Source organism: Paenibacillus sp. FSL R5-192 (genome assembly GCF_000517845.1).
GTDB classification, from domain to species: domain Bacteria; phylum Bacillota; class Bacilli; order Paenibacillales; family Paenibacillaceae; genus Paenibacillus; species Paenibacillus amylolyticus.
Genome location: NZ_ASPR01000012.1, coordinates 115,343 through 173,013 on the forward strand (window position 1 = coordinate 115,343; position 57,671 = coordinate 173,013).

Genomic DNA, 57,671 nt, shown 5'->3' on the forward strand with positions numbered 1-57,671 from the left:
ATTGCCCAGGAAATTGTGCCTTATCTGACAGCAACCCTTGAATTAACGATGGCAAGTATGTTGTTTGCTGTCATTATTGGGGTGAATGCCGGTATTGTCAGTGCATGGAAGCACAACTCCTGGTTTGATTATTGCTGTATGGTCATTGCTCTAGTGGGTGTATCGATGCCGATTTTCTGGCTCGGTCTGATGGAACAATGGTTGTTCGCGAACAAGTTGCAGTGGCTGCCATCCATTGGACGCATGAATGCGCGTGATCCGGTGGAAGCCATTACGGGCTTGTATGTGCTGGATACGATGATTGCTGGACAATGGAATCAGTTGTGGACCGTAACGAAACATTTGATCCTGCCAAGTGTTGCGCTTGGTACGATCCCGATGGCCGTTATTGCCCGGATGACCCGTTCCAGCATGCTGGAAGTGATGAGTTCCGATTACATTCGTACAGCAAAGGCGAAGGGATTGGGTCCGTTTTTTGTCGTATATGGACATGCGCTCAAAAATGCGTTTATTCCCGTCCTCACGGTTATCGGCATCCAGACCGGATCGTTGCTCGGGGGTGCGGTGTTGACCGAAACGATCTTTGCTTGGCCGGGCGTGGGACGTTATATATATGAAGCGATTAGTTCGCGGGACTATCCGGTGATCCAGAGTGGCATTCTGATCGTGGCGTTCTTTTTCGTGGTGATTAACCTGATTGTGGACTTGCTCTACGCCGTGTTTGATCCTCGTATTAGTTATAAATAGGAACTCCATCAAGAACCAATCTGCAGAATCGAAGCTAAAAGCTTTCTAAAAGAAAGCTACATCGGAAGCATAGGCTGCGCATTTTATCCGGATTTTCACCTTTGAAAAGGTGATCAATATAATCTGGGGATAACAGCAATCAGAAGATGATACTACAATCGTAGTGCTTGAGTGTAATAGAACGCGTTGATCTTTTGTTATATTTATATTCAAGAAAGGAGACACCGCATGGCCAAATTATCGACCAATACCGGACCATCCATTGACGCTGCGTCGGCGAGCATATCCGGTCCATGGCGGGAAGCGTGGAGAACGTTTCGGAGAAATCGGCTTGCGCTTGCAGGTCTGATTATTATCGTATTTTTTATCCTGTTGGCCTTCCTCGCGCCATACATCGCACCTTACGATTACAAGGAACAGGTGCTGGTGGATCGGCTTCAGTCCCCTTCGGCAGAGCATTGGTTTGGTACCGATGATCTGGGGCGTGACGTGTTTTCCAGAGTGCTGCATGGGGCGCGTATTTCCTTGTGGGTGGGCTTTTTCTCCGTCATTGGTTCCATTATCGCGGGTACGTTGCTTGGTCTCATTGCCGGGTTTTATGGAAAATGGGCGGACATGCTCATCTCGCGTCTATTTGATATCTTGCTTGCCTTTCCGGGGATTTTGCTGGCCATCGCCATTGTGGCGATATTGGGCCCCTCGTTGCAAAATGCACTGCTCGCCATCGCCATCGTGAATATCCCGACCTACGGAAGGTTGGTGCGTTCACGGGTACTCAGCTTGAAACAGGAGGAATTCATTACGTCGGCACGGACACTTGGAGCGAGCAATGGGCGAATCTTGTTTCGCCACATTTTGCCCAATAGCCTTACTCCGCTGATCGTGCAAGGTACATTGGGAATTGGAACGGCGATCATCGAAGCTGCTGCACTCGGATTTCTAGGCATGGGTGCACAGCCACCCGACCCGGAATGGGGTAAAATGCTGTCGGACTCCCGTCAGTTTATACAAAAAGCACCGTGGACACTGATCTTCCCCGGCGTTTCCATTATGTTGACCGTTCTCGGCTTCAACCTAATGGGCGACGGCCTGCGCGACACCCTTGATCCGAAAATGGTGAAAAAGTAAAATTTTCAAATTCAAACTCTAACCCTAACCCTAACCATAACCGTAACCGTAACCGTAACCGTAACCGTAACCGTAACCGTAACCGTAACCGTAACCGTAACCGTAACCATAACTTGTAACCCACGCTCAAACTGCGACTTTGATTGAAACCCTAACTTTTTCTGTAACGCTGCATGCGTGCCAAAGCTAACATTAACACAAACCGTAAGCGCTAATTTTTATCGCAATCCTATTTGTAGCTGTAACCCCAACGTCTGCTTCAACTCTAACGAACCTGGGGAACCTTATTTTACGATTTTCAGCCAATTTCCCAGTCTAACGAACCTCAAACACGCAATTTTGCGAAAAACCTGTGGAAAGGCTCGTATAGTTGGCTAAAGGCAAGAAATAGTGTGTCTACGATTCGTTAGCTTACGAAAACCTCCCCAAAGGCCAATTAACGCCTCTGAGATTCGTTAGCGCGTGACTGTCATACTGCTCAAGACATTCAAGCAACCACAATACCAACATACCTACCAAAATACCCATACAATATACGTCAGTCTCAACACAGTAAGGCCGAGGATACTCCAAGGTACATTAGATGGATATGTTTTAACGCTATCTACTACAGCAACAGACACATCACAATCTTTGACCATGCCGGTTCGAACTTTGGTTCGAGGCGGCTTTTGTTTTACCTGCGAAATTACGTTAAAATGATTGGTGATGTGCAAATGTTAAAGAGTTATTCGATCTTTTAGTTAAAATAACCGCCTACGTATTGACACCCAATTTTCCCATATGTTATATAAAAGGAAGGGTTTAGCACTCCGATCATCAGAGTGCTAACAGATGATGTTTTTACTATAAGCTTACATATGGAATGATTCTGTTTTTGAAAATAGATATTGAACCTGAGTAGAACATGCGAAGCCAAGGTATGCAACAGACTTGAAGCTGCATTCCACGTCTAAGAAATATCACTTCATTGATATTCTCTATCCTAAAAAATCAGTCGCTGATCAAATGCAAAAGTAGTTCAGGGGACGAAATCGATTTGGAGGAAGCAGAGTGTTCGCCTTTATCACCGGATTTCTCCCTTTTAAAAAGGAAATCAAAGAAATACGGGGATAACAGCGATCCGAAAAACGATTCGTAACCGGAACGGCTACATTGCAGAACGTCGTGCACTTATTTTTACAGTGAGCCAGTTAGAAGTGAAGCACAATATCTGTGGACTAGAGCGATCAAAGGTTTTTGAGTCTACTAATGGCCGCAGGATTATCTCAGTTACTTTCTATTTTCAATCAAATCATTCGATATCCCAATTTGAAAGGAGTCCAACCACTCATGGCTAAAAAAGAATTCCAGGCAGAATCCAAACGTTTGCTGGATATGATGATCAACTCCATTTACACCCAAAGAGAAATCTTTTTGAGAGAATTGATCTCCAACTCCAGTGACGCCATTGATAAAATTTATTACAGAGCACTTACGGACGATTCGCTCGTTTTCAACAAAGAGGACTACTTCATCAAGCTCACGATTGACAAAGAAAACCGCACGCTCACACTGACAGATACCGGAATCGGGATGACGCAGGAAGAGCTGGAGAACAACCTGGGGGTTATCGCGAAGAGTGGTTCCCTGGCGTTCAAGAAGGAAAATGAAGCAAAAGACGGCCACAACATCATCGGACAATTCGGGGTTGGTTTCTACTCGGCATTTATGGTGGCGGACAAGCTGACCGTAACGAGTAAAACGCTGGGCAGCGACGAGGCTTGGAAATGGGAGTCCGAAGGCGCGGATGGTTACACGATCACACCAGCTGAGAAAGATTCCGTAGGTACAGAGATCGTCCTGACGATCAAAGAAAATACTGAAGAAGATTCATATGACGAATTTTTGGAAGAGTACCGCCTGAGATCCATCATCAAGAAATACTCCGACTTCATTCGCTACCCGATCAAGATGGATGTAACGGGTCAACGTCCGAAAGAGGGCACGGAGAACGAGTTCGAGGAATACCAAGAAGAACAAACCGTGAACAGCATGGTGCCGATCTGGCGTAAAAATAAAAGCGAACTGACCGAAGAAGACTACAATAACTTCTATATGGAAAAACGCTACGGTTTTGACAAACCGCTCAAACACCTGCATATCAGCGCAGATGGCGCTGTGGTATATAATGCAATCCTGTTTATCCCGGAGAACACGCCGTTTGACTACTATACCAAAGAGTATGAAAAAGGCCTTGAACTATACTCCAACGGTGTATTGATCATGGATAAATGCGGGGATCTGTTGCCAGATTACTTTGGATTTGTTAAAGGTATGGTGGATTCCGAAGATCTGTCCCTGAACATCTCTCGTGAGATGTTGCAACATGACCGTCAGCTTAGCCTGATTGCGAAGAACATTAAGAACAAAATCAAGAGCCAACTGCAAAGCCTGCTGAAGGACGAGCGTGAGAACTATGAGAAGTTCTATCAATCGTTTGGCCGTCAATTGAAATATGGCGTTTACAGCGACTATGGTGTGAACAAGGATACTTTGCAGGATCTGCTGTTGTTCACGTCTTCCAAAGAGAGCAAACTCGTGAGCCTGGACGAATACGTCTCCAGAATGCCGGAAGATCAGAAGTACATCTACTATGCATCTGGTGAGTCCATTAGCCGTATTGAGAAGCTGCCGCAGATCGAGGGTGTTCTTGAAAAAGGGTACGAAGTATTGTACTTTACCGATGACATCGACGAGTTTGCAATCAAGATGATCACGAACTACAAGGAGAAAGAATTCAAATCCATCTCCAGTGGTGACCTGGGTATCGAAGATAGCGCGGACAAAGAAGAAACGGACGCTCAGGACAACGACAACAAAGAGTTGTTTGAAGCAATGCAAGCTCAATTGGCGGGTAAAGTCAAAGCGGTTAAAGCTTCCAAACGCCTCAGAAGCCACCCGGTATGTTTGTCCACTGAAGGTGAGCTGACGATTGAGATGGAGAAAATCCTGAAAGCTATGCCGAATAGCGAAAACGTACAAGCCGACAAAGTGCTGGAAATCAACGTGAATCACGATGTATTCAAATCGTTGAAAGACGCTTTCGCACAGGATCAGGAAAAGCTGAACCTCTACACTAGCCTCCTGTACCACCAAGCATTGTTAATCGAAGGATTGCCAATTCAAGATCCAGTAGAATTCACCAACGATATCTGTAAGGTTATGGTGTGAAAATCCTTCGTACAAGGGTGCGATAATATCCTTGATGCAAAAGTTCATGTAGCTCCAAGAGTAGACTGCGTGAACATTAAGTTTAGTAGCTAAATCGAAACACTGCATCCACCATATTCATCCGACAGGGCATTTCCGTCCTGTCGGTTTTTGTTTTTTACCCATAACGGGGAGGGTGCAGGGGAGGCATACTATCATTGAAACAAAAGATGATATTTTCTAAATTGAACTTGATTTTCACTCGATTTTAGCGAGATAACTGGTGAATACGATTTTTGTATTTAAAGGACAGCAAAAGTAGTGAAGGGGACGGAATCGATTCTGAAGAAGCGAAGCGTTCGCCTTTATCTCCGGGTTTTTCCCTTAATAAAGGGAATTCAGAAAACCTGGAGACAACAGCGATCAGAAGAACGATCCGTAACCGGAACGGCCACCTGGTGGCACAGTAAATACTTATGGTTGTTATGCTATGGAGCGAGCATATGTGAATAATGAGTTCAATATGAATCATTATCATTTAGATGCACGGATGATAGTCTGGCAGGGTATAATAAGAGAAGATGACTGTTCATTACAAGTTGATGTAAGAAGAGATGACAATCACAGACAGGTTTTACTTTTCGAAACCACAGATGTTGTGTATAATCACTCAAAATAGAGACAGTCGGCTAGGAGTGATCCCCATGCAATGGAACGATCTGAGAGAACATAGACAATATCCTGAATTAACCAAATTGGATGGATCTCGTGCAGCGTATGAACGGGACTATTCGAGACTCATTCATTCACCGACCTTCCGTCGGTTACAGGGCAAATCGCAGGTGTTTGGCGCAGGAACGGGTGATTATTATCGTACTCGCTTGACCCATTCCCTAGAGGTGGCACAGATTGCACGAGAGGCTGCCCGAAGTCTGATTCGCCGTTTTCCCGAGGTAGACTGGGACCGCGCGGACAACCCCGGCCTTATTATTGATTCAGAAGTGGTGGAGTGCGCTGCAATTGCACATGACTTCGGTCACCCGCCGTTTGGACATAAAGGTGAAGAAGTATTGGATGGTATTCTGGATGACCTCATCAACACCGAGGCTAAGAAAATCATGAAAAAAAGCCGCAACGCCAAAGTTCCCAAGGTCGAGTCTGAAGTACGTGCTGAGTTAAAACGGAAATACGAGCATTTTGAAGGCAATGCGCACAACTTCCGTCTCATTATGCACTTGGAGAAACGTGAAGATATCGACGGACTGAATCTGTCTGATGCGGTATTACTAGGAATCAACAAGTATCCGTACCCTGGGACAGAGAGCAAAAAAGGCATGTATCATCATGAGTGGCAATATATTCGGGAGATCCGTGATCGCTGGAACGTGCCGGCAGGCAAGAAGACGCTGGAAGCACAGTTGATGGACCTTTGCGACGATATTGCGTACTCCTCACATGACCTGGAGGATGGCATCAAAGCAGGCAAAATTGAAGTACATGAGCATTTCCTGCAAGATCCGCATGTGAATCGACTGATTGTGGATAAAATTACAACGCTGGAGGATCTGTTCTGGAACGGATGGACCCGAGAAGCGATTGGGCAAAAGGTAGAAGAGGTCCTCGCTTCGTTCCTGCGCATCTGGAATGAAAAGATGCCGTTCTGCGAACATGATTACTCGCGTACCCGTCGTGAGGTGAAAGCCTATTGGGTGAGCTTTTTTGTAGGCAGCCTGGGCGTTATTGATGACGGTGACTGGAAGAAGGTAACTTTTGTCCGTGAAGGGGCTGAAGACCTCGATATGCTGCGTACGGTGAGTGTGCTCAAGAGTTTTGCCTGGGTAACCATGATTCGTGATCTACGTGTACAGCGTCTACAGAAGCGCAGTGAGTGGATGATTAAGCGATTATGGGATGCATTCCTCGATCCGGAAACGTCCAAATCCATTATTCCATCCGACTGGCTGCAGCGGTATGAGAAGGATCAAGCCAAAGCCCAGCCGATCTGGACTTGGGAACACATGGTGATCGATTATATCGCAGGAATGACGGATGCATTTGCCGAGAAAATATATAATGAACTCTACGGTCTGAAGGTGGGTTCGATCTACGATTTGGATTAAAATAAACCGATATAAAGGGAGATGAGACGCGTGGCTAAGCGAATGAGTGAGACGTTCAGTCTGGGCGTACTTGACCTTGTTCCAAGGTTAAACGATGCCACAGCGGAACAGGCGCTTCAACAATCGGTGACACTTGCGCAACATGCCGAGGCTTGGGGATACGCCCGATACTGGACGTCAGAGCATCATGATATGGCTGAACTGGCATCGGCCTCTCCCGAAGTACTGTTATCGCACATCGGAGCAAGGACAACAACAATCCAACTTGGCTCTGGTGCGGTCTTGTTGCCGCATTATAGCCCGCTCAAGGTTGCGGAGTCGTTCCGCCTGCTGGCTGCGCTCTATCCGGGGCGCATTGAGCTTGGGCTCGGACGTGCTCCGGGCGGTGGACCTCATGCCACGATGGCACTCAGTGGCAATTACTTGCAGCATGTGTCCAAGCTGCCTGAATCACTCGCAGCACTCACAGAACTGCTCGAAGACCGCTATATGTACGAGGATCATTCCGTGACAGCTCGTCCGATTCCCGAGCTCCCGTTATCACTCTGGATGTTGGGAACTAACGTGAAGAGTGCAGAGTTTGCGGCACGGTTTGGCATGGGATATGTCTTTGGTCAATTCATGAGTGATGCCGATGGTACAGAGGCTGTAAGGCGATACCGAGAAGGATTTATGCCTAGTGCAACGATGAAGGAACCTGAGGTTATGGTGGCAGTCAGCGTATTGTGTGCCGAGTCAGAGACGGATGCTATGGCCTGGAGTCGTGACATGGCGGAGAGGCGCAAGCTAGATGGAAAAGAACGTTCAACCGAGTCGAATTCAAGTGGTATCGCGGTCTCTAACACGAATGATGAAGCCGTTAGTGATCAAAATGAATCGGTGCGGCACTATGCAGGTACAGCTGAGCAGGTATGGGCGCGATTGCAACAGGTGAGTCGCAGGCTGGATACGGAGAGGTTGCTTCTGGTTACGGCAGGACCAGATTATAAGCGCAGGTTGGATTCATATCGATTGCTGGCTGAGCATAAGACGGCAATACTGAACTAGGCTGATCATTTTATGATGTTAGCCGTTGAAATCCGAACAAACCGAAGAGCTGCAGATCGGGACTTTACCGTATGCTGCAGCTCTTCGGTTTGGACTTTGTCAAGATTCAACAATTTTTTACAAAACCAAGCATCTAAATGACAAAATAATGTTATAATACGTTACGTCTATTTTCCTATCGATATAATATAGAGAAGTTCTTTTGACAAGAGGTCAAAAGAAGGGGAAAACAATGACATAAGCACCTGAATTCGGGATGACCGAAGAGGTCAAGGGGGAAATCATATGTTCAGCAGATTCAAGATCAAGAGTATCGGTCTGCGTATCAGCATCGCGTTCTACTTGTTAATCCTCTGTTTAATTATTTTGAGTGTCACGATTGTCACCCGGATGAATTCAATTGAAACCAACACTAATGAAATTACGAACAATTGGATGCCATCAATCCAGCAAATTAACCGGTTAAATTATACCACAGAACATGTTCTGTCACTAAGTTATCGTCACTTTGACGCGGATGAAACAGACAAGGCATTTTTGTCAGAAGAGCGTACCAAGTATATTCGTGAAACGACGCAGGCGATTAAAATCTATGATCAGCAGGAGAAGTCTGCGGAAGAGCTCGAACACTGGAATGCGTTCAAGAACAAATGGGAAGCGTATCTCAAGATTAATACGCAATCGATCAAGCTGAGTGATGAGGGTCAGACACAGCTGGCGAAGGAAGTAGCTGATAAAGGTGCTGATTCCTTTGACACCATGCAAGTCGATCTTGATTATCTCGTGGAATACAATCAGGAACAGTCGAATCTTGCGGCGGCCCAAACGATCAGATCGGTACAGGATGGTAGATTAATCATCATTATCGGTGTTCTTGTCATGATTGCCATTACAGCGATCAGCATTCCGATTATTCGTTCACAGGTCGTGAAACCACTGCTACGTGTCATTAGTGCGGTGAAACTGATTGCAGAAGGCCAATTGAATGTTCAGGACATACATACCAAACATGAGGATGAAGTTGGTGTTCTGGCCAAAGCGGTGAATGACATGAAAGGTAACCTGACTTCCATGGTTCTGAGCGTCAGACGAATTGCGGAAGCTGTTAATCTACAAAGTGGGGAACTGGCAATATCCTCAGAAGAGGTTAAGATTGGTAGTCGACAGATTGCTGTGACAATGGAAGAGTCAGCCAAGGCCGCAGAGAGCCAGGCAGAGACAGCCGTGGAATCAGCCCGTACGGTTGAAGTGTTGAATGATCACATTCAGAGTCATACGGAACAAGGCAGCCAGCTGCGCGTCATGTCGGATCGTGTACTGGAACAAGGGTTGAATGGTCGCAAGGTGATGGAACAGTCGGTGCAGCAGATGCAACAGATTTCCGGCTCGGTCTCGGCTTCCATGGACAAAATGGAACGGTTGAATCGTAAAAATGAAGATATTTCCAAGCTGGTTCAAGTCATTCATGACATTGCACGCCAAACCAATCTGCTGGCATTAAATGCCTCCATTGAGGCAGCGCGTGCGGGAGAGAGTGGACGCGGATTCGCCGTAGTGGCATCAGAAGTGAGGAAGTTATCTGAGGCTGTGCAGACTTCGGTTGAAGAGATCACGGCGATTACCGAGGATATTCAGCAGGAGTCACAAGGGGTGGTTGCGGAATTACGTACGAACGTTCAGGAGACCGAACTGGGTCAGGAACATGTGCTTACTTCAGGTCAACTCTTCCGTACAATTAATGAATCGGTGGAAGGCATGGTTGGTGTCATCGGCACTATGACAGATGGTCTCGCAGGCATGCAGGAAGCAAGCGGACGAATGAATGATTTCAGTCAGCAGATTTCCGCTGTTTCGGAACAATCGGCAGCGAGTGTGGAAGAAGTTTCTGCATCGGCGGAAGAGCAAGTAAGTTCCATGGAAACGATTAGCGGCAACATTCAAAGTCTGAAAGAATTATCGGAAGATTTGCTTACATCCATTGAAAAATTAAAAATATAACCTTGTTCTTATAATAGAAGAAGCTGGAATCACGCTGGCGGCTAATGGTGAGAAATCAGTATGATATATGAGCTGTTGGCCTATAACGTTTACTGGCAAGAATGATTGGATTTCCAAAGTTATAATCTCAAAATAAAGTAAGGCGTTCCTCAACATGGGAACACCTTACTTTTTTTTTCTGTCCAAATAGATACGTGCAAGGGAATGGATAGTTGTCTAGGAGCCTAACATTGTATACAATGACTACCTGAAGCAAACGTAAGAGTCGTATTTGATATGTCTTCAATGAGCTTACTATTTATATAGAAGAAACATGATTAATGAAGGAAGGAGAGGGGGATTTTGCCTGATGAAATACTTGGTATGTACGCTACTTCTGGGAAACACCTCTACACCTTTGCTTGCCACGAGAACGAGCAAGAATTATGCATGATGGAGCTGAATACGCTGCTTGAACCGAGTTCGGAGATCCGTATGGATATGGGGTCGTATGTTTGGTCTGAACGATGTATTCCACCTGGACGCAGTCCTTTTATCCATGGCAGACTGGACGTGATCGGCGAAGGGGGCAGTGTGACCGATCTGCTTCCTCTTGCCAGAGATATTCATCTGTTGCCAGAAGAGACATTTAAGGTGATTTGTCTGAAAGAAGGGGATCAACCCCCTGATTATGCACAGTCTCGCCAACTGGAAAAAGAAGTTGGTATGTGTATTAAAGGCAAGGCACAGATGAAACAACCTAAGGTGACTTTCGGCCTAATCCGAACAGGAGAAAAATGGATCTTGGGCCAGTGGACAGAAGCGGATCGATCATGGCAGATTCACCGGCAGAAGCCGCAAAATTACTCAACTGGATTTGGCATCACGCTCGCGAGAGCGCTGGTTAACATTGCTGTTCCGAGAGTAGAAAACCATCGCTTGCTTGATCCATGCTGTGGTATGGGAACGGTTGTGATTGAGGCTTTATCCATGGGAATTGATGCAAAAGGTAACGATCTCAATCCTCTGGCTGTCCGAGGTGCGCGAATCAATCTGCCCCATTATGGATATGATTCGGATCGAATCACACTGGGGGATATGAATGAACTGCAAGATCTGTATGATGCAGCAATTCTGGACATGCCTTATAATCTCTGCTCTGTACTTCCGGATGCTGAGCAACGAGCCATGCTGGAGAGTTTGCGCAGATTGGCAAAACGGGCAGTGATTGTTTCCACAGAGTGGGTAGAAGAGCACTTGTTGGAAGCGGGATGGACTGTAAAAGAGTACCGAACAGTACACAAAGGCACGTTTATACGTCATATTTGGCTGTGTATGTAAGCATAAAAACAAAAACTCTACCTCTGAGGAAATTTCCAGAGGTAGAGTTTTTTTACTGTGTACATTTCAATTGAACTAATGATTTACACGAGAACGTAGAGGACAGAAATATTCTTTAGTTCCATTGGTATCGTTGATCTGATTTGCACAATATTGCATGGGAACGGGTGTTTGTGTTAATATTTATGACTATAATCCACAAGGTTCAACGGAAGGGTATCGCCAGCGACGTAAGCTTCCAGATTTTTGACGAAAATATCGACTGCTCGATCCGCGTATTGCTCTGTACTTCCGGCGATATGAGGCGTAATTAACACGTTATCCATGCCCCATAGCGGGTGGTCTGCCGGAAGAGGTTCTTCTTCGAACACGTCCAGTGCGGCGAAGGCAACTTTGCCGTTTTGGAGTGCATTCAGCAACGCTTCCGTTTTCACACTGGGGCCACGGCCCACATTGACGAAGCAGGCACCGGATCGGAACTGCTCAAATGCAGTTTGATCATATATATGTTTGGTTTCATCGGTTAACGGTAGAATGTTAATTACATAATCGCCCTGGCTCAAGGCTTCATGTAAACCGGTCATGTCGTACATTTGGTCCACATTGGGGACATCCTTACCTGAGCGGCGAACTCCGATCGTACGCATGCCGAGGGCTTTGAGAATACGGGCTGTTTCCGTGCCAATCTCACCTACACCAACGATGACCGCTGTTTTGCCATGCAGTTCCGGCAGTGGTTTGGCAGGAGCTTTCCATTCGGCCTGCTGTTGATGCAGCATAGCTTGTCTCAGCCAGCGACTGTGGGATAACATCATGCCCAGAATAATTTCGGTGATTGGAATCGCGTGAACTCCATTTGCACTGGTGACCTGAACGTTCTTTTGTTGCAAATCTGCGAAGGGGAGATTGTCCACACCAGCAGACCAGACCTGAACCCACTTCAACAGGCCGTCCTGTTTCAATGCATGTTCTGTGACGAGTGGGGACCAGCCGAGAATAATCTCAGCTTCTTTCAACTCAGCGGGGTCCAATTCCTTGGCTTTCCCGAATTTCAGGGTGTATTCTGGTGCAGCATTCTGAATGCGTTGTTGCTGTTCTTCGGATAGAGATGGAAAACATACAATTTTACCCATAATGTGTGGTCCTCCTGAGATAAATAGTTTGATGAGTTTGATGATTAAAGTGTATCAGATTTGGTGTTGGATGTGCATTAAGGTGGGAAATGCAGGAATCTAGCCTTATTTGCAAATGGTTATATTTGTGTCACTCTATACTTACCCAACTTGAAACGATATGTATAGTTATGAAATAATAGAGCGAACTTTAGAGAGGTGTATGCAATGAATAACCAATCACATCAGGATCATTCATCCCGACGGGAAAGATTGTTTGTAGCAATTCGTCTTCCTGTTGCTGTTCAGCAGTCTCTTCAGATGGATGCAAGGCTTGTACAGAACAAGCTAGATTTTCGTAAATGGACAGATCATAGAGATTATCATATTACCTTGCAATTTCTGGGGGATACATTAGTTAGTGACATCGGGCACCTGCGAAAAGCATTGCGCTCAGCAACAAGCGGATTACAGCCGTTTGAACTTCAGCTTTCCGACTGGGGCACATTTGGACTTGAAGAAGCACCTAAGGTGCTTTGGAGAGGTGTTAGCGGAGAGATAGAGCACTTGTTTTCATTGCAAAAACAAATCGTGCAGGCGACTTCGCCCCTGGGGTATGAAGCTGAATTAAGACCTTATGCTCCCCACATTACCATTGCCAGAAAATATCTGGGACAGCTTCCAGGTAATGAAAATAAAGGGATATCTGGAGTGCTTCCGGAACATTCCACAGGTGTTAATTCATGGATGGTGGAGGACATTGTACTTTATGTGACAAGGCTGGGACAATCGCCAATGTATGAGGTCGTGGATACGTTCACTTTTTCCTGATAATCATTTTTATGCCATAAAATCACATTGACATAACGTTTATCCCTATGTAATATTAGCCATCGTTATTCAAATTCTTTTTTTTGGGTTACTTAGTTAAGGGAATTGTTTCGACAGGAGGAATCTTCGAATGAACATTATAAGCAAAAATCGTTGGGTAGCACCGATGTTATCAGTGCTGCTTGTATGTATAGTGGGGGTAAATGTCGTTCAGGCGACGGGGAAGTGGAATGAAGCTAGTGATAGTAAACAGATGACCGAACTTACGGCTTCTGTGCAAAATAACCAAACATCTACGCAAGAAGAGAGGCGCATGATGGAAGATGGGACAAGTCTGTCCTCTAATCTGTCTGCCCAAACCGTAGCGTGGACTGAATCTCTGCCAGCGAAGAACTGGCTTACGACTGCTCAAGAAGAGCAGGAACTGCAAGAAGCCAAGGCCAAGAACAAAGCTAGAGCGGTAGCTGCGGCCAAAGCCAAAAAAGAAGCTGCACTGAAATTGGCCAAAGTGAAACGTGCCAAAGAAGTCGCTGCTGTAACAACTCCCCCCCAAAAACTATACTTTACGCGGACCAAACTTCTGAACCAGGAAGACTCGAAACTTGCAACCTGGTCATACAGTGTGTCCGATAAAGAACTGCATCTGCTGCAAAAAATCGTCATGGCAGAAGCGGAAGGTGAACCGTACGAAGGCAAAGTGGCAGTTGCCAATGTTGTCTTAAACCGGCTGCGGTCAGCCAATTTTCCCGATACCATTTACAAGGTCATCTATCAGAAATCCCAGTTTAGTCCTGTAGCGAACGGACGTATGAAACGTGTGGTTCCCAACGAGGACAGCATCAAAGCAGTGAATGCTGCGTTGAATGGGAAGAAGGAAGTTGCCGATGATACGTATTATTTCTTATCATTGACGCTTGCTGACGATCTGACAGTTGCTCGCTCGCAGAAAAAAGTAAAAACGATCGGTCATCATACTTTTTACAAGTAATCGACCCGTAAATTCTGCAAACAGGCAGGGTAGTTAACTGTGTGTGCTTCACACGGCCCTTGAAAAAGCCTGAATCGTAGTTTTATTTCGTTATTATAAAATATCGTTATACTCTAAATTACCCTTTTTTCTGCCAAATCATACGGTGGAATTAGTGAAAATAAAAGAAGGTTCCCTTCCAAAAATTCGGAAGGGAACCTTCTTTGTATATGGTGAGCAATTGTCTTGTCCCCTATAACACCTCGTGAGAGCTGTTCTATAGGTCCGTAGAGGCGTCAGAATGGTATTCTGGTACCTGACAAGGACGTGGCAGTAATTCCGGCTGTGAAGCGCTCCAAGGAGGTTGTTGTGACTTCGGCTGTCGTCGGAAACAATAAGTCATGAACAGCTTGAGCACAGCACTTCGGATCATACACCGAATGGTTACCTGAATGATGCGCTACGTTCAGCGGGCTTTCAGTTTGAGTAGATGCCTGCTCCACTAGTTGTCTGAAACGATTGGTGATCACGTCGGCAGAGTGAATGACGTGGCCGTATCCGGCTTGTACAAAGTATTCACAGTTCTCTTCCTCTTGACCTGCAATCGGAGGAATGAACAACATCGGTAGACCCTTGGCCAACGCTTCAGTGCATGTCATGCCACCTGGCTTTGTAATCAGCACATCGGATATATCCATCAGTTTGCTTACTTCCCGTGTATATCCCAGAATACGAATATTCGGGTGCTGGAAGCAAGGCATTTCCTTCATTTTTGCGATCATTTTTTCATTGCTTCCTAGACAGAAGACCAATTGAACACGATCTGCCCAAGACGTGAGAGCTTTCATATGATCCTCATCAAACGAAAGTCCCCATCCACCACCCATAAGTAGCGCTGTAGGCATGTTCTGAAGCCCCATCTCTTCCCGTAGCTTCACTTTATCTCCAGCTTCCCAGAAGTCTGGATGCACAGGGATTCCCGTGATCTGAATATGGGAGGGATCTACACCCCGGATTTCAAGCAATGCTTTGACCTGAGGGGTAGAGACCAGATATTTGTTCACTTCCGGATTAATCCATGTTCCGTGCACGTCATAATCCGTCACGACCGTATAGAGCGGGATATTCAGACCCTGGCGTTTGAGCCGGGAGATGACAGCATTCGGAAAAGGATGGGTACAGATCACCGCGTCGGGTTTCAGTTGGGATACGACCTGTGCCGTCTGTGTATAGAAAATTCGGTGCAACGCCAGCTTGGTAAAACCATTTAATGATTTATTGTACTGTGTGCGGTACAACAGGCTGACCAGTTTGGGTTGAACCGATAGTGTCTTTCGATATGCAGAGAAAATTAATGGAGCTACCGTTGGGTTCAAAAATTTGCCTAGTTCAATGACACGACTGTGAACATGTGGACTGACTTTTTTGATGCCATGTGCCAGCGCATGAGCGGCCTGAGTGTGACCGGTACCGAAACCTTCCGATAATAAGAGCACTCTTGGTTTTCGCATGAGTTCACCTTTATTCATAAGTTTTAATTCAAAATGAAGATATTCATTGTTTATTCTAGCTATGGAATGCGTTACTACATGAATATACATTGAAGCACAAAATCATGTTTCTTCTATGAATATTTACACCATATATCATACAATGAGACAACTTAAACTTCATTATATACACGTATTATCTGAGTCATCTTACACTATAGACGACGACAGAAGGAGTTTCCACTGCATTTAGGTTAAAAAATATTAACACAATTTTTAAAATGTTAGGGTTGCAATCTGTTTTCGAAGGTGGTATTGTAGTTTTTGACCGAATGACTGAATTGTATTTTTGGTCATTTATGTAGAGCGATTGAACAATGAATGTGATTAAAGGAGGGATTAGATGGCTCCGATTGACAGGAGACAGCAGGTTATTCATGCAGCAGCCCAGTCGTTTGCCATGTTTGGATACAAAGCAACGACGATGGATCAGGTCGCCAAGATTGCGAACGTTGGCAAAGGAACGATCTATACGTTTTTCACCAATAAGGAACAATTGTTTGATCAGATCCTGGTAGAAGTGATTCAGGAAATGAAGAACATCGCGCATCGTGAAGTACATCAGGAAAGTGCATTTTTCGATAATCTGTTTCGGGTACTGGATGCCTTGTTAGAGTTTCGTCGTGATCACGATTTGCTCGTTAAGTTATCTCAAGAGCTGAAGGACTTTGGAACGCTGCAGGCCAAGGAAGGATTGGACAAGGTGGAGAAAGTAATCTCCGACTTTCTGGCTAAGGAGCTTGAGAAAGCAAAAGACAATGGAGAGATTCGAGATTGTGATCCGCAAGTCGTCGCATTTATGATGATTCGCCTGTATATTGCACTCACCTCAGACTGGAGCAAACAACATCAACCGCTGAGCAAAGAGGAAATTAAGACTTACTTTCGCCTTTTCTTAATGGAAGGAATTGCTGCTGTAACGTAATCCAAATTTAATCTACTATAATATAAGGATTTTCACGCGTATCAAGCAGGGAGGCTTGTCGGAAGACAGGTTGTTTTTTTGTCCTAAAGTGACCGTTTGAGGAAAGTGGTCACTTCGTGTTTCAGTATGTTTTCTGGAATGCGACATTGTATTTCATTATGGTTATTCCTGCTCATGGAGCAGAGAGATTAAGGGGAGAAAATGACATGAAATCTTTATCCGTGTTTTTCAAGGATGTGGGATCGGCCGTGAGAAACCCGAAGGTGTTGATCCCTGTTATTGCAATTATGTTTATACCGATCCTGTATAGTGGCATCTATCTGGCGGCCTATTGGGACCCGTATGGTCATGTGGATGAGATGCCGGTTGCCGTTGTCAATCTTGACAAAGGCGCTGAGCTGGAGGGCAAATCCCTCCATGTAGGTAGTGATCTGGTGGATGAGCTGAAGAAAAATGCCGATTTTAAATGGGATTTTGTCAGTGCGAGTCAAGCTAAAGAAGGCATGAGTAATGACAAATATTATATGCAAATTACGATTCCGGAGAACTTCTCATCCCAAGCAACAACATTGCTGGATGACAAGCCGGAGCCGGCTGATCTGATCTATGAACCGAATGGCAATTACAGTTTTGTTGGTGCACAGATCGGTAAGACCGCTATTAAGGACCTGAAAGCAAAAGTCTCAGCCAAAGTAACGGAATCCTATGCAGAGACATTGCTCGACAAGTTCTCCGAAGTATCGGATGGCTTGGCTGAAGCAGGCGATGGGGCGGGTGAACTGAATACCGGCGCAGGCAAACTGGATGATGGTGCTGTTAAGCTCAAGGATAACCTGGCGAAGCTTGCATCCGGAACGCTTGAACTTCAGGAAGGACTTTCTCCATTAAGTGATGGTGTTAACGCGCTGCACACAGGGGCAACCAAACTTGAAAGTGGAACATCAAATCTTGTATCCGGTCTGCAACAGCTTCAGGCAGCTGCTTCGAGCCAGCTTCAGAGCGGAGCAGATCAGTTGAAGGATGGTAGCGCCAAGTTGGAAACCGGACTCCAGTCTTCACTGGATGGCACAAGTAAGTTGCAGGCTGGCCTGAAATCTTCAGAACAGGGCAGTGCGAAGCTGGCGGATGGTCTGCAAAGTGCAGTTCAGGGCAGCGGTACACTGGCAACAGGCCTGCAATCGGCTGTAGATGGCAGTTCCAAGGTTGCTGATGGTGCACAGGGCGTAGCCGCCGGATTGAAACAGCTTGCTGCATCGAACCCCGAACTGGCTGAAAATGCGGATGTACAGAAGCTGCTTGTGGCAAGTGAGGCTGTTGCTGGCGGCAGTGCACAATTGCATGAGAGCGAGCAGAAGCTGGCACAAGGTGCAGATCAGCTGCATCAGGGTAACCAGCAACTGGCTGCGGGTGCAGCCGAGCTTCATGGAGGTCAGGAGCAACTTCTGGCTGGTGCGAACCAACTGGTGGATGGTCAGAAGCAATTGCTGGCTGGTGCAGGGCAGCTCAGTCAAGGAGGCGCTAAGCTATCCGATGGCCTGAAGCAGTTCAGCGGCAAATTGGGTGATGCTGCAAGTGGCGGTACATTGCTTGCAGATGGTGCCAAGCAGCTGGGCTCAGGAACAACAGCTTTGCAAACGGGTGTAGGTAAACTAAGTGGCGGCGTTAATTCACTAACCGATGGTTCCAAGCAATTGGGTGATGGCGCGGGCAAACTGGCTGACGGCCTTACTGAGCTAAAAGATGGCTCGAGTGAATTGGAAACCAAGCTGAATGATGCCGCACAGAAAACATCCGAAGTTAAGAAAACGGATGATGTAGTGAACATGTTCGCTGAACCTGTAAACTCCTCGGAGAACACAGCAGAGAACGTGAGCAATTATGGTACAGGATTGACACCGTTCTTCCTGTCGATCGGTCTATTTGTGGGATCGTTGATTTCCACGATTGTATTGAAAATGCGGGAAACGTCCGTACCTGGTGCAACAGGCTGGAATCGTTTTGTCAGCCGGACACTGGTATTTGGCTCCGTGAGTATTTTCCAATCGGTTATCGTGGCAAGTTTCATGTTATATGGTCTTGGACTGGAGACGCACAGCGTAGGGCTGTTCTACCTGTTTACCATTATTACGGGGCTGACCTTCATGTTGATCGTTCAGGCACTTGTAACCTGGCTGGATCTGCCTGGACGTTATGTTGTCATTCTGCTGCTGGTCTTCCAGCTTGCGGCTAGTGCAGGGACCTTCCCGGTAGAACTGATTCCATCATGGCTTCAGGCATTTAGCCCTTGGTTGCCAATGACACACAGCATTATGGGCTTCAAAGCCGTGGTATCGAGTGGTAATCTGGATGTGATGTGGCATCAGGCAGGTATTCTTAGCATCTATGCAGGTGTATCCATTTTGCTGACGCTTGCTTACTTCCTCTGGAATGGCAGACGTCCGAAAAAAGAAGTCGAACAGGCTGATTCTGGTCAAGTTGTGACGGCATAAGTCGAACCTGATCTTCAGCAGGGTCATATTTTTGAAAAAAAACTTTATTTTCTTGTAGTGAAATTATGCAATATAGTAGTCAAATAGTGCAAATAGCCTGTGACCCCAAAAAGGGGTTGCAGGCTATTTTGTATACAAATGCATAGAGAAGTAAAGTTTCGCTGGCTTAAGCGGTGAAAATTTGGTGGAATTATGGATAAACCTAGGCTGCACATGGAACGATTTTCTTCTGTCAGCAATTTAATTCAGTTGTACTCTGGCTTAAAAAGTGTATAATTATTCGAAAAAGAGATGAATTTAAACGTCACTACTGTAATGCTGTACTGCAAAACATTTCTTATCAGAGGTATTAAAAAGTTTAAATTGCGCTGATGTTAGGTCGGTGTTAAAATAATAGAACTATATCAAAAAAACGTCGCTCCATTTCAGTAGCCGTGCCAGCGGCTGCGTGTTGATTTATACATGCTGTTTGCCGGATCGTCCGGATCAGCTCATCTCATTCAATGGCTTTTGCCCAATAGCAGGCATTATTTTTGACAGTCTCATGCTGTCACCTCTTCTATCTAGCAGGCTCTATCGCAAGCGAAAGGCCAGCTCCTCCCGTTTCATTGTTGCCTGTTGCCTATGTTCTTGATCTTTCCGAAATACTTCATTATAGAAAGGTTGCGTTCCATGAGACACATCGGATTACCTCCAAAACAGGGTCTGTATGACCCGCAGTTCGAAAAAGACGCATGCGGAATGGGTTTTGTTGCCAACATCAAAGGAGTACCTTCACACGATATCGTTAGTCAGGCACTGACCATGCTCAGTAACATGGAGCACCGTGGAGGACAGGGAAGTGAGCCGAATTCCGGTGACGGAGCAGGTATCCTGATTCAGATTCCACATCGCTTTTTTGCAGAGGAAGCGAAACGCCTTGGTTTTGCATTGCCTGAACAGGGATTCTATGGCGTAGGGATGTTGTTCCTTTCCCAGGACCCTGCCATTCGCAGTGCGCATGAAGAGAGCCTTAAGAAGATTATTGAAGAAGAAGGTCAAACGTTCCTGGGTTTCCGGGATGTTCCTACTTTTGATGAAATGCTTGGCCGTTCTGCACTTGCAGCGAAACCTTATGTACGTCAGGTGTTCATTGGAAGATCCGCAGATGTGAAGGATGAGCTTGGATTCGAGCGTAAGCTGTATGTTATTCGCAGACGTGCTGAGCTGGCTATTCGTTATTCGGCAGATGAAGCAGAAGGTGGTTCGTTCTACCTTCCGAGCATGTCTTGTCGCAAAATTGTATATAAAGGCATGCTGACAACTGAACAAGTTGGCGGGTTCTATCTGGATCTGCAGGAAGAACTCGTGGAATCGGCCATTGGACTTGTGCATTCCCGTTTCAGTACCAACACCTTCCCAAGCTGGGAACGTGCCCACCCGTATCGCTTCATGATCCACAACGGTGAGATCAACACGATGCGTGGTAACGTGAACTGGATGCATGCTAGACAGTCCTTGTTTGAGAGCGAGTTGTTTGGTAACGACATCGCGAAAGTGAAACCAGTCATCAATCCGGACGGTTCGGATACAGCCATGTTTGATAACACACTGGAGTTCCTGTATCTGAGCGGCCGTTCTCTGCCACACGTGGCCATGATGATGGTTCCTGAACCTTGGAGCACGGATGAGGGAATGGACCCTGCCAAAAAGGCATTTTATGAGTATCACAGCACAATGATGGAGCCTTGGGATGGACCAGCAGCAATGGCCTTTACAGATGGTTTGCAAATTGGTGCAACACTTGACCGTAATGGATTGCGTCCAGCTCGTTATTATGTAACCAAGGATGACCGTATTATCCTGTCCTCCGAAGTTGGGGTACTTGATATTGCGCCGGAAGAGATCCTGTACAAAGATCGTCTGCGTCCAGGTCGGATGTTGCTTGTGGATACACAAGAAGGCCGCATCATCGCGGATGAGGAAGTAAAAGCAATCATTGCAGCCGAGAATCCGTATCAGGATTGGCTTGATGAGCATTTGATGGATCTGAGCGAGTTGCCCGAAGCACCGGAACTTCCTGATCCAAAACATGATAACGTGACCCAGCTTCAACTGGCATATGGTTATACATTTGAAGAACTACGTAAAATCCTGGAGCCGATGGCAACAACAGGTATGGAAGCTACGGGTTCGATGGGTTATGATGCACCGCTGGCTGTGCTGTCCGATCGTCCGCAGCGTCTGTACAACTACTTTAAACAGATGTTCGCCCAGGTAACCAACCCGCCAATCGATGCAATCCGTGAAGAGATTGTAACGTCTACGGCAACAACCATTGGTCCTGAGCGCAACTTGCTGAACCCTGAACCGGAGAGTTGTCGCCAGATCCGTCTGGATACACCGGTATTGTCCAATGAAGACTTTGCGAAGATTCGCCATGTGCGTCGCCCAGGCTTCCGCTCCATGACGATTCCAATCTTCTTCACCGCTGCGGAAGGAGCAGAAGGACTTCGCAAAGCGATGGATTTGCTCTTCGAAGCTGCAGATCGTGTCATCGACAAAGGTCATAACATTCTGATCCTGTCTGACCGCGGTGTGGATGCAGAGAATGCTGCTATTCCTGCATTGCTTGCTGTAGCAGGTCTGCATCACCATCTGATTCGCCAGGGAACCAGAACCAAAGTCAGCATTATGCTTGAATCGGCAGAACCGCGTGATATTCACCACTACGCGTTGCTGTTGGGTTACGGTGTAAGTGCGGTGAACCCTTATCTGGCCTTTGAAACGCTGGATGACATGATTCAGCAAGGATTGCTGCGTGGTATCTCGCATGAGAAAGCAGTGAAAAACTACATTAAAGCAGCTACCAAAGGCGTTACTAAAGTGTTGTCCAAAATGGGGATTTCTACGATTCAATCGTATCGGGGAGCTCAAATATTCGAAGCGGTAGGTCTGAAATCAGATTTCGTTGACCGTTACTTTACCTGGACACCTTCCCGTATCGGTGGAATTGGGTTGGAAGAAGTGGCAGCCGAAGCGTTGACACATCATAACCGTGCCTTTACGGAAAAAGACGGTAACGATAAAGTATTGGATTCCGGTGGGGATTATCAATGGCGTAACGACGGAGAAGAGCATCTGTTCAATCCGCAAACCATTCATACCCTGCAACATGCAGTACGCACTGGGGATTACAAGCTGTATAAAAAATATTCCAAGCTCGTGCAAGGTGAGAATGATCAATTGTTGACCATTCGCTCCATGTTGAAGCTGAAACCGGTTGGAGCTTCCATTCCACTCGAAGAAGTTGAATCCGTAGAAGATATCATGCGTCGTTTCAAAACAGGTGCAATGTCCTTCGGTTCGATCAGTAAAGAAGCGCATGAAGATCTTGCCATCGCTATGAACCGTGTTGGAGGTAAATCCAATACCGGTGAAGGTGGAGAAGACCCGGCTCGCTTCATTAAAGATAGCAACGGGGATTCCCGTCGTAGTGCGATTAAACAGGTAGCATCCGGACGTTTTGGTGTTACATCCAACTACTTGGTTAATGCCGACGAGATTCAGATTAAAATGGCTCAGGGAGCTAAACCAGGTGAAGGCGGACAGCTGCCAGGACGTAAAGTGTATCCTTGGGTTGCTGAAGTTCGTGGATCTACACCGGGTGTAGGTCTGATCTCGCCACCACCGCATCATGATATCTACTCGATCGAGGATCTGGCAGAGCTGATCTATGACTTGAAAAATGCCAATCCGCGTGCTGAGATTAACGTGAAGCTGGTATCGGAAGTGGGCGTGGGTACCATCGCAGCTGGTGTAGCCAAAGGCCGTGCCGATATTATCCTTGTCAGCGGTTATGACGGTGGTACAGGTGCATCACCGCAAGGTTCGATTCGCCACGCAGGTATGCCTTGGGAACTAGGTCTTGCAGAGACACATCAAACGTTGATGCTGAACAATCTGCGTGATCGTGTTGTCCTCGAAACAGACGGCAAAATGCTTAACGGCCGTGACTTGGCGATTGCTGCCTTGCTTGGAGCAGAAGAGTATGGATTCTCTACAGCACCGCTCGTTGCACTTGGCTGTATCATGATGCGTGTCTGTCAGATGGATACCTGTCCGGTTGGTGTAGCGACACAGAATCCGGAATTGCGTAAAAATTATATGGGTGATCCAGCTCATGTGGTTAACTTCATGCGATTTGTTGCTGAAGATGTGCGTGAGATCATGGCTGATCTTGGTTTCCGTACTATTCAGGAGATGGTCGGACGTACAGATTGCCTCGAAACGGTAGAAGCCGTAGATCACTGGAAGAAAAAAGGTGTGGATCTGTCTGTATTGCTGCACGTGCCTGAAATGCCGGAAGGCTCTGCACGTTACCGCACACAGCATCAGAATCACCAATTGGAAGAAACGCTGGATATGCAACAATTGCTGCCACTGGCACAGTCTGCTATTGAATCCGGGCAACCGGTTGAAGCGGTGCTTCCAATTACAAACGTTAACCGTGCAGTAGGTACCATTTTGGGTAGTGAGATCACACGCAAATATGGACTCGCAGGATTGCCGGAAGATACGGTTAAATTCAAATTTGTCGGCTCTGCCGGACAAAGCTTTGGGGCCTTTATACCTAAAGGTATGACCTTGACCGTTGAAGGTGATTCCAATGACTACGTAGGTAAAGGATTGTCCGGAGGTAAACTGATCGTGATGCCTTCTCCGAAAGCAACGTTTGAGGCGGAAGATAACATCATTATCGGTAACACGGCTCTCTACGGAGCAACAAGCGGTGAAGCGTATATCCGTGGTATTGCGGGTGAGCGATTTGCTGTACGTAACTCGGGCGCCAAAGTAGTCGTTGAAGGTGTAGGCGACCATGGTTGTGAGTATATGACAGGTGGACGTGTCGTTGTACTGGGCGATACAGGTCGTAACTTTGCAGCAGGGATGTCCGGAGGTATTGCTTATGTGTATGATCCGGAAGGCACATTCCTGAAACGTTGTAATCTGGAAATGGTTCTTTTGGAACGTATCGAAGATGTGGCCGAAAGTGCAGATCTGCGAGGCATGATTCAACGTCATGTTGCCAACACAGGAAGTGCTGTCGGTCAGCGCGTTCTGGATAACTGGCAAGATGCGCTGAATCAGTTCGTTCGGGTTATTCCGAAGGACTTCAAACGTATGACAGAACAGATCGAACGGATTCAGGCAACAGGTTTGACGGGAGAAGCAGCGCTGCTTGCAGCGTTTGAAGCGAATATGCGTGAACTTGCACGTGCTGGAGGTTAATAACTTCCTTGTTCCAAGGTGGAGTTGCATGAACAGGTTGTATTAAGAATAATAGGAGCAATATGGTTGCCATTCCGGCATCATATTGCTCCTATTTTGCTTTCGACAAAATTAGAACCCCATCAAAAAACGTTATCGCCATGAGACGACAACATCGAGGAACTTTCTCAAGTATAATAAGGCTAGTTTTGGAGGGCAGGGAAAGTATAAAGATAAGAGAGGTTAGCGGAATGAATATGAAGCATCCAAACAGGGACGATCGTAGGCCGACAGGTAAACAAGTCGAAGCAACCCAGATGGACATCATGAAGGTGTTACTGCAATGCGGAATCGACCCGGAGCGTTGGAACCATTTCGTATCCTCCGTCAACAACAAGCGTCCTTGACACAATAGACAAGCATGGAATGAAAAAGAATTAAGACACAAAAAAAGCCCAGAAGCCAGAGAGGTTATCTCTCGGGAACTGGGTCCTCTTTTCGGGTTTAGTCCATGCTGCGTTCCATTCGGACAAATGCAATAAAACGACGTGCCTCTTCTTCTGTTAAAGACTTCCCATCAATCATCAGATCGAAGCGTTCTAACACTTCTTTGTCCGATAACTCCAAGGTATCCACGAAATCACGTACGTCTTCATCCATCACGACATCACTTTGCTTTGTACGTCCTATAAGATAATCAATAGACACATCAAAGATGTCAGCAAGTCTCGTTAACACTTCGAAATCCGGTTTACGTCGATTCTTCTCGTAGTGGGAGAGAGCAGCTCTTGTAATATGAATGGAGCTCGCAAGTTCTTCTTGAGTAAGTCCCCGCTGTTCCCGTAATTCCGCAATGCGATTTCCGTAGCTCATAAGCTATTTCCCCCTGAACGACATCAAATATATATTGAAACAATCCTGAGCCAAGTGTTTGATCAGGGCAGCTTTCCTGCAAAAGAGTAACTCCTCATGTGTTTCCTTTAACCCATTTCCATTTGTAAATAGGTCTGTCTAAGGACATCTCAAATTGTCGTAAATCAAAAGAACCATGTCCAAATACCGCTTGACATGATACGTATTGTATCGTAAATTGGACGTATGGAGTTACAAAATGTATCATTTGGAATATTTTAAGTATCTCCTGGTTGCCTGGACCATATACCTGTGAGAAGGAAGTGGAGGCAGTCCATGTAGGCTAATCCATTCTAAAGGAATGAAACCATGTATTCAATAATTCAGGAATGGGCTGATATGAAATTAAATGTCCATATGTACATTCAGGAGTTTCACGGGAAAATGGTAGACCGCAAAAGACGCCCTGTTCTGTTACTTGGAATGGACACTCAAGCAATCACCTTCCTGAGCGACCTGAACTTGCCGGTATCATCAGAAATGCTCATTGGTTTGGATGTTGAAGATCATCATGTATGTGTACGACTTCACGCAAGGTTGCAATGGAAACAGCCCTTCGGAGAGCTCACAATGTATCATTCAAACTTGCATATTCAGCACGAACAGAAACTATATATAACTGGACAGTTAAACACAATGCTTACTGAAGTTCAGTTTCCCACGGTTTCCCGTTTTCAGTATGAAAAGGCAACAGAACAAAAGGCTCTGCAAGAACCCTATCATTACATTGATTTCACCATATAATTCCAAGTCGATTCTTAACATTTTCTGAACAAAACATGTACTTAACGCCATTTTACTATATTTCATAGCGTTATGCATTAGTTCTTTAACACCAAAAGCATTTGCGCAATGAATAAAGGGGCGAGGGGGCTCATACTATTTCAGGAAGTTTGGATATGGTTGAAATGCACTGCCACATATTATCCGGCCTAGATGATGGTCCTGTTCGAATGGAGCAGTCCGTTGCGATGGCTGAGAAGGCGGCAGCCTCAGGAATTACCTCCATTATTGCTACTCCGCATCACCTGAACGGGCAATACAACAATGAACCGATGGTGGTCAATCAGGCCGTGAACCTGCTCCATGCAGAACTTCGCAAACGTAACATTCGCCTGGAGATCCGTCCCGGACAGGAGATCAGGGTGCATGACAACCTGATTGGAGACTTATATGCAGGAAAGTGCTGCACACTCGCCGGAAGTCGTTACATGTTGCTGGAACTACCCTTTGGTCATATTCCCTCACAGTTCCCCAGGATACTGCATGAATTACGAATAGCGGGAATTACCCCTATTATTGCTCATCCGGAACGTAATCGCGTCATTTTGAAGAAGCCAAGGTTGTTGGCTGATTACTTGAGTCAAGGCGTTCTATGTCAGCTCACAGCTCAATCTTTCACTGGGCTTTTCGGACGGAAAGTTCGGCAGTGGTGTTTTCATTTTTGCAAAGAAAACGGGTTTCATTTCATTTCATCAGATGCACATGATACGTGCAAAAGGACATTTGCCATAAGTGAAGGAGAGCGGGCCATCGAGCGTCGATTTGGAGCTGAAGCCGTTAAGAGGCTGGCAGAGAATGCGTCGCACATTCTATCGAATTCGTGTCTGGTCACAGAACGCTGGAAACCTCGCAAATGGCTACTGTCCATCTGGTAGTTACATAGGATAGATCACAACGTATAGGAGGAATGAAAGTGGAACTGAAAGGATATTTTCGACTCTTACAAAAGAAACTGTGGTTGATTGTTGCAATTGCTTTGATAGCCGGTGTGGGTGCAGGGGTCAAAAGCATTTTCTTCACTCAGCCCATCTATGAGGCAAGTTCCAAACTGATCGTGAACCAGACCTCTAACGTTCAAGGCCAAGCGATGATGGACTTCAGCATGATTCAAACCAATATCAAACTCATTAACTCATACAGAGAAATTATTAAATCTTCCGCCATTATGGATAAAGTCGCTACCACGTATCCGGACCTAGGCTTAACCTCTGCACAGCTCATGAATAGCACCTCCGTCTCTACAGCCAGCGAATCCCAAGTGATGAGCATAACTGTACAAGGAACTACCTACGAAAAAGCCGCAAAAACGGTCAATGCCATCTCCAACGTGTTCCAATCTCAAATCCCCCTAATCATGAAAATCGATAATGTGGCTATCCTCAGTGAAGCAAAAGTGGATAGTAACGCATCTCCAATCAATATGAAAACCACATTAAGCATCATTGTCAGTCTGTTCGCAGGTCTTGTGCTCGCCATTGCACTTGTATTCCTGATGGATTATCTGGATGACACATTCAAATCCGAAACTGAACTTGAAAAAGAGCTGGGCCTGCCTGTGCTTACCGTGATATCCAAAATGAAAAAAGACGATCTGAAAAATACGAAAAATTACGTATCTCAACAGAAAGTGGGGGATGGCAAATATGTCGCGGCTAACCAATGAAAATAACAGTCTGGTGACCTATTTTAACTCCAAATCTCAGATCTCGGAGGGATACCGTAAATTACGGACGAACATCCAGTTCTCCTCAATCGACAGTCATATCAAAAAAATCATGGTGGCTTCCGCTGAATCCGGCGAAGGCAAGACCACAACGATTAGCAACCTGGCGGTAACCTATGCCCAGGAAGGCAAAAAAGTACTGCTGATCGATGCGGATCTGCGTAATCCTTCCTTGCATCAGGTGTTTTCTGTACCGAATCATATCGGTCTGAGTAGTGTGCTGTCTAATCAGTACAGTGTGGAAGACGTGCTTAGAGAGAGTTACATCGACAATCTCCAATTATTCACTTCTGGCCCAATTCCGCCGAACCCTTCCGAGATGATTGGTTCCAACCGGATGAAAAGGCTGATTGAGAAGTTAGAGGATCAATATGATGTCATCATGTTTGATACACCGCCGGTGCTTGCGGTAACGGATGCACTCATTGTGAGTTCGCTGTGTGATGGTGTGCTGCTGGTCGTGAACTCGGGCAAGGTCAAGAAGGAATTGGTGAAGAAGACCAAGGCTGCTCTGGAGCATGTGAATGCACGAATTCTGGGCGCAATCCTGAACAATATCAAAAACGCTGCAGTTCCGGTGGGCTACGGAGAGAAGTAAACCTTCCATCCAATGCTCCCAAGTAAACAGGTAATGTCTACTGCACCTTTATCACTGTAGGCACTCGGTCATGCTGTGGGTTCAATGAACCTTAGACGTTAATCGTCGAAGGTATGACGTGAGGACGGGTTAGATGCCCTAGTTCAACTTTTATCAAACTAAAAAAAAAGAGGATAGGGTGGTATTTATGAAAAAAGTGAGAAAAGCAATCATTCCTGCAGCTGGACTAGGTACACGATTTTTGCCAGCCACAAAAGCGATGCCCAAAGAAATGCTCCCTATTGTGGACAAACCAACCATACAGTATATCGTTGAGGAAGCCATTGCCTCTGGAATCGAAGACATCATCATCGTAACGGGTAAAGGGAAACGGGCAATTGAAGATCATTTCGACAACGCTTTTGAATTGGAACATAACTTGCTGGAAAAAGGGAAGCTGGGCCTGCTTGAAGAGGTTCGCAAATCCTCTAACGTGGATATCCATTACATAAGACAAAAAGAGGCCAAAGGACTTGGTCATGCTGTCTGGTGTGCACGTAACTTTATCGGTGACGAACCTTTTGCCGTGTTGCTCGGAGATGACATCGTCGTATCGGAAGTTCCATGCACCAAACAATTGATTGATCAATATGATCAGGTTCAACATTCCATTGTTGGCGTACAAACCGTACTTGCTGAACAAACAGACAGATACGGCATTGTGGACCCGCTTCAATCGGATGGCCGTTTGACAGAGGTTCTCAGATTCGTAGAGAAACCTGCCCAAGGCACAGCGCCTTCCAACCTGGCGATTATGGGGAGATACGTACTGAGTCCAGAGATTTTCGAACATCTGGAGCAACAAGAGATTGGTCAAGGGGGAGAGATTCAATTAACAGATGCGATTCAGCGCTTAAATGAGACACAAGGAGTGTATGCTTACGATTTCGAGGGAGTACGTTATGACGTGGGCGAGAAGCTGGGATTCATTTTGACAACCATCGACTTCGCTCTGCAAAAACAGGAACTTAGAATTCCAATGCTGCAAGCTCTGCAACAGATTCTGGAAAAAGAGTCGGTAGAACATGTAGCCGGGGGGGAGTTTGAATGAGTCCATCTCCCCAAACGAAGGAAGCGGAGATTGTTATGGACCCAAGTCTGGGGTACAATGCATCAACGATGTCAGGACAAAATGCGGATAAAGTGTATCTATTTATGAAAAGAATGCTCGATTTGCTGGGTTCTTTCATAGGTTTGATCATTTTGTGCCCCTTGTTTGCAGTCATCGGATTACTGATCAAAATCGAGGCCCCGCAGGGGTCTGTTTTTTTTCGTCAGGTACGAGTAGGACAGAATGGGAAAGAGTTTCATATGTACAAATTCAGGTCGATGGTTGCGAATGCAGAAGATCTGCTGGAACAGCTGATTGATCAGAATGAAGTGAACGGGAATATGTTCAAAATGAAAAATGATCCCCGCATTACCCGGATTGGCAAGTTCATTCGGAAAACCAGTCTGGATGAGCTGCCTCAGTTGTGGAACGTGTTCAGAGGAGAGATGAGTCTCGTTGGACCCAGACCGGCTCTGCCCAGAGAAGTGAAGAACTACACTTCCTATGACAGACAACGTCTTCAGATGATCCCGGGATGTACGGGATTATGGCAAGTCAGCGGACGAAATAGTGTTGGTTTTGAGGAAATGGTGGAGCTGGATCTGACGTATGCCCGTGAGCGCAGCATGATGGTGGATATCAAAATTATCTTCAGAACGTTCAAGGTGCTGGTAGGTTCGAAGGATGCGTTTTGAAACACGATTCTGGCTTTGAGGTGGCATAGCAGATATGCAAAAGACCGGTATACTTGCTGCATTAAATATGAAGTCGTTTAATATCATTCTTTTTTCGCTGGTAATTGTCTTCGCAGCAATCTATCTTCCGCTAGTCTCGGTTGTTGCACTCATAGCTGTGATTCTGCTGGGCGTTTATATTAAACAGCCCAGCTGGATTTTTATGATTCTCATCGTAAGTTTTTCATTGTCCATTGATAAAATATTTAGCATTCATCTGGCAGGACTGGATTCACTGTCCTTCTACAAGCTGGCGATTCTGGGTTTTGTCGTCTCTCTTTTTCTACGCTTTGGTATTCGCAAAGAGTTGATATATCCTGCACTGGCGATTGGTTTTTTATTTGTGGAGAGTTATTTTCTATCTGATCTGCCCAGTAAGGTTAGTCCGCTCGATCCATTCAAGGCCTTTCTGGGAGTCATTGTTCCTTTTTTGTTGCTGATGCCCCATTTTTCAAGAGAGATCAGTCAACGAATTATACGTGTACTCGCATGGTTGCCGCTGTTCAGTCTGGCTGGTGGTTATATTCTGCAACTCGCCGGCATATTGTCCATTACTAACCTGGAGATGTCGGGAGTAACCCGGTTACAGGGTGCTAACATCGCCGCGCATCTGGCCATGTTGTGTTTTATCTCGATCTGCGTCTGTCTGATTCAGATCAAGCAAGGGCATCAGGTTGTTCTGTATTACATGCTTACCTTGACACATCTGGTCATTCTGGTCCAGACGGGAACAAGGGGGCCGCTTATTGCGCTTATTCCGATTATTCTGGTCTATCTTTTTGATCAACTAAAAGCCTTCATCAAAGGCAGAGTCAGTGCGATTATTCCTCTCATTCTGTTTGTTGTCGCTGTGGCCTATATGGTGATTGCACAGTGGGACAATTATGAGATGAGGTCAGAGAGCAAAGGCTTGTCGGGAAGGGATGTAGCCTGGAATTATTTTATTGGCAAAGCAAATGAGTATCCGATATTTGGACGTGGACTCGGCTCAACTCTCGTAGCGAATGATGGAAGTATTTTTTCTGGCTTCGTCGTTCCGCATAATGAATACATTCGTTTTTATTACGATGGCGGGTTAGTTGGAGCCATCCTGTTATTTCTATCGCTGCTGCTGGTGTTTCGGGCTGTTTACTTCCGATTGGGCGGCATGATCCGGTTGTATTTTGCCGGTATGATTATCGGTTTCCTGACCTATTCCTTTTTTGACAATACCCTGTCCACGGTTCATCTGATTGCTCCATTCTGTATCTTCCTGAACGCGTTATATGCTACGGGAAAAGGAGTTCATTCCAAGTCAGGGGCTGAAGCAGAAGTGGATATACAGATACAGCGAGCCAAGGACGTATCCTTTTCAAAGGAGATTAGAACATGAAGGTCTGTTTGATCAGTTCTACAGGCGGTCATTTTGATGAATTAACCAAAATTATTCCTGCGGTTGAAGAACATGATTATTTCCTGATTACCGAGAAGAATAAAAGCAGAAAAGTAGAATCGTCTCAGGGCAAAGTATACTTCTTAATGCAGCAAGAGCGTAAAAATGCGATGTTCTTGCTAATCTTTGTGGCTAATATTATCAAATCGTTCTTTCTATATCTGCGTGAGCGTCCAAAGGTGATCATTACAACAGGGGCGGGAGCCACATACCCTTTTTGCCTCATTGGTAAAATCTTCGGTGCCAAGCTGATTTATATCGAAAGTTATGCCAAGATCTATTCCTCCAGCGCTACCGGAAGATTGATGTACAAAATCTCGGATGAGTTCTTCATTCAATGGGAAACGTTGCAGGATAGCTATCCCAATGCGAAGTACAGGGGGGCTTTATTTTGATATTTGCTATCGTTGGAACCCAGCGTTTTCCCTTCAATCGGATGTTTGAGCTTATTGATGAGGCGATTGAGGCAGGAATTATTGAAGAAGAGGTTGTTGCCCAATCCGGATATACCGAGTATCAGCCGCGGAATTTCACTGTGATTCCCTTCCTTACCCAGGAAGAGATGAATGAATATGTGGAGCGCAGCAGATGCATTATTTCTCATGCGGGTGTTGGCTCCATTACAAATTGTCTTGAACGTGGCAAGCCCGTTATTGTCATTCCACGCCGGAAAGAATGGGGCGAACATGTGGATGACCATCAGCTTGAGATCTCCAAAGTTTTTCAGGATAACGGCTATGTGGCCGTCGCGGAGAGTCGGGCTGAATTGCAAAAGTTGGTTCCTTGCATAGAAGAGCTGAAGTTCCAGCCTTATGTGAGAAAACAGTCTGATCTGATCTCATCCATTAAAAATTACGTGAATAGTCTGTAAGAGGTATGAAGATTAACCATGAAAAAAAGGAGTCTATCATGAAACCAAAAGTATTGGTTGTTGGATCATCCTTGAAGGATATGGGTGGAATTGTGAGTGTCATCAAAAACATTGAGGATTCCTCCATCTCGGAAATGTATGCCATGCAGCGGGTCGAAACGTATATCACGGGCAGCGTGTTCTCACGGCTGCTTATTTTTATACGGGGATTCATGCAATTCTGGATGAAGTTGTACACGTTCAAGCCGGATATCGTGCATATTCATATGGCAAACAACGGGAGCTTTTATCGGAAGTCTCTATTTCTGCTAACCGCACGAAAGTTGTTTCGAAAGTCAGTTATTCTGCATATTCATGCGGCCAGCTTTGATGATTTCTACAATCAATTTGCTCTGCAGCGCAAGTATTGTCACTACATTCTGAATCAGGCAGACAAGTTGATTGTCTTGTCCCAGACGTGGAAAGAATACTTTGCTACGATTGTGCCGGAGACAGCCATTGAGGTTCTTTATAACGGGGTCTTTGTCAAAGAACCGTTTGTAAGAGAACAACAAACAGCCGTTAATGTTCTCTTCATGGGCAGACTGGGTGAGCGAAAAGGAGTCTACGATCTGCTTCAGTCCATTCAGCAATTGAAGGCGCTGGGCGTTACAGCTACCTTTAATCTGGCAGGGGATGGCGAAGTCGAAGAAGTCAAAGCAATCGTGCAGCAGTATGGAATAGAGGATCGTGTCAATGTACTCGGCTGGATTAACGGAGAGCAAAAGGAAAAGCTGATGCGGGAAGCGGATCTACTGGTCCTGCCTTCTTATCATGAGGGATTACCTATGGCCATACTTGAAGCAATGAATTGTGGCTTGCCCATTATATCGACCACCGTCGGAGGCATCCCCGAAGTGATTACATCCGGTCATAATGGGCTGTTAATCGAGCCGGGAGATGTGCACGGGCTGACATCAGCGCTGGAATATCTCATCACGGATGAAGAGGTTAGAGCAAGAATGGGTTCACATAACAGAGAGATTATATCGGATAAGTTCGATATGAATCTTCTCGTGGGCAGATTATCAGGAATATATGATGCACTTCAAGTGAAGGTATCCTAGTGAACAGGAAAAGGTGATGAAATGAACCCCTTGGTATCTTGCATCATTACGACCCATAACCGGGCCGATTTATTGAAAAATGCGTTGAGAAGTGTACGTGAGCAAACACATCCGTATCTGGAGATTTTCATTGTGGATGATGGTTCAGAAGATCAGACGCCAGAGATCTGTCAGGCTTGGACCCGGGAAGATTCACGGATTCGGTACATCCGGGTTCCATATCCCAAAGGAGCCAACCATGCACGGAATGTAGGGATATCCCAAGCCAATGGCAAGTACATTGCCTTCCTGGATGATGATGATGAATGGATGCCTGACAAAATAAAAACCCAGGCGGAGGTGCTGGAGCGTACACAGGAATCATTCACCTTTTGCAGCAAGTATCTCGCATACACGAATGAGCAGCATCAGGTGGTCAAACGGAAATTGTCGGTGGAACCTCGCGATGTTATTCGGTATGAGGATCTGCTTACATTCAACTGGATCGGGGAAACGTCCAAAATCATGGTACTTACCTCACTGGCCCGTGAAGTTCGATTTGATGAAAATCTGACATCCGCTCAGGATTATGATTTTTATCTGCGTATATTGAAACGAGGCTACATCGCCGTGAATGTGAAAGAACCGCTGGTGGATATTAACATCCATAGTGGTCCACGAATTTCAACCTCTACAACGGCCAAGTACAAGGGCCAACGCAAGATTATTTTGAAATACTACAATGACATGTCCAAGGAACAGAAGCGCCGTCAGTTACACCATTATCGAATGCTCGAATGGTCGAGAAATACAGTTCGCAATAACGTTTATTTGAAAAAAGCACTGTCGCTGTACCCTTGGTGGAAAGATTGGGTGCTGCTCAAGCGTAATACCAAAATTATGATGCAAGGATTTCTAATGAGATTTCATGCAAGGCGCGCAGTTGGAACGTATACAGAGGAACCTGTGCGAATGAAACTAAAGTAAGAGGTGCCTGGATGGAAAATCCGACGGTGTATATGCTGCCCAAGATGATTGAGAACAATAAATTCAATGAGCTGTTATCCGATTCCATTGAGAACAAGGGATGGGAAGTGAAACAGTTTACCAAAAGAGATCTAATCAAACTGAAAAAAAATGATGTGCTGCATTTTCATTGGCCTAGCTTCTATTACAGGGGTTCTTCCGTGCTGACAACAGTGATCAAATCGATTCTATATGTATTGATGATTTGTTTTGCACGCTTGCGCGGGGCCAAATTGTTCTGGACGGTGCACAACATCTGGCCACACAACAGCGGCAAGACGCGATTCGATTATTGGATGAGAAAAATACTGGTCCAAAATTGCTCCAAGCTGATTGTCATGGGTAAACCCTTGATCTCGGAAATCTGTTCGACGTTTGGGATTGATTCCAGCCGGATCGAGGTTATACCACATGGACATTACAAGGGAGTGTATCAGGGAAAAGGGGTGAATATCCGCTCCCGGTTTGGCATCCCGGAGGATAGTTATGTGTATGCGTTCTTCGGTCAGGTGTCGCCGTACAAGGGCGTGGATGATTTGCTGGAGGCATTCAAGGATCTGGATTCCGAACAAGCCCATCTGTTGATTGCCGGTAAAAAGGTAAAGGATTATGACCTTGGAGATGAATTTCTCAAGAGTGGACATATTCATACTCATTTTCATTTCATCGAAGATGATGAATATTCGGATTATTTTGATGCAGTCGATTCGATCATTCTTCCATACAAGCAAATTGCCACTTCAGGCAGTGCGATTCTGGCATTGACCTTCTGTAAACCGGTGGTGGCACCACGGATTGGCTTGTTGGAGGAATACCTGCCCGAAGATTGTGCGGTCCTCTACGAACCTTCCCATCCGGATGGATTGCTTAAAGCGATGAATATGATCCGGTTAAAACAATCGGAGTTTCAGGAAGGCAGTGGTTTTGTCAAAGCGTTGGAGCGGCTGGATTGGCCAGTGATTGCCCAAAGGACACTTACCCTGTACTCCAGTTAGTGCAGATGAACGGGTGGACCTAATTGAAAAATATGGGGATGAAATGATGAAGGTAACCGTCGCGATCTGTACGTATAACCGTGCACAGGATGCGGTAGAGGCCATACGAAGTGCAATACAACAGAATTACGCAAGCAGCGACTATGAGATCATACTCATTGATAACAATTCAAAAGACAATACACGGGAAGTCGTGCTTCAAACCATCTTGCAGCATGAGAACCATTCGATCCGGTATGTGTTGGAAGAAAAGCAAGGCTTGTCTGTAGCCCGTAACCGGGCCATTCACGAGGCACGTGGCGAGTATATCCTTTTCCTTGACGATGATGCCTTTGCTTGCAGGGACTGGATTCACCAGATCGTTAGTGTGTTTGAGATGAATGAAAATATCGGTTGTGTCGGTGGCAAGATTGATCCGATCTGGGAAGTACCTGAGCCAATGTGGATTCCACCGGAGAACAGGTCGCTATTCACCATTCTGGATTTTGCAGATGAAGTCACTGAAATGAAAAGTCCTTATATTCCATTTGGTGCAAATGTGGCTTTTCGTTTATCTGTCTTTGATCAACTGGCTCCCTTCCGTGAAGATCTTGGAAGAGTGGGGAACAACCTCCTCTCCAGTGAAGAGAGTGAGTTGATTGCAAGAATACGGACAAAGTTCAAGGTATATTACACGCCGTATGGCGCGGTACAACATAAAGTAGCCAAAGAGCGAACGACAAAGAACTGGTTTCTGCGCCGAATCTATTGGCAAGGTGTGAGTGATGCCATTCGTGATCAGGATCGTGGTGTTGTGCGTACGGCCAAACATGGCATCAAGCTTGCACAGGGGATCACAACCTCACTGATCTACATTTATAATGCAGATCGGTTCACACGTCAGCTTGCCAAAGTATGTTACCGAAACGGCATGATTGTTGGGTCGCTTCGTCAAAACAGTAAGGGATGAGGATCGCTATGGCGCAAGTTGCACTTCGCAAAGTATTCAGAGGAAACGGCTTAATGAGTGCCATATTTCAGACAAGTGGAACCAATCTGCTGGTCATGACACTGACGATGTTGTCTTCCATTTTGACGTCACGCATGTTCGGCGTAGAGGGAAAGGGTGCATTCTCGGCCATCCTGTTCTGGCCAGCGCTCTTAACCGGATTGGTCGGATTTGGACTACCAACTTCTATCATTTATAACATCAAACAGAGCGCAACCGAGAAGAGTGCACAGTATGTTCGGTTAAGCTTTCTTTTTCAAGTTCCGGTGTGCATTATCATTGGCATTGTTGCCTGGTTTGGATTGCCTTTCTGGCTCTCCAGCTTTCCGCCGGAGGTCGTGCAGATATCCAGATGGTATACGATTGCTACCGTTCCTGTACTTATTGTCATCAATCTCATATCAGCTCTCTCGCAGAGTCGGGAGAAATTCGCTGTATATAATGGTATCCGGTTAATGATCCCCCTGTTTAATGTAGGCGGGCTTTTTGTGTTATGGGGCCTGGGCATGCTGAGCATTCAGCTCGCGGCTGCGATCTATTTTGTAACCAGCTTCTCAGTGGTGGCGTGGGCTATCTATGCCAACCGTAATGAATTGAGACTGAGATGGTTCAAGGATCGGGTGGATCAGAGTTCGGCCAAGAAACTTTTTGGTTATGGCAGCAGGGTGTATGGTGTTGAATTGTTAGGAACGCTGTATACCCAGTTTGATAAAATCATTATTTTGGCTTTGCTCACCCCGCGTGATTTTGGACTGTATTCCGTCGTATTTGCGTTATCCCGAATCTACAATGCGGTTCAGACGGCGATTAGCAATGTTGTTTTTCCAAAAGTGACTGGATTGCCCCAAGAGCAGATTATTCGAACAGTTGGCAGAGCCTTCCGCATCTCGCTCATGGTCATGATGATCATTGTAATACCCACCATGTTTGTGGGGAACTACCTGATGGGTCTTCTGTTTGGCTCCGAATTTTTGGAAGCGAGCGTAGCATTTTATATTTTGGCTGTGGAATGCATTATTGGTGGTGGCTCCTGGATTCTGGCATCCGCATTTAATGCACTTGGTCGGCCTGGACTTGTGATGATCAGACAGCTCATTGCACTCTCGGTGACGGTGGCTTTGTTCTTTGTATTCACCCCGCTGTGGGGGCTCAACGGAATTGCGATTGCTTTATTGATCGGGTCCATTGTACGAATGGTGGTTACTGTGGCTGCGATGAAGATTGTATTTAAGGTGAAGTTTGCCGCCATGTTCTATGACAAGGAAGATCTGACGTTTCTCTATGAACGGTTAAATAAAAAAAGAAGAAGAGTCACCCAAGGAGGAGATGGAGATGCTGGGCACTAACAATATTCATCCAATGGAAGAGTTGAAGGGACATTTACGTCAGATTTTGAAGGTCATTCCACCGCGTACCGAAATCTATTATTTGGATTACCCGGTGCATAGCAATGGTGGCGACTTGTTGATTATGAAAGGTACTGAGGCTTTCTTCCGGGACAATGATATTCATGTACGTGCCAGATACAGCATTCTGGATTGCCCTTTGTCCCTCAAGGTTCCGGAAGGTATCACGATTGTGTTGCACGGGGGAGGTAACTTTGGTGATCTGTACCCTGCCCATCAGAAATTGAGAGAACGAATGATTGCCCAGCATCCAAATCACCGGATTGTCATTCTGCCTCAGACGATGTTTTATAAGAGTGATATTGAATTGAAAAAGACAGCCCAAGTATTCAATCGTCATAAGGATGTACACTTTTTTGTCCGGGATACCTTATCTTATGAGATAGCCAGTAAAGAATTTCAACAAACCAATGTGTATCTATCTCCGGATATGGCGCATCAGTTGTGGCCTTTGAAGTCCAAGAGCAAGCCTACCGCAGAGATGTTGTATTTCTTCCGGAAAGACATTGAGAAAACTCAGAATCAGGTGCATTACGAATCCGTCAGTGGACCTAAGGCCACGTTTAAAGACTGGGAGACATTGTACAACCGGGTAGACCGGAAGATCATTCGCATGATTACATCCCGGTTAAAGTCAGGGAAAGGCAGCTCTTTTGCCCGCTGGTTGTGGTACAAATACTCTGATCGGATGGTACATACGGCCATTAAGGAATTCAATCAATACCAAACCATCACGACATCCCGTCTGCATGGACATATTCTGGCCTGTCTCCTGGATCAACCGAACATCCTGCTAGATAATTCATACGGCAAGAACTCGAATTATTATGCAGCTTGGACCAAGAGCAATCCGGCAGGCAGACTGGAATCCAATCAGACCAGCACATATAACAAGCCAACCGAGACCGGCAAGGGAGCAAGTACGGTTGTGCTGTCGGATGGTGCGGCCCTATGAGAAGTATTCTGTTATCCGGTGGTTCTGGCAAGCGTCTCTGGCCGTTATCCAACGATTCCAGATCCAAGCAATTTCTTAAAGTTCTTCATGGGCCAGAGGGAAATCCGGAATCCATGGTACAGCGGGTATGGAGACAGCTGAATCATGCCGGACTTGCATCAGAGGCACTTATTGCGACCAGTTTGCCACAGGTGGAGATTCTGACTTCTCAGCTGGGAGACGATGTGAGACTGGTTGTGGAGCCTGAGCGCAGAGATACGTTTCCTGCGATTGCGCTGGCAGCCTCCTATCTGTATTCCGTAGAGAGTGTGAGTCTGAATGAGACGATTGCGGTGTTGCCTGTAGATCCCTTTGTTGAAAAAGAATTTTTCGAAGTGCTGGCAACCTTACCGGAGATGCTTGATAAGTCTGGTGCTGATCTGGCCTTGATGGGAGTTGTGCCGACGCACCCGTCAGAGAAGTACGGATACATCATTCCGCAATCCCAATCTTCCAGTGAAAATAACAATGAATACGTGAATGTAGCGAAGTTCCAGGAGAAACCCTGCGAATCCGATGCGGTCCTCATGATTGAGCAGGCCGCATTATGGAATTGCGGGGTTTTTGCTTTTAAGCTGGGTTATTTGATTAATCTGCTCATTGAGATGGAACTGCCGATCCAGTATGACGAAATGCTGAAGCAATACGGAAGATTGAACAAGATCAGTTTTGATTACCAGGTTGTCGAGAGAGCCAATCAGATTATCGCTATTCCGTATAACGGTTTCTGGAAAGATCTAGGCACGTGGAACACACTCACGGAAGAGATGGGAAGCTCGGTTGTAGGAAAAGGGTGGATTACGGGAGATTCCCTGAATACTCATCTGGTCAATGAATTGAACATTCCGGTTGCCATATTGGGCTTGTCGGATGTGGTGGTCGCCGTGAGTCCGGATGGCATTCTCGTCAGTGACAAAGAAGCAAGCCCACGGATCAAGGAAATCTTGAAGAACGAGGATCAACGCCCCATGTATGAGGAGCGTAGGTGGGGTTGCTACCGGGTTCTGGATTACACAAGAAACGAAGCTGGCGGCGAGGTTCTCACCAAACGCATCTGCATCAGTGCCGGGAAAAACCTGAGTTATCAATACCATTTGCTTCGCAATGAGGTATGGACGGTTGTATCGGGAACTGGAGAATTGATTCTGAATGGGCAGAGCCGAATGATCGGGCAAGGAGATACGGTGATCATTGACCGGAGTATGCTTCATTCCGTCAGAGCCGTTACGGAACTGGAGATCATTGAGGTACAGATCGGCAGTCAGCTGATTGAGGAAGATATCGTTAGAGTGTCTACCGAATGGCAGGACATTGTTCAGACATATGTGAAGCACGCGTAACCAACACATTAGGACATGGGGGAGATTATGGAATGAATATTACGGTGATTGGCACAGGGTATGTGGGTTTGGTATCGGGCGTATGTTTTTCGGAACTGGGAAATAACGTGATCTGTGTCGACAACAATGTGGAAAAAGTGAATATGTTAATGGACGGTCATGTTCCGATCTATGAACCGGGTCTGAAGGATATCATGAATGCCAATATGAAAGCAGGAAGGCTTTCATTCACCACCAACATTCAGGATGCTATCAGTCGTTCGGATATCATCATTATCGCGGTGGGTACGCCATCCCTGCCTAATGGCGAAGCAAATCTGAGCTTTATTGAACTTGTCGCGCGAGAAATAGGTTCTTATATGGATAATTATAAAATAATAATGACTAAAAGCACTGTTCCTGTCGGAACCAACGATCGTATTCAGGAATGGATCAGCAGTCTGACGAATCATCCATTCGACATGGCATCGGTACCGGAGTTCCTGCGAGAAGGTACCGCTGTCCAGGATACGCTCTATCCTGACCGGATAGTCATTGGGACACATAGTGAGCGGGCAGTCGCCACGTTGAAAGAGCTGCATCAGCCATTAACCGATCAGATTATTGTTACGGATATTCGCTCGGCCGAAATGATTAAATATGCATCCAACGCTTTCCTCGCAACCAAGATCTCATTTATCAACGAAATCTCTAACATCTGTGAAAAAGTAGGAGCAGATGTCAGCCGCGTTGCCGAAGGCATGGGCTATGACAGACGAATCGGTGCCTCCTTTCTCAAGGCAGGCATTGGTTACGGAGGTTCCTGTTTCCCTAAGGATACACAAGCTCTGATTCAAATTGCAGGTAATGTGGATTATGACTTCAAACTGCTGAAGTCCGTGGTGGAAGTGAACAAAGATCAACGCTTCAACATCATTCGTAAACTGGAAGATGCACTAGGCTCACTCGAAGGGAAGGAGATTGCCATCTGGGGGCTCGCTTTCAAACCAGATACCGATGACGTTCGTGATGCTCCGGCGATTGAGATCATTCAACGTTTGCTTGAGCAGGGAGCGGTGATTCGGGCATATGACCCCATCGCTACCGAGAACTTCCGCAAAGAGGTGGATTCCCCATCCATTACGTGGGAAGAGCGTGCCATGAAAGCGGCGGAAGGTGCTGATGCACTCTGTGTTCTGACGGAATGGAAAGAGTTCATGGAGGTTAATCTGACTGATTTGGCAGCGCATATGAATCAACCCATCCTGATTGATGGAAGAAACATCTACGGAGAAGATCAGATTAAAGATACGTCCTTTCAATACTACTCCGTGGGTCGTCCAGGTCTAACCAATATCGATGGTAGAAAAACAGCAGTCATCTAACGGAGGCCATAACATGAGACGCGGGATCAAAATAACATTAGGTGCCATTTCCCTTGTTGCAGTTGTCATGATTGGATATTCTGTGTATCTGTATTCGCATGTTAAATCAGCGGCGGATCAAATGTATGAACCCCGGGAACCCATCAAGCAGGTATCTATTGTCGACCAGCGGGGTGGGGGAGATTTCCCTGTGGACATGGAGAATGAAGAACCTTTTAATGCTTTGATTCTGGGTGTGGATGAACGTTCCAATGATCGGGGGCGCTCCGACACCATGATTGTATTAAGTGTTAATCCTGCGAAAAAATCCGCACTTATGTTTAACATTCCCCGAGATACCAGAACGAATATTGTTGGTCACGGCACGGAGGATAAGATCAACCATGCCTATGCTTTTGGGGGCGTTAACATGTCTGTGCAGACCGTGGAACAATTGCTCAACGTTCCCATACATTACTACATGAAAGTGAATATGGAGGGCTTTGCACAAGTCATCGACATGGTGGGTGGAGTGGATGTGAATAACCCGTTTGCATTTGACTATGAGGGTTACCGGTTCGAGCAAGGGAATATTCATCTGGATGGTGAAGCTGCTTTGGGATTTTCGCGGATGCGTTATGATGATCCGAAGGGAGATCTCGGGCGGAATGACCGCCAGCGGGAGATCATCAAACAAGTGCTGAAGAATACGGTTCAGGTATCCAACGTGTTGCAACTGGAGACGTTGCTGGACGAAGTCAGTGCTCACGTCAGAACCGACGTTACCTTTGATGAGATGAAGCAGATGTTCTCCAATTATCGTTCGGTACTGGATCATATTGAATCCGTTGAGATTAAAGGCACGGGCAAGAAAATAGACGGAGTGTATTACTATATCGTGGAACAATCGGAACGAGACAGGATACATCAGATGATTGAAGAACATTCAAAATGATCGGATAGGGCGGTGAACCAGATGCGTATCTCCAGGCTAATGAAATTGTCCCTGATTGTGCTACTAATGTATATGCTCATGATACCGGCAAGTACAAATTATGTTCAATCAGCTCAAAACTATCAATGGAATAATATACCTATTGGTGGTGGGGGGTACGTTACAGGGGTGGTTATTCATCCGACTGAGCCTGATCTGGTTTACGCTCGAACTGACGTTGGAGGAGTATATCGGTTGGATACAGCTTCAGGAGATTGGGTTCCACTACTGGATCATTTTGGAGATGAGGACAGCAATCTGTACGGCGTGGATGGAATTGCGCTGGATCAGCAAAACCCTAATGTCGTGTATATCGCTGCTGGGAAGTACGGTAACGTGGGGCCGAGTGATATTCTGAAATCCACAGATCGGGGAGAGACCTGGACTCGAACCGGACTTAATCTTCGGAATGAATCAAATGGAAATATCCATCGAGCCATGGGAGAGAGCATCGCGGTTAATCCCACGAACTCCAATTACCTGCACGTGGGTACACGATATGATGGATTGTACACCTCCAGTGATGGTGCAGCCACGTGGAGCAAGGTATGGGATGTACCTAGCGGGCTATCCGGTGAGGGAATTCGGAGTGTAGCTTATGGATTGAATCCCGTGACAAAGCAAGGTCAAGTTGTGTATGCGGGGGTTCGCGGCATTGGTGTGTATAGCAAAGCACCAAGAAGCAATGGGCAGACCACTTGGCAACTTACCGGGAGAAGTCCCGAATATCCTGCACGTATGACTGTGGCGAAGAACGGGACGTTGTATGTGACAACGGATAATCAGGGCGTCTACAAGTTCAATGGTGTGCAGTGGACAAATATAACACCCAGCTCCAGTTACTCATCTTATTATGGAATCACGATTGATCCCAATAATGATAATCACATCCTGGCAGCCGTTCGAACAGGCGGGGATAATCTGCCACTGTATCGTTCCGTTAATGGCGGACAGAGTTGGACAACAGTGAGCAAAACGCTGGTATCCAAACCGTCCTGGTGGACACCCAACATGTTTTTCTCAGCGACATCCAGTATCAAGTTTGATCCGCATAATCCGGGCACCGTATACGCTACAGACTGGTTTGGCGTGTACAAGACGGAAAATATCAATGGTACCAATGGATTGACTGGCAATACAGCGAGTACTTGGGAAGCCATTACCGATGGTCATGAAGAAGTCGTCGCACTCACGGCATCCACACCACCTCAGGGTGTTTCATTCTTCAGTGGTTTAACGGATCAAGTCGGATTTAGACATGAAAATGTAACCGATGTTCCTCTTAATAAAATCCCGCTCTCAGGTATGCGAGAAATTGTGAGTATTGACTATCACGAGGCAAATCCGAATTACATGATATTTCTGGGAAGCAGTGACTGGTATGGTACCACCACACGTTTATTTGTCTCTTCCAATAACGGAGTTACAGTAACTCCAATGAATGTTCCGGCTGGCTCCAAACTGGGGAGGGTCGCCTATTCAGCTATTAATCCAAATGTAATTGTTTATTACCCCCAGACCGGTAATCCGGTCAGAAGCACGAATCGTGGTGCAACATGGCAAAATATGAATGGTGCCCCTTTTCAGGCCATCGGGGGGAATATGGTCTTTGCCTATAATCATCCACTGGCTGCGGATCGCATCAATGGATATAAATTTTATATGTATGCTGCTGGTTATCTGTATCGGTCTACGGATGCAGGTGCCAACTGGTCCAAAGCGAATACGGTTCGCCTTCCGATTAATACGGATATCAATACAAGCTTCATTAAAGTCGAGGCTGCACCTGGCGTGGCGAATAATGTATGGGTGAGTCTGGGAACCGATGGATTATATGCATCAACGAACTCGGGAAATACATTTTCCAAGATCCAGGGTGTGCAGAATTCCAAATTATTTGCCTTTGGTAAAGCTCAGCCCGGCAGATTGGTTCCGGCTGTCTATGTATATGGCACCGTAAATAACGTGCATGGATTCTTCCGTTCCGATGATATGGGGGTAACCTGGAACAATATAGGTCCTTTAGGTAATGGAATCGGGCTGGGCAATGAACCGCAAATTATGGCGGCAGACCGTCAAATCTATGGTCAGGTATATGTAGGTACAAATGGCAGAGGCATGTATGTTGGATCAATAGAATAACGATAGAGATATGAAAGTGGTGAAGATCAAAATGATGGAGGAGGGCTCCGGGCGCACGAGACAAAAGCATGTACGAAGAACATACGGATTTCTCATTGCTCTGCTGTTGATTGTGATCTGGATTCTGGTCATCTGGTCCATGTCCACGCAATCCTCTCAACAGCAAGACATTCAGCCTTGGCTTCATAAATGGTCTCAAAAATTGCACATCGGTTTTACACTTCCTGATGTGCAATTCACTTACGGGGAGTATGAGTATTCGCTGAAGCAGCGGCCGTATGATTTTGCAGAGTTCATCTTTCGCAAGAGTGCGCACTTATTTGTATACGCTGTGCTCGCCGTGCTTGTGTACGGCGGGCTGCGGTACAGAAGAACCTCCCTTGTGACCAGTATCGTTTCTGCTCTGGCTGTGGTGTTTGTTATAGCCTCCATTGATGAGTATATTCAGCAGTTCAGCCCGGATCGGACAAGCTCGATACGTGATGTTGGAGTAGACTTGCTCGGCGGCTGCTGTGGGATTGCCATATATGCAGCACTTCAGTCCATGATCCGAAGGATCAGAAAAGGAAAGCGTACTTCCATTCACAGCGAGTGATTTCCCAGGAAATTAGATGTATCGCAACTTCTACTTGTCTGCTATCCATCATAAGTATGGAGTAGGACAAGGAGGACTGGACATGCTGCGAAGAAGGAACCGGAATGCTTTGCTCAAAAAGATCGGCTTCATCGCGATCATTGTATTATTGCTGTGGTTGATTGCCAGAACCATTCCGTATTTGTTTCAGGCAGATACATCGGATGAAGCTGCTGCTGTTGCCGAAGAGTTTTACAAATATGAGCAGACAGGTGACTTCGGCAGTTCGTGGGAACTCTTTCATCCCCTGATGAAAGAGCGGTTTCCCAAGAGTGCTTACGTACAGAACAGAGCACATATATTTATGCAGCATTTTGGCGTGGAAACGTTTGAGCTGGAGATGGAGAAACCAGAGCGCGAGTTCGATGTAACCGTGATTGATGGCGTTAAGCCATTTTCTGAAGCCTACAGAATCCGGGTCACCCAGAAGTACACAGGTACCTTTGGCCAATTCGATATTGTGCAGACCTGTTATCTGGTAGAGGATGGCGATGAGTGGACCTTACTCTGGTATTATCCAAATCAGAAAAATGAGGATACCTCTCAGGTCGACAATAGTGACTGATCAGGAAATAGTATTAACCCATACATTGAACCGAATTGTATCATTTACCTAACATAAGGCTCCATAAATGCGAGACTTTTGTCGCATTTTTGGAGCTTTTTTTGTGTTTTGCTTGTTTTTATAGCTTTAAAGCCTTGACATTAGTCCCGGTGTCAAGTAAATTACGAGATAGATACAAAATGTATCAATTTTCAGCGTCTAACGACAAATAACAAGGACTTCTAAGCTCCTTGTGAGGGGAAGGAATATCATTGATCGAAACGGGCCGCTTTTACTGTGTCAGTTGTGGGATGATTGTGTCGGTCACTAGAAGCTCTGTCGAAATGAAGGAAGAGGGCAATGGAGGCAATCACGTATTTCGCACCGGATTCTACCGGAGTGAAATGCCGCTTGGATGCTGTGAAGCGTGTGTAGTTGAAGCGAAACGTCAGGGGAAATCCCAGTTTGCGGGACAATATACTAAAGATTATGATACACTATGTGCATATGAGAAACGGGCATGAATGATGTGCTCGTCCATGAAGGAGGGGATTGAATGCAGCAGGAGCCGGTCGTCCGGATTCAGGGCGTCAGCAAGATCATATCCTCCCGATCATTGGTCAGCGACCTGACTCTGGATATTTCTCCGGGGCAGGTTTTTGGTTTTTTAGGACCTAATGGCGCGGGAAAAACAACGACGATTCGAATGATGGTTGGACTGATGTCCATCAGTAAAGGTGATATTTTCATCTCGGGACACAGTGTGAAAAATGAATTTGAGCAGGCGGTAGCCCAGGTAGGAGCTATTGTGGAAAATCCGGAAATGTACAAGTTTCTGACCGGGTACCAAAATCTCGTTCACTTTGCCCGCATGTCGCCGGGAGTTACGAAGGAACGTATTGCGGAAACAATTGAGCGTGTGGGGCTCACAGCCCGTATTCACGATAAGGTCAAAACCTATTCACTTGGCATGCGCCAGCGTCTGGGGGTCGCGCAAGCGATATTACATAAACCGAAGCTGCTTGTACTGGATGAGCCGACCAATGGTTTGGACCCACAGGGTATACGGGAACTGAGAGATTATTTGCGTCAGCTCACCCAAGAGGAAGGCATTACGGTCTTTGTATCCAGTCATTTATTGTCGGAGATGGAGCTGATGTGTGATACCGTAGCCATCATCCAGAACGGCAAGTTGATTGATGTAAGAAACCTTCGGGCTGAAGCCGGTTCGGATGCATTAATCGAAGTTGCTTTTGAGCTGAATGATGCTGACCGCGCTGCGGATCTGATTCAGGGTGCTATCGTACAGGGCAATGTCCTGGTGGTGCGAGTGTCTCGTGAGCAGATTCCGGATATCAATGCCAAGCTAGTTAGCGAAGGGTTTCAGGTATACGGTATTCGTAACGTGACTCACACCCTGGAAGAACAATTTTTGCAAGTCACTGGGGGTGGAGGCATTGGGTAGTTTTGGTAATCTGATATTGAACGAGAATATGAAAATTTTCCGTCGTCCCCGTACCTGGATCATGTTATCGATTCTGGCGCTGATCTCGCTATTAATGCCAGTGTTACTGCGAGAAGGCATGGGGTCCAATGAAGTTTTGTACTGGGAAGCGGCTGTAACGACCATCCAGATTACGTTTTTCCTGAACACGATCTTCTGTGTCGTGATTGCAGCGGAATCGGTTGCGGGCGAATTTACCTGGGGAACCATTAAGCTGTTGCTGATCCGTCCATGGTCACGAAGCAAAGTTCTTGCTTCCAAATATCTGACCGTCGTTGGCTTCAGTATTGTCAGTACACTGCTGATCATCGCGATGGCCATGCTAACGTCTTATATCCTTTTCTCGCATGATGCTCCGGGAGGAAGCAGTAGTCCGGCTACGAATGCTCTGACGTTATGGGGATATTTGTACGTTGATCTGTTCATTACGCTTGCGATTGCCTTTATGGTGTCCTCTGTATTTCGTTCAGGTGCACTTGCGATTGGATTATCCCTGTTCATTATGTTCTCACAGAGTATCTTCTCACTGATATTCAATCCGGTCCGTTATGAGTGGGCCAAGTATGTTCTATTCAACAACATGGATCTTAGCAAATACATGACCTCCGGGGCGGATTTTGCGCTAATGGGTGGTCCGAGTGCAGGAATGACACTGGGTTTCTCCATTGCAGTTCTGGCGGTGTATTACGTTATTTTCATGGTGATTTCCTGGGTTGTATTCAGCAAAAGAGATGTGGCAGGCTAACGCCTGCTTCTTTTTTTTGCTCCAATGTTTGTTTTGGAAAGAAAATAAGTGTATATTCAGCATCGCCTGTGGCATGACTGTCATTTAAGGGTACTTAGTATCATAAGTAAATGACTAGATATACATATAACGCCGCAGTCACTTTGGCAGAGCAGCGCATGGAGGGATCACGTTTCTTGATAAATAACAAGTTCTATCGCATATGCACAGCGATTATTCTGCTGCTTCTCATCGTGTATCTGGGGGAAAAAGTGAACTTTATTTTCAGCCCCCTGACCTCACTGATTCACATCATCATCATTCCGCTGCTGATTGCTGGTTTCTTCTATTATCTGTTGCGCCCGCTTGTCGATTATATGGAAAGGCATAAGATCAAACGTGCATTATCAGTTCTGATTATTTATGTCGTAATTGCACTAATACTTGCAGGTTTTAGTGTGCTTGTATGGCCTTCCCTGCGTGAACAATTGATGAATTTCGTGGAGAATGCTCCAGCGTTGGTTACTTCACTCAGCGATCAGTTGAATGCACTTGAAAAGAGTAATGTTGTATCCAGATACCTGCCTGATGATTCCAATCTATTCTCACGATTATCCGATGTTCTGAGCCAAGGGATCACTCAGGTAACCAATTATGTCTCCGGGTTATTCTCCGTGGTATCCAATCTGGTTATTATTCTGGCAACGTTCCCGATTATGTTGTACTACATGCTCAAGGAAGGTAGCAAGTTTGGAACGAATCTGACCTTATTGTTGCCAAGACATTATCGGAAGGATGGGGAAGAAACCGTCCATGAGATCGATGAAGCATTAAGCAACTATATTGTTGGCCGGGTTATTGTTAATGTAGCCTTGGGGATTCTGATGTACATCGGTTTTCTCATTTTAGGTTTGCCTTACGCATTGCTGCTGACTGTTGTATCCATTATTCTGAATTTCATCCCTTATGTGGGTGCTTTGCTGGCAGCTATTCCGGTTGTCATTGTTGCGTTTATCGAATCACCTTCGATGGCGATCTGGTCACTGGTCATCATTGTAATCGCACAGCAAATTCAGGATAACCTGATCTCACCTTACGTCTATGGCAAGCAGCTCGATATTCATCCACTGACTACCGTTATCCTTTTGCTCGTGGGTGCTGACCTGGGAAATATCTTGGGTATGATCATCGTGATTCCCCTATATATGATTTTGAAAATTATAGTTCGCAAAATCCATTATCGGATTGTCGAAGATAAGACTGAAACTTAAATGGAATTTGAAATACAACGCTGTCACATCGATAAGCTCAACAGGATAAGCCGCATATCAATGGTGAAGGGGCAGGTAAGTTTGCCTTCGCCATTGGTATGCGGCTTTTTTTCATACATATTGCTCACTCATGTTATACCTGTTATACTTGATATATAACAGACAACAAAAGAAGGTGAACCCTTGATTATTCAACTGGATATGCAATCCGAACTTCCCATCTATTCGCAACTTGTTTATCAAATTATTGAAGGTATTGCTAGTGGTGAGTTACAGCTAGGTGAGGCGTTACCTTCGGTTCGAAATTTGGCCGCAGATATCGGTGTTAACCTTCACACCGTCAACAAGGCTTATACACTACTCAAGCAAGATGGATACATTCTGGTTCATAGACAAAAGGGAGTTGTAGTGAACCCTGATGGAATGCCTGGTTTAACGGATGATTTTTTGAAAAAGCAGCAAAGAGAATTAAGACCGATTATTGCGGAAGCGATCTGTCGTGGAATGACTAAAGAAGAATTATCTGCAGTGTTAGACCAAATGTATGATGATGTGAAGATGGGTCACAACAAAGAATAATGGAATCAAGGGAGTGTGTTATGTATGCAGCTATTTAGTATATTACCTATCATTTTAATCTTTGCTCCATTAGCCTTACTTCTATCTTTTACACCATATCTGACAAGGGAAACCATTAGCTTTGGGGTTACGGTAAGTCAATATAATTACTACACACCCATCTTACGTAAGCTAAGAAGTACGTTTGCTACAGTAAGTCTGATCGGAAACGGGATGATTATACTTGTCTGTCTGTATTTTCTCCGATCTGCTAATGAAGATGCTACCGCAATGATTACCGGTGTTAGCACAATGATATTTATTGTGTACTGGACAGCGCTACACATCTTATTTCATTTCAAGATGAAAAAGATAAAAGGAACACTTACAACTGTAGAAGCACCTCAAAGAGTGAAAATCGATACCACCTTCCGCCAAAATAAACTCACCTATTCCAACTATTGGTTTCTCATTCACATTGCTATTATTGTTGCCATTGCGATCATTTCGATCCTGAATTATAAGGCACTACCTAACGTCATTCCAATAAAATATGATCTTCAAGGCCATGTCACTTCCAGTGTGCCTAAAACTTACCTCTCGGTACTGGCTATTAATCTTGTACAGTTAGGAATCATTGCACTTATGATGTTGGTTAACTGGAGTATTAAATCAAGCAAACAACAGCTTACTACGTCTAATCCGGGCCAATTTGCTACTGAAAATATTCAATTCCGCCGTAAATGGTCCCTATTTACGCTTGTAACAGGATTACTTCTTACCATCTTATTTGCCTTTATTCAGATCAATATGTTCGTCCCTAATCTGGTCTTGTTAACAGCTATTAGCTTCATCACTCCTGTGGTGATCGTGTTAGGTGTTGTATGGCTGTCTCTCACAGGCAGACAAGGCGGTGGCAAAATTCGTAATCAACAAGAGGACCACGAACGATCTAAGGAGCAGCCTGTGAATGACGATGATCATTGGAAGCTTGGGTTTATTTACTTCAATGCCAATGATCCTTCTTTAACCATAGAAAAGCGTTATGGAATAGGCTGGACAATTAACTTCGCTCGTCCACTATCTTGGGTCCTGTTGTTATTCATCATTGCTATTGTTGTTATAAGCATAGTCCTGAGCCAATAAATGCTCATAATGCTATGCATATGATAGATGAAATTAATTAGGAGGAGTTATTACAATGAACAATTGGAAAAAGCTATTACTTTCTCTTACTTTCGTAGGTCTCATCCTTCCGGTAACATCCATCTCAGAAGCTGCTAAAAAATCCGCTGGTAGTGAAAATCTTGTTCCTATTCGTGAGATTGCAGAAAAGAATGGGGCTGAGGTATCTTGGCAACAAAAGACAGGAGAAATCACAATACGAAAAAGTGAGCTTACGATTGTAGTTAAGGTAGGAGAGAAACAGGCGATGGTGAATGGGCAAGCCATATCCTTAGACAATCCTGTTCAGTTAACGAAAGGAACTACCTATATGGATGGGGCATTTCTTTCCGAGACGCTGAAGGCAGCACCTGAGGATATATTCATTTCCCTTATTAGTGAGGGCGATGGCAAGGAGGCTGCCAAGTATGTTCATACCTCTGTGAGTGGAGTGTTGTCACCCACGTTGTTGAGTCAGCTGTGGGGAGCTTTAGAAGGACAAAATGGCAAAATTACAAGTGAAGCCATAGCTAAGCATGTAGAAAATAATACAGTGCATCGCAATGTTACCTATACGTTCAAAACAGAGCTAACTCCTTTAAATATTACGGTCAGAATGAATCTTAACGGACTTGTGGATGATTTGCATATTGCCGCCGCTACGCCAGATGTGTATCAAAAACCAAGCTACGACGACCCATCTACCTATACAGAACAAGACATTACGGTTGGTCAGGGTGATTTAGCTTTGCCAGGGACATTAACTTTGCCCAAGGGAGAGGGACCTTTCCCGGTTGTCATTCTGGTACACGGATCTGGGCCTAGCAATCAAGATGTTGCCATTGGTGGTGCAAAGCCGTTTCGCGATCTTGCGGTAGGTTTAGCTTCACAAGGAGTTGCTGTATTAAGATACGATAAGGTCACGTATGAGCATACCTATAAGGTGGCTTCACAGCCTAAATTCACATTAAAACAAGAGAGCGTAGATCAAGTAAACGATGCAGTGGAATTGCTTAAAAAGAATACACATATTGATTCTACAGCGATTTTTGTAGCTGGACATAGTCAAGGCGGGTTTGCAATGCCGTTAATCATTGCTGAGGATAAACAACATGATATTGCAGGAAGTATTTTACTTGCTGCACCAAGTAGTAGCTTTGTGGATGTGCTTACCGAGCAGCAGGACGAATTGGTAGAGCGGATGAAGCAGCTTGGTTTAGACACGGATGTCATTCAAGGGCAAGCTGATTTTTATAAAAATGTGGCTGCGATAGTTAAAGATCCAAAATATTCTGTAGATCATCTTCCTGAGGCATTTCCACTTCAACCTGCGTATTGGTGGTTTGAGCAGAGAGATTATGTGCCTGCGGAACTGGCTAAAACACAAAATACACCTATGCTTGTTATACAAGGCGAAAACGATGTGCAAGTGTCTATGAATCAATTCCAAACCTGGAAATCGTCTCTTCAAGGTCATTCCAATGTAACGTACAATAGCTATCCAAAGGTAAATCATCTTTTATCCAGCTATGATGGACTTTCGATCGGTCAAGAGTACGTTGAGCCATCTAATGTCTCCAAAGCCATTATCAATGATATTGCGAAGTGGGTATTAAAATCAAACTAAAAATGGGAGTTCCATTCTTGGGTTGAATGATAACTTGGAGAAGTGACGGATAGGGCGAGATATAATAAGAAGAGGAGTACTTACCCAAATAGGCAAGTGCTCCTCTTTTTATTTATAAATTTGCTTTATTTAGACCAATTGGACTCTTTCTCGTCTTCATCAGTATAATCAGACATGGTCAGTGGTTCCTTGGGAACAACGGCCACTTTGTAGAACCGATTTTTGTCTTTTTCCAGCAAAACAAAGATTAGATTCTCGAACTCATATTCTTCCTGTTCGTTCATCTCGGGACGATGGCTGTAGAGCCATCCACCAATGGTGTCCCACTCATCTGCATCCAGGCTGGACATAAACATGTCGTTCACCTTTGATAAGGAAACCTTGCCATCCATAATGACATAGTTCTCATTGATGACTTGAATATCTTCCACTTCGTCTGCGTCGAACTCGTCGCGAATCTCACCAACAATCTGCTCAAGCACATCCTCGATGGTTACAATTCCGGAAGTTCCTCCATATTCGTCGACAAGTACGGCGATATGTACGCCATCCTTCTGCATTTTCTTGAGCAAGTCCTTCACAGGAGTTGTTTCGTGAACAGCCGATACAGGCTGAATCAGGGAGGATAGATCAACAGGTTCATCGTTTCCGTAAAGTTCCAGGAAGAATTGTTTCGTATTAATGATACCGATGATATCGTCTTTACTCTCATTCACTACTGGAAAACGTGTATATTGTTCTTCACGAATGATCTCCAGGTTTTCCTCGTTTGTTCTATTCACATAAAGGCAGACCATATCGGTCCGGGGTACCATGATTTCTTTGGCTAACATCTCATCAAAAGCAAAGATCCGGCTTACGTAACCGAACTCGGCTTGGTTGATTTTACCACTTTCAAAGCTTTCATTAATGATGATCTGCAACTCTTCTTCGGAGTGTGCATCTTCATGTTCAGAAGCAGGTTTGATTCCGAACAGTTTCACCAGTTGGTTCGCTGAGCCGTTTAACAGCCAGATAAAAGGATACATAATTCGGTTAAACCAGATGATAGGTGTAGACGTCAGCAGTGCAACAGTCTCGGCTTTCCGGATTGCAATCGTTTTTGGAGCGAGTTCACCAACCACAACATGCAGATACGTGATGGAAGCAAACGCGATTACAAATGATAAGAATGAAGAAACCGCCTCAGGAATTTGCAAGCTTTCAAACACAGGGTGGAGAATCTTCTCTACCGTTGGTTCACCCAGCCAGCCCAGTCCCAGAGATGTGATCGTGATTCCAAGCTGGCAGGCAGACAAATATCCGTCCAGATTGGCAACGGCTTGTTTAACAGCCAGCGCACGCTTGTTTCCTTCTGCAATCATTTGATCGATCCGGCTCGGACGAACCCGTACCAGAGCGAATTCCACTGCGACAAAAAACGCCGAAAGTCCTATCAAAAAAGCAACCAATACTAAATTTAACGCATACCTCTCACTTTCCATTCACTGCTCTTCTCCTTTAGGTAATAAGTTTTTAACGATTATTATATCTAATTTTACGTAAGAAGACCACCTCCAGACAAAGAAATGAGGAAGAGTCTGGAAGGTGAAATGAGCAGATTGGCGTCACAATGCGAATCTGCTCCATCATTAAACTGATATGTAGAAGGTAACACAGTCAGAATATACAATGAACGAAGTGCAAATTTGAATTTCCAGAATCAAGTATTCCGTCTGCTTATGTAAAGTTTTATCTAAGCAAACGTTACGAATAGGGGGTACATTGGGTATCTATGATTAGCTGTATACATAATCGTCAAAGATGTGTAGGTGAGAGAAAGGCAAGGCCATGAAGCTTGCCACTTGAGGAGGAAGCCGAATGTTCTGGCTGGTCATTATATTACTCGTATTTATTTTCCAGGCAGCCACAATTCTTTTACTGGAATTTCGTAATCCGGCTAAAGCTGTGGCTTGGCTGTTTATTTTGTTCTGCGTGCCTTTGATCGGTTTTGTGGTGTACTATTTCGTGGCGCAGGACTATAACAAACGAAAAAAACTCCGCAAGGGTGGATCGCGCATCTTCCGTGAAATGAAGGAAACGATCTGGGAACAAGCCCACATCATTGGAGATGTCGAACAGATGCCTGGCGATCGTTTCAGCCACCAGCATCGATTGTTTAACCTGTTATCCCATCTGTCGGAGAGCCCGATTACAGGTTGTAACCACAGTACGGTGCTCACAAATGGTGAAGAGGCGTTTGCGGCAATGCTGAGGGAAATGGAAAAAGCAAAGCACCATCTGCATGTGGAATTTTACATTTTCCGTGATGATGTCATCAGCACCAAGTTTCAGGATGTCATGATTCGCAAGGCTCAGGAGGGCGTGAAGGTTCGGTTTATTTGTGACGGTCTCGGCAGTCACAAGATGAGCTGGAGTTTTATCCGCAAACTGCAAGATGCAGGTGTGGAGTTTCATTATTTTCTACCGCCACTGATTGCAACGATTGACCGAAGAGTCAACTACCGGAATCACCGTAAAATTGTTGTTGTGGATGGACAGGTTGGTTTCGTGGGTGGCATTAATGTAGGCGATGATTACCTTGGACAATATCCAGAGGTGGGTTTCTGGCGGGATACACATGTGCAGATCGAGGGAGATGCCGTATATTTCCTGCAAAGTACATTCCTGAACGACTGGAAATTGGCTTCCGGTGAGCGAATTACCGAACCCCAACTTGCGGAATTATTTCCACCCCATATCTGTAGCGGGGAAGAACGAATTCAGATTCTGGCCAGTGGGCCGGATCAGGACTGGGATGCCATTCAGGAAATGTGTTTTGGGGCCATTTCGGTAGCTTGTGAACGGATATACATTACCACACCTTATTTTATCCCTGATCCTGCCCTGTATGAGGCACTCAAAACAGCTGCTGTCAGTGGCGTTGATGTGAAAATTATCATTCCATATCAATCCGATTCAAAGCTTGTTCATTTGGCATCCCTTTCATATGTAGAGGAACTTCTGCGAGCAGGTGTTGAGTTCTTCCAATATCGCAAAGGTTTTGTACATGCCAAAGTGATGATTGTGGATGAGTTGCTTGCAACGGTAGGCACGGCCAATATGGATATGCGCAGTTTTTTTTGCAATTTTGAGTTAACGGCTGTCCTGTTCGAGTCCTCTCCGATTCGTCGTTTGATCACTGATTTTGAACGTGATCTCGGGGAATGCAGTCAGATCGATGGGGAGGTATTTCAGAAGCGTTCACGACGGCAAAAAGGCGCAGAAATGCTTTCTCGGATGCTTTCACCGCTTCTTTAGCCGATTTAGGGCAGATTTCTGAAGATAAGTTCACTTTTTGTGAATTTATCTTCTTTTTGCTAAGTATTTTGCGCAAATTTGATCTTTTATGATATAATAGATATATAAATCATGTCTTGGCGAAGGAGGGGAGTCTGCGGGAAAACAGGCTCCCTTTTGCTCTCTTTTGAAAGTGCAAACCGGGATGAATAACATTTTGAATCCATTTTATATCGCCTTTAGATGCTTGCGCTGTATAGCCAGGGTACATATAGAACGCAGTTTGCTGTTCTCCATATGTAGATTCACCCTGAGTATTTAAATGATTTATAAAATGGATTCACACACTGATTTAACGGGGGGGATACCATGTCCAATGTAACGGTGAAAGAACTAACAGCCAAGCAAGCTGACCGCGGGGTCAAAAGCTCGGTGTTTACATTAAAGTTGCTGCAACGTATTGTGATGATTCTGATCGGTGCTGCACTAATGGCTGTATCGCTTGAAGTGTTTCTCGTACCGAATGGTGTTATTGATGGTGGGATTACGGGGATTTCAATTATGGTGTCAGAACTTACACATCTGCCACTCGGAGTGTTCCTGACCTTGCTTAACTTGCCTTTCCTGATTCTGGGTTACAAGCAGATTGGTAAAACATTTGCGTTATCCACGCTGCTGGGGATCGTGGTCATGTCCATCGGGACATCATTATTGCACCATGTACCTGCATTAACACCAGGGGAGCCTTTGCTCGGAGCTGTATTTGGCGGATTGATCCTGGGTGTGGGTGTTGGACTTGTCATTCGGTCTGGCGGTTCACTGGATGGTACGGAGATTGTGGCGATCTTGCTTAGTGAGAAGTCACCTTTGTCTGTAGGACAGATCGTATTGTTCATTAACGTGTTTATTTTCGCAGGTGCAGGATTTGTATTCGGCTGGCCGAATGCCCTGTATTCCATGATTGCATATTATATTGCGATGAAGATGATTGATATTGTGAATGAAGGACTTGACCAGTCCAAATCGGTATGGATCATTAGTGAGAAATATCGTGATATCGGTTCAGCCCTGACAGACCGTCTTGGTCGTGGTGTAACTTTCCTGGATGGAGAGGGCGGATTCAGCGGGGACGAGAAAAAGATCATTTTTGTCGTGATTACCCGTTTGGAAGAAGCGAAGCTGAAGACCATCGTTGAAGATTGGGACCCGCAAGCCTTTGTGGCTATCGGTAACA

47 protein-coding genes (2 of these 47 running past the window's edge) are annotated in these 57,671 nt (G+C 45.5%); 43 read left to right on the forward strand and 4 right to left on the reverse strand.

Annotation, left to right across the window (positions count from 1 at the left end):
* The 7 genes from C161_RS06500 to C161_RS06530 form a co-directional block, all read left to right on the forward strand.
* A protein-coding gene (locus C161_RS06500) for an ABC transporter permease (protein ID WP_017690144.1) crosses the window boundary here: on the forward strand, positions 1 to 747 show its 3' portion. It extends 258 nt beyond the left edge of the window; the window shows 747 of its 1,005 coding nt (coding positions 259–1,005); its start codon lies beyond the left edge, outside the window; the stop codon is at positions 745 to 747.
* A gap of 228 nt (positions 748 to 975) precedes the next feature.
* Positions 976 to 1,875: a nickel transporter permease gene (gene nikC, locus C161_RS06505; protein WP_036668879.1), complete on the forward strand. Its 900-nt coding sequence runs from the start codon at positions 976 to 978 to the stop codon at positions 1,873 to 1,875.
* 1,332 nt (positions 1,876 to 3,207) lie between these two features.
* Positions 3,208 to 5,088, forward strand: a complete 1,881-nt coding sequence (gene htpG / locus C161_RS06510) for a molecular chaperone HtpG (protein ID WP_036668881.1) — start codon at positions 3,208 to 3,210, stop codon at positions 5,086 to 5,088.
* A gap of 683 nt (positions 5,089 to 5,771) precedes the next feature.
* Complete coding sequence (locus tag C161_RS06515; protein WP_036668883.1) at positions 5,772 to 7,187, forward strand: deoxyguanosinetriphosphate triphosphohydrolase family protein; 1,416 nt, start codon at positions 5,772 to 5,774, stop codon at positions 7,185 to 7,187.
* 21 nt (positions 7,188 to 7,208) lie between these two features.
* The gene (locus C161_RS06520) at positions 7,209 to 8,234 is read left to right on the forward strand and encodes an MsnO8 family LLM class oxidoreductase (protein ID WP_200869406.1); all 1,026 of its coding nucleotides are present in this window, start codon (positions 7,209 to 7,211) and stop codon (positions 8,232 to 8,234) included.
* A 285-nt stretch (positions 8,235 to 8,519) separates the two neighbouring features.
* The gene (locus C161_RS06525; protein WP_051449613.1) at positions 8,520 to 10,232 is read left to right on the forward strand and encodes a methyl-accepting chemotaxis protein; all 1,713 of its coding nucleotides are present in this window, start codon (positions 8,520 to 8,522) and stop codon (positions 10,230 to 10,232) included.
* 342 nt (positions 10,233 to 10,574) lie between these two features.
* Positions 10,575 to 11,552, forward strand: a complete 978-nt coding sequence (locus tag C161_RS06530) for a TRM11 family SAM-dependent methyltransferase (protein ID WP_235193747.1) — start codon at positions 10,575 to 10,577, stop codon at positions 11,550 to 11,552.
* Between the two features lie 176 nt (positions 11,553 to 11,728).
* Here C161_RS06530 and C161_RS06535 read toward each other — a convergent pair whose 3' ends face one another.
* A complete protein-coding gene (locus tag C161_RS06535; RefSeq protein WP_036668885.1) occupies positions 11,729 to 12,685 on the reverse strand; it encodes a D-2-hydroxyacid dehydrogenase in 957 nt (318 codons plus the stop codon).
* Positions 12,686 to 12,892: 207 nt separating this feature from the next.
* On the opposite strand from C161_RS06535, the gene thpR reads away from it, so the two are divergent.
* The gene (gene thpR / locus C161_RS06540) at positions 12,893 to 13,495 is read left to right on the forward strand and encodes an RNA 2',3'-cyclic phosphodiesterase (protein WP_036668887.1); all 603 of its coding nucleotides are present in this window, start codon (positions 12,893 to 12,895) and stop codon (positions 13,493 to 13,495) included.
* A 130-nt stretch (positions 13,496 to 13,625) separates the two neighbouring features.
* Complete coding sequence (locus C161_RS06545; RefSeq protein WP_036611353.1) at positions 13,626 to 14,483, forward strand: cell wall hydrolase; 858 nt, start codon at positions 13,626 to 13,628, stop codon at positions 14,481 to 14,483.
* Between the two features lie 275 nt (positions 14,484 to 14,758).
* On the opposite strand, the gene C161_RS06550 is transcribed toward C161_RS06545, so the two are convergent.
* Positions 14,759 to 15,973 (reverse strand): UDP-N-acetylglucosamine--LPS N-acetylglucosamine transferase, encoded by a 1,215-nt coding sequence (locus tag C161_RS06550; RefSeq protein ID WP_036669206.1) that lies wholly within the window; start codon positions 15,971 to 15,973, stop codon positions 14,759 to 14,761.
* A gap of 382 nt (positions 15,974 to 16,355) precedes the next feature.
* On the opposite strand from C161_RS06550, the gene C161_RS06555 reads away from it, so the two are divergent.
* The 4 genes from C161_RS06555 to C161_RS32285 all read left to right on the forward strand — a co-directional run bounded on the left by C161_RS06555 (position 16,356) and on the right by C161_RS32285 (position 25,083).
* Entirely contained in the window at positions 16,356 to 16,937 is a 582-nt protein-coding gene (locus tag C161_RS06555) for a TetR/AcrR family transcriptional regulator (RefSeq protein WP_036611349.1), read from the forward strand.
* A 206-nt stretch (positions 16,938 to 17,143) separates the two neighbouring features.
* Positions 17,144 to 19,426 carry a YhgE/Pip domain-containing protein gene (locus tag C161_RS06560; protein WP_036669208.1) on the forward strand — a complete coding sequence of 761 codons (2,283 nt, stop codon included), beginning with the start codon at positions 17,144 to 17,146 and terminating at the stop codon, positions 19,424 to 19,426.
* 672 nt (positions 19,427 to 20,098) lie between these two features.
* The gene (gene gltB / locus C161_RS06565) at positions 20,099 to 24,697 is read left to right on the forward strand and encodes a glutamate synthase large subunit (protein WP_036668889.1); all 4,599 of its coding nucleotides are present in this window, start codon (positions 20,099 to 20,101) and stop codon (positions 24,695 to 24,697) included.
* A 230-nt stretch (positions 24,698 to 24,927) separates the two neighbouring features.
* The gene (locus C161_RS32285; protein WP_017690128.1) at positions 24,928 to 25,083 is read left to right on the forward strand and encodes a hypothetical protein; all 156 of its coding nucleotides are present in this window, start codon (positions 24,928 to 24,930) and stop codon (positions 25,081 to 25,083) included.
* A gap of 97 nt (positions 25,084 to 25,180) precedes the next feature.
* Here the strand turns inward: C161_RS32285 and C161_RS06575 are convergent, their stop codons facing one another.
* The gene (locus C161_RS06575) at positions 25,181 to 25,549 is read right to left on the reverse strand and encodes a helix-turn-helix domain-containing protein (RefSeq protein WP_036668894.1); all 369 of its coding nucleotides are present in this window, start codon (positions 25,547 to 25,549) and stop codon (positions 25,181 to 25,183) included.
* Between the two features lie 378 nt (positions 25,550 to 25,927).
* On the opposite strand from C161_RS06575, the gene C161_RS06580 reads away from it, so the two are divergent.
* From C161_RS06580 to C161_RS06715, 28 genes are all read left to right on the forward strand, one after another.
* On the forward strand, positions 25,928 to 26,332 hold the full coding sequence (locus tag C161_RS06580) for a hypothetical protein (RefSeq protein WP_133120505.1): 405 nt from the start codon (positions 25,928 to 25,930) through the stop codon (positions 26,330 to 26,332).
* A 155-nt stretch (positions 26,333 to 26,487) separates the two neighbouring features.
* On the forward strand, positions 26,488 to 27,246 hold the full coding sequence (locus C161_RS06585; protein WP_036668900.1) for a tyrosine-protein phosphatase: 759 nt from the start codon (positions 26,488 to 26,490) through the stop codon (positions 27,244 to 27,246).
* A 32-nt stretch (positions 27,247 to 27,278) separates the two neighbouring features.
* Positions 27,279 to 28,034, forward strand: coding sequence for a YveK family protein (locus C161_RS06590; protein ID WP_235193748.1), 756 nt, complete (start codon positions 27,279 to 27,281; stop codon positions 28,032 to 28,034).
* Complete coding sequence (locus C161_RS06595) at positions 28,015 to 28,692, forward strand: CpsD/CapB family tyrosine-protein kinase (protein ID WP_036611333.1); 678 nt, start codon at positions 28,015 to 28,017, stop codon at positions 28,690 to 28,692. The genes C161_RS06590 and C161_RS06595 overlap by 20 nt, the downstream gene beginning before the upstream one ends.
* A gap of 187 nt (positions 28,693 to 28,879) precedes the next feature.
* Positions 28,880 to 29,782, forward strand: a complete 903-nt coding sequence (gene galU, locus C161_RS06600; RefSeq protein WP_036611572.1) for a UTP--glucose-1-phosphate uridylyltransferase GalU — start codon at positions 28,880 to 28,882, stop codon at positions 29,780 to 29,782.
* Positions 29,779 to 30,477: a sugar transferase gene (locus tag C161_RS06605; RefSeq protein ID WP_036668903.1), complete on the forward strand. Its 699-nt coding sequence runs from the start codon at positions 29,779 to 29,781 to the stop codon at positions 30,475 to 30,477. Before galU ends, C161_RS06605 begins: the two co-directional genes overlap by 4 nt.
* Positions 30,478 to 30,511: 34 nt before the next feature.
* On the forward strand, positions 30,512 to 31,888 hold the full coding sequence (locus C161_RS06610; RefSeq protein ID WP_051449614.1) for an O-antigen ligase family protein: 1,377 nt from the start codon (positions 30,512 to 30,514) through the stop codon (positions 31,886 to 31,888).
* Positions 31,885 to 32,343 (forward strand): PssD/Cps14F family polysaccharide biosynthesis glycosyltransferase, encoded by a 459-nt coding sequence (gene pssD, locus C161_RS06615; protein WP_036668906.1) that lies wholly within the window; start codon positions 31,885 to 31,887, stop codon positions 32,341 to 32,343. The genes C161_RS06610 and pssD overlap by 4 nt, the downstream gene beginning before the upstream one ends.
* Entirely contained in the window at positions 32,340 to 32,819 is a 480-nt protein-coding gene (gene pssE, locus C161_RS06620) for a PssE/Cps14G family polysaccharide biosynthesis glycosyltransferase (protein WP_036668909.1), read from the forward strand. The genes pssD and pssE overlap by 4 nt, the downstream gene beginning before the upstream one ends.
* Before the next feature lie 38 nt (positions 32,820 to 32,857).
* Positions 32,858 to 33,925 (forward strand): glycosyltransferase family 4 protein, encoded by a 1,068-nt coding sequence (locus C161_RS06625; RefSeq protein WP_036668912.1) that lies wholly within the window; start codon positions 32,858 to 32,860, stop codon positions 33,923 to 33,925.
* A 21-nt stretch (positions 33,926 to 33,946) separates the two neighbouring features.
* Positions 33,947 to 34,891: a glycosyltransferase family 2 protein gene (locus C161_RS31420; RefSeq protein WP_051449615.1), complete on the forward strand. Its 945-nt coding sequence runs from the start codon at positions 33,947 to 33,949 to the stop codon at positions 34,889 to 34,891.
* An 11-nt stretch (positions 34,892 to 34,902) separates the two neighbouring features.
* Positions 34,903 to 35,925, forward strand: coding sequence for a glycosyltransferase (locus C161_RS06635; protein WP_036668914.1), 1,023 nt, complete (start codon positions 34,903 to 34,905; stop codon positions 35,923 to 35,925).
* The gene (locus tag C161_RS06640; RefSeq protein ID WP_235193750.1) at positions 35,891 to 36,874 is read left to right on the forward strand and encodes a glycosyltransferase; all 984 of its coding nucleotides are present in this window, start codon (positions 35,891 to 35,893) and stop codon (positions 36,872 to 36,874) included. The genes C161_RS06635 and C161_RS06640 overlap by 35 nt, the downstream gene beginning before the upstream one ends.
* A gap of 8 nt (positions 36,875 to 36,882) precedes the next feature.
* Entirely contained in the window at positions 36,883 to 38,259 is a 1,377-nt protein-coding gene (locus C161_RS06645; protein WP_036668918.1) for a lipopolysaccharide biosynthesis protein, read from the forward strand.
* Positions 38,246 to 39,274 carry a polysaccharide pyruvyl transferase family protein gene (locus tag C161_RS06650; protein WP_036668919.1) on the forward strand — a complete coding sequence of 343 codons (1,029 nt, stop codon included), beginning with the start codon at positions 38,246 to 38,248 and terminating at the stop codon, positions 39,272 to 39,274. The genes C161_RS06645 and C161_RS06650 overlap by 14 nt, the downstream gene beginning before the upstream one ends.
* A complete protein-coding gene (locus C161_RS06655; protein WP_036668921.1) occupies positions 39,271 to 40,653 on the forward strand; it encodes a sugar phosphate nucleotidyltransferase in 1,383 nt (460 codons plus the stop codon). Before C161_RS06650 ends, C161_RS06655 begins: the two co-directional genes overlap by 4 nt.
* Positions 40,654 to 40,685: 32 nt before the next feature.
* Positions 40,686 to 42,017: a UDP-glucose dehydrogenase family protein gene (locus C161_RS06660; protein WP_036611311.1), complete on the forward strand. Its 1,332-nt coding sequence runs from the start codon at positions 40,686 to 40,688 to the stop codon at positions 42,015 to 42,017.
* A gap of 13 nt (positions 42,018 to 42,030) precedes the next feature.
* Positions 42,031 to 42,951 carry an LCP family glycopolymer transferase gene (locus C161_RS06665; RefSeq protein WP_036668922.1) on the forward strand — a complete coding sequence of 307 codons (921 nt, stop codon included), beginning with the start codon at positions 42,031 to 42,033 and terminating at the stop codon, positions 42,949 to 42,951.
* A 21-nt stretch (positions 42,952 to 42,972) separates the two neighbouring features.
* Positions 42,973 to 45,132 (forward strand): hypothetical protein, encoded by a 2,160-nt coding sequence (locus tag C161_RS06670; protein ID WP_036668924.1) that lies wholly within the window; start codon positions 42,973 to 42,975, stop codon positions 45,130 to 45,132.
* Positions 45,133 to 45,142: 10 nt separating this feature from the next.
* Complete coding sequence (locus C161_RS06675; protein WP_084650070.1) at positions 45,143 to 45,727, forward strand: VanZ family protein; 585 nt, start codon at positions 45,143 to 45,145, stop codon at positions 45,725 to 45,727.
* 82 nt (positions 45,728 to 45,809) lie between these two features.
* A complete protein-coding gene (locus C161_RS06680) occupies positions 45,810 to 46,331 on the forward strand; it encodes a hypothetical protein (protein ID WP_036668926.1) in 522 nt (173 codons plus the stop codon).
* A gap of 251 nt (positions 46,332 to 46,582) precedes the next feature.
* Entirely contained in the window at positions 46,583 to 46,834 is a 252-nt protein-coding gene (locus tag C161_RS06685; protein ID WP_127551208.1) for a hypothetical protein, read from the forward strand.
* A gap of 32 nt (positions 46,835 to 46,866) precedes the next feature.
* On the forward strand, positions 46,867 to 47,775 hold the full coding sequence (locus C161_RS06690; RefSeq protein WP_036668930.1) for an ABC transporter ATP-binding protein: 909 nt from the start codon (positions 46,867 to 46,869) through the stop codon (positions 47,773 to 47,775).
* On the forward strand, positions 47,768 to 48,559 hold the full coding sequence (locus C161_RS06695) for an ABC transporter permease (protein ID WP_036668933.1): 792 nt from the start codon (positions 47,768 to 47,770) through the stop codon (positions 48,557 to 48,559). The genes C161_RS06690 and C161_RS06695 overlap by 8 nt, the downstream gene beginning before the upstream one ends.
* A 176-nt stretch (positions 48,560 to 48,735) precedes the next feature.
* Positions 48,736 to 49,809 carry an AI-2E family transporter gene (locus C161_RS06700; RefSeq protein WP_081745953.1) on the forward strand — a complete coding sequence of 358 codons (1,074 nt, stop codon included), beginning with the start codon at positions 48,736 to 48,738 and terminating at the stop codon, positions 49,807 to 49,809.
* A gap of 183 nt (positions 49,810 to 49,992) precedes the next feature.
* On the forward strand, positions 49,993 to 50,388 hold the full coding sequence (locus C161_RS06705; RefSeq protein ID WP_036611299.1) for a GntR family transcriptional regulator: 396 nt from the start codon (positions 49,993 to 49,995) through the stop codon (positions 50,386 to 50,388).
* A 24-nt stretch (positions 50,389 to 50,412) separates the two neighbouring features.
* Complete coding sequence (locus tag C161_RS06710) at positions 50,413 to 51,513, forward strand: DUF1648 domain-containing protein (RefSeq protein WP_036668935.1); 1,101 nt, start codon at positions 50,413 to 50,415, stop codon at positions 51,511 to 51,513.
* Between the two features lie 55 nt (positions 51,514 to 51,568).
* Positions 51,569 to 53,158, forward strand: a complete 1,590-nt coding sequence (locus C161_RS06715; protein ID WP_036668937.1) for an alpha/beta hydrolase family protein — start codon at positions 51,569 to 51,571, stop codon at positions 53,156 to 53,158.
* Positions 53,159 to 53,283: 125 nt separating this feature from the next.
* Here the strand turns inward: C161_RS06715 and C161_RS06720 are convergent, their stop codons facing one another.
* Positions 53,284 to 54,642, reverse strand: coding sequence for a hemolysin family protein (locus C161_RS06720; protein WP_036668939.1), 1,359 nt, complete (start codon positions 54,640 to 54,642; stop codon positions 53,284 to 53,286).
* A gap of 376 nt (positions 54,643 to 55,018) precedes the next feature.
* Between C161_RS06720 and cls the strand changes: the two genes are divergently transcribed.
* Complete coding sequence (cls, locus tag C161_RS06725) at positions 55,019 to 56,458, forward strand: cardiolipin synthase (protein WP_036668941.1); 1,440 nt, start codon at positions 55,019 to 55,021, stop codon at positions 56,456 to 56,458.
* Positions 56,459 to 56,806: 348 nt separating this feature from the next.
* A protein-coding gene (locus C161_RS06730) for a YitT family protein (protein WP_036668942.1) crosses the window boundary here: on the forward strand, positions 56,807 to 57,671 show its 5' portion. 47 nt of this gene lie beyond the right edge of the window; only the first 865 of its 912 coding nucleotides appear in the window; its start codon is at positions 56,807 to 56,809; its stop codon lies off the right edge, out of view.

Coding starts and splice junctions, on each gene's coding strand:
- C161_RS06525 (WP_051449613.1), top strand. CDS start 8,520: ATGTTCAGCAGATTCAAGATCAAGAGTATCGGTCTGCGTATCAGCATC.
- thpR (WP_036668887.1), top strand. CDS start 12,893: ATGAATAACCAATCACATCAGGATCATTCATCCCGACGGGAAAGATTG.
- C161_RS06720 (WP_036668939.1), bottom strand. CDS start 54,642: ATGGAAAGTGAGAGGTATGCGTTAAATTTAGTATTGGTTGCTTTTTTG.
- C161_RS06520 (WP_200869406.1), top strand. CDS start 7,209: ATGAGACGCGTGGCTAAGCGAATGAGTGAGACGTTCAGTCTGGGCGTA.
- C161_RS06635 (WP_036668914.1), top strand. CDS start 34,903: ATGGAAAATCCGACGGTGTATATGCTGCCCAAGATGATTGAGAACAAT.
- C161_RS31420 (WP_051449615.1), top strand. CDS start 33,947: ATGAACCCCTTGGTATCTTGCATCATTACGACCCATAACCGGGCCGAT.
- nikC (WP_036668879.1), top strand. CDS start 976: ATGGCCAAATTATCGACCAATACCGGACCATCCATTGACGCTGCGTCG.
- C161_RS06610 (WP_051449614.1), top strand. CDS start 30,512: ATGCAAAAGACCGGTATACTTGCTGCATTAAATATGAAGTCGTTTAAT.
- C161_RS06580 (WP_133120505.1), top strand. CDS start 25,928: ATGAAATTAAATGTCCATATGTACATTCAGGAGTTTCACGGGAAAATG.
- C161_RS06535 (WP_036668885.1), bottom strand. CDS start 12,685: ATGGGTAAAATTGTATGTTTTCCATCTCTATCCGAAGAACAGCAACAA.
- C161_RS06645 (WP_036668918.1), top strand. CDS start 36,883: ATGGCGCAAGTTGCACTTCGCAAAGTATTCAGAGGAAACGGCTTAATG.
- C161_RS06625 (WP_036668912.1), top strand. CDS start 32,858: ATGAAACCAAAAGTATTGGTTGTTGGATCATCCTTGAAGGATATGGGT.
- C161_RS06690 (WP_036668930.1), top strand. CDS start 46,867: ATGCAGCAGGAGCCGGTCGTCCGGATTCAGGGCGTCAGCAAGATCATA.
- C161_RS06585 (WP_036668900.1), top strand. CDS start 26,488: ATGGTTGAAATGCACTGCCACATATTATCCGGCCTAGATGATGGTCCT.
- C161_RS06660 (WP_036611311.1), top strand. CDS start 40,686: ATGAATATTACGGTGATTGGCACAGGGTATGTGGGTTTGGTATCGGGC.
- C161_RS06675 (WP_084650070.1), top strand. CDS start 45,143: ATGAAAGTGGTGAAGATCAAAATGATGGAGGAGGGCTCCGGGCGCACG.
- C161_RS06670 (WP_036668924.1), top strand. CDS start 42,973: ATGCGTATCTCCAGGCTAATGAAATTGTCCCTGATTGTGCTACTAATG.
- C161_RS06590 (WP_235193748.1), top strand. CDS start 27,279: ATGAAAGTGGAACTGAAAGGATATTTTCGACTCTTACAAAAGAAACTG.
- C161_RS06555 (WP_036611349.1), top strand. CDS start 16,356: ATGGCTCCGATTGACAGGAGACAGCAGGTTATTCATGCAGCAGCCCAG.
- C161_RS06515 (WP_036668883.1), top strand. CDS start 5,772: ATGCAATGGAACGATCTGAGAGAACATAGACAATATCCTGAATTAACC.
- gltB (WP_036668889.1), top strand. CDS start 20,099: ATGAGACACATCGGATTACCTCCAAAACAGGGTCTGTATGACCCGCAG.
- htpG (WP_036668881.1), top strand. CDS start 3,208: ATGGCTAAAAAAGAATTCCAGGCAGAATCCAAACGTTTGCTGGATATG.
- C161_RS06545 (WP_036611353.1), top strand. CDS start 13,626: ATGAACATTATAAGCAAAAATCGTTGGGTAGCACCGATGTTATCAGTG.
- C161_RS06655 (WP_036668921.1), top strand. CDS start 39,271: ATGAGAAGTATTCTGTTATCCGGTGGTTCTGGCAAGCGTCTCTGGCCG.
- C161_RS06650 (WP_036668919.1), top strand. CDS start 38,246: ATGCTGGGCACTAACAATATTCATCCAATGGAAGAGTTGAAGGGACAT.
- galU (WP_036611572.1), top strand. CDS start 28,880: ATGAAAAAAGTGAGAAAAGCAATCATTCCTGCAGCTGGACTAGGTACA.
- C161_RS06560 (WP_036669208.1), top strand. CDS start 17,144: ATGAAATCTTTATCCGTGTTTTTCAAGGATGTGGGATCGGCCGTGAGA.
- C161_RS06575 (WP_036668894.1), bottom strand. CDS start 25,549: ATGAGCTACGGAAATCGCATTGCGGAATTACGGGAACAGCGGGGACTT.
- C161_RS06715 (WP_036668937.1), top strand. CDS start 51,569: ATGAACAATTGGAAAAAGCTATTACTTTCTCTTACTTTCGTAGGTCTC.
- pssD (WP_036668906.1), top strand. CDS start 31,885: ATGAAGGTCTGTTTGATCAGTTCTACAGGCGGTCATTTTGATGAATTA.
- C161_RS06680 (WP_036668926.1), top strand. CDS start 45,810: ATGCTGCGAAGAAGGAACCGGAATGCTTTGCTCAAAAAGATCGGCTTC.
- C161_RS32285 (WP_017690128.1), top strand. CDS start 24,928: ATGAATATGAAGCATCCAAACAGGGACGATCGTAGGCCGACAGGTAAA.
- C161_RS06710 (WP_036668935.1), top strand. CDS start 50,413: ATGCAGCTATTTAGTATATTACCTATCATTTTAATCTTTGCTCCATTA.
- C161_RS06605 (WP_036668903.1), top strand. CDS start 29,779: ATGAGTCCATCTCCCCAAACGAAGGAAGCGGAGATTGTTATGGACCCA.
- cls (WP_036668941.1), top strand. CDS start 55,019: ATGTTCTGGCTGGTCATTATATTACTCGTATTTATTTTCCAGGCAGCC.
- C161_RS06595 (WP_036611333.1), top strand. CDS start 28,015: ATGTCGCGGCTAACCAATGAAAATAACAGTCTGGTGACCTATTTTAAC.
- C161_RS06550 (WP_036669206.1), bottom strand. CDS start 15,973: ATGCGAAAACCAAGAGTGCTCTTATTATCGGAAGGTTTCGGTACCGGT.
- C161_RS06665 (WP_036668922.1), top strand. CDS start 42,031: ATGAGACGCGGGATCAAAATAACATTAGGTGCCATTTCCCTTGTTGCA.